Below are 57,671 nucleotides of genomic sequence, written 5' to 3' on the forward strand. Positions count from 1 at the left end.
CACCCCGAGGCGCCGTGCTCAGCCCACCACAACACCGACCCCCTCCCACCTGTCCAAGGCCGATGGGGGTGGCGCCGATGAGGGTTGCGAGAAGGCCCGGCCGGGCTAAGATCCGGCCCCGACGAACCACCACCCCCGAGGCAGCACTACAGAAAACCCCGACAACACCCCGACAACAACGGCGTCCCGGCACCGTCCCCTCAACGCTGGGAAAGCACCCAGGTGAACGCCTCGCGCACGTCGTGCACGGCCGGGACCCCAGCGGCTCCGGCGGGCCTACGCACGACGACGACCGGAACCCCGAGCGCCCGGGCCGCCGCCATCTTCGGCCACGTGTAGGCCCCGCCCGCGTCCTTGGTGACCAGGGCACCGGATCCGTGCCCCTGCATCAGCCCGTGCTCGCTGTCGAAGCTGTACGGGCCGCGGCTGGTGACCAGGCGCCAGGCGTCGGGCAGTTCCAGATCGGGGGCGTCCACGACCCGCGCGAGCACCGCGTGGTCCCGCAGGGCGGGCACGAAGCGGGCGAGTTCCTGGCGGCCGACGGTGAGGAGCGGGGGCCCGCCGTGCTCCCCCGCCAGTTCCGCGGCGAGGTCGGCGGCCTGCTCATGGGTGTCGGTGTAGTGCCAGGACGGGTCGGGCTCCCACGGCGGCCGTTCCAGCCGGAGCAGGGGGAACCCGTCGGCACAGGCTGCGGCCGCGTTGGCGCTCATCCCGCGGGCGAAGGGGTGCGTGGCGTCCACGACCACGTCGTACTCGGGCAGCACCGCGCGCAGCCCTTCCGCACCGCCGAACCCACCGATACGAACGCTGCCGACGGGCAGCCGCGGGCGGGCCACCCGGCCGGCGAGTGAGCTGGTGACGTCGATCCCGGCCTCGACCAGGAGCGCGGCGAGTTCGCGCGCCTCCGACGTCCCGCCCAGGAGCAGCACTCGAGGACCGCCCAGGAGCAGCACTCGAGGACCGGCCGGGGCCACCGCAGACGAGGCAGGCAACGACCGCCCGCGCGCATGCCCGTCGCCGACCGACCGGAGGTCGGCAGCACCCGTTCCAGGGCGCGCATCCGGGCCCTTGTCCAGGTCCGTGGGTGTGTCGGCACGTGTCGCCTCATCGGGCGAACCGCCATGTGTGTGCTCTGCGGGCACCGCAGCGCCGGGCGAGCCATACGTATCGGCACCCGCAGGCGCCTCACTGGACGGCGTCCCGGACGCGGCGACGCCTTCCCCCGGCGACACGTCCACATCCTCACCTGGAACGGCGCCTGTAGCGGGCATCGTGCTCGGCCCGGACCCTTCGGGCCCGGCAGCATCGGCGACCGCGTGGGACGTCGTACTCGGCGCGAGAACGGGCAGCTCCTCGGGCGCGCCCCCGCGCGCGAGGTCCAGCAGCGCGTCGACGTCGAGGTGGCGCTCCACCAACTCCCCGAGCACGTCCAACCGCCGCTCGCGCGCGGCCGCGAACCCCGTGCCGGACGGTTCCACGCCCAACGCCTCGGCCAGGAACGCCGAACGGAACTCGTCCCCCTCCAGGCTCCCGTGCCACATGGTCCCGAAGACCGCACCGGACCGCACGCCGCCCAGGAACTCCTCGCCCCCGCCACCGACCGTGACCCGGCCGTGGTGGATCTCGTACCCGTACGCGGGCGCCCCGAGCGCGCTCCCCGACGGTAGGCGCAGCGTCTTGCCTGCGGTGAACTCCGTCCGCACGTCGAGCAGCCCGAGCCCCTCGGCGCTCGCCCCGGCCGCCGCCTCCACCCCGTCGGGGTCGGCGATCGTGCGCCCGAGCATCTGGAACCCGCCGCACACCCCGAGCAGCGGCCGTCCCCTACGCACGTGTTCCTGCAGCGCCCGGTCGAGGCCGCGCGCACGCATCCACTCCAGGTCGGCGAGGGTGGACCGGCTCCCGGGCAGCACCACCAGGTCCGCGTCCGAAAGATCGTGCGGGGAGGACGCGAACACGACGTCGAGCCCGGGTTCCAGGCCGAGCGCGTCCACGTCGGTGAAGTTGCTGATCCGCGGCAGCCGCACCACGGCCACACGCCGAACGGAGCCCGCCCTGTGCGACGCATCGCCCCCGGACCGGCGCGCCGCCAGGTCCAGTGCGTCCTCGGAGTCGAGCCACACGCCCGGGTCCCAGGGCAGGGTTCCGTACACACGCCGCCCGGTCATCCGCTCCAGGTCGTCCAGACCCGGCCGCAGCAGCCCCGGATCACCCCGGAACTTGTTGACCACGAACCCCGACACCAGCGCCTGGTCGGCCGGTCCCAGCAGCCCCACGGTCCCGTACAGCGACGCGAAGACCCCGCCGCGGTCGATGTCGCCGACCACCACCGTGGGCAGTCCGGCGTGCCGCGCGAGCCCCATGTTCACGTAGTCGCCGGCGCGCAGGTTGATCTCGGCCGGGCTCCCCGCACCCTCGGCCACCACGACGTCGTACCGGGAGGCCAGGTCGTCGAAGGCGGCGTGCGCGGCCTTGGCCAGGTGCCGGCGCCCCTGTTCCCAGTCGGTCGAGGACAGGTCCCCCGCCGGATGCCCCATGAGCACGGCGTGGCTGCGGCGGTCACTACCCGGCTTGAGCAGGACCGGGTTCATGGCGGGTTCGGGTTCGGCCTGCGCGGCGAGAGCCTGCACCCACTGGGCGCGGCCGATCTCCGCGGGCTGCCCGTCGGGCCCCTCGCACACCATGGAGTTGTTGGACATGTTCTGGGCCTTGTACGGCGCCACCCGCACACCGCGGCGCGCGAGGGCCCGGCACAGCCCGGTGGTGACCACGCTCTTGCCGGCGTCCGAGGTCGCCCCGGCCACCAGCAGCCCGCGGCCGGCACGAACCCCCGCGCCGGAACCGTCCACCGCTCCCCCGCTCACGACGGCCTCCTCAGCAACGCGGTGTCCATGACCCAGCCGGCCCGTTCCTTCGCCCGCGCCCGGGCCGCTCCGATCTCCGGGAGCACGTCACCGACCCGGCCGGCGACCAGTTCCTCGGTACCGGTCCCGAGGTTGGCGCCCCACCAGACCGACCACTCCTCCAGGCCCTCGAACGCGGCCCGGGCGCCGAGCATCACGACGATGTCCCCGTGCCCCGCGGCGACGGCCTCGTCCAGCCTGCGCAGCGGGGTGACGTGCACCGGCCGCCCCACACCGTGCAGCACGATCCGGTGCCGGGCGGCGAGCAGCTGCGGGGCGCTGATCCCGGGCAGCACGTCGTATTCCACGGGGATCTCCGCCCGTTCGGCGATGCGCGCGACGATCCGCAGCGTCGAGTCGTACAGCGACGGGTCACCCCAGACCAGGAACGCCGCGGTGCCGCCCCGTTCGGCCAGCACCTGCTCGAACGCCCGCACCCGCGCCTCGTGCCAGTCGGCGACGGCCGCCCGGTAGTCGGCCGGGTCGTCGCGGTCGCGTTCGGGGTCGGGCACGGCCACCAGCGGCACCCCGTGGGCGTCGCACACGGCACGGCGCAGGTCGAACAGCCCGTCGTCGCGCCGTTTGCGGGCCGCCACCGCGTAGTCGCACCCGCGCAGCGCGGCGGCGGCCTCGGGGGTGAGCTGGTCGGGGCCCATGCCGATCCCGACGATGCGGACCCTCATTCGGAACGCGCCTCGATGTCGCCCTCGACCTCCAGGTACACCTCGGACAGCTTGCGCAGCGTGTCCTGGTCCGGCTCCTCCCACAGCCCGCGGCGGGCCGCCTCGTTGAGCCGCTCGACGATGCCGTTGAGCGCCCACGGGTTGGAGCGGCGCATGAACTCCTGCGTCTCCTCGTCGAGCACGTACTCGGCGGCGAGCTTCTCGTACATCCAGTCGTGCACGACCCCGGCCGTGGCGTCGAACCCGAACAGGTAGTCGACGGTCGCGGCGAGCTCGAAGGCGCCCTTGTACCCGTGGCGGCGCATCGCCCCGATCCAGCGCGGGTTGACCACACGCGCGCGGAACACCCGGGCGGTCTCGTCGGCCAGGGGCCGGGTCCGCACCGCGTCGGGCGTGGTCGAGTCACCCACGTACGCCTTGGGGGCGTCGCCGGTGAGCGCGCGCACGGTGGCGATCATGCCGCCGTGGTACTGGAAGTAGTCGTCGGAGTCGGCGATGTCGTGCTCGGCGCTGTCGATGTTCTTCGCGGCCACCTTGATGCGCCGGTAGTTGGTGCGCATGTCGTCGGCGGCCGGAACCCCGTCGAGCCCGCGCCCGTACGCGTAACCGCCCCAGGCCGTGTACACCTCGGCGAGGTCGCGGTCGTCGCGCCAGTTCCCGGACTCCACGAGCTGCAGGATCCCCGCTCCGTACGACCCGGGCGCGGACCCGAAGATGCGGGTGGTGGCCCGGCGGTGGTCGCCGTGTTCGTCCAGGTCGGCTCGGGTGTGGGCGCGCACGTAGTTGTCCTCGTCGGCCTCGTCGAGGTCGGCGACCAGGGCCACGGCGTCGTCGAGCATCGCGACCACGTGCGGGAACGCGTCGCGGAAGAACCCGGAGATGCGCACGGTCACGTCGATGCGGGGGCGGCCCAGCTCCTCGAGCGGGATCACGGACAGCTCGCTGACGCGCCGGGACGCCTCGTCCCACTCGGGCCGCACACCGAGCAGCGCCAGGACCTCGGCCACGTCGTCGCCGGACGTGCGCATCGCCGAGGTGCCCCACACCGACAGACCCACGGAACCCGGGTAGGTGCCGGTCTCCTCCATGTGGCGGCGCAGCAGCGAGTCGGCCATCGCCTGCCCGGTCTCCCACGCCAGGCGGGAGGGCACGGCGCGCGGGTCGACGGTGTAGAAGTTCCGGCCGGTCGGGAGCACGTTGACCAGGCCGCGCAGGGGCGAACCGGACGGCCCGGCCGGCACGAACCCGCCGTCGAGGGCGTGGGTGAGGTGGTCGAGCTCGTCGGTGGTGCGGGCCAGGCGGGGCGCGACCTGCTCGGCGGCGAACTCCAGGACCCGGCGCACGTCGGGGTCCTCGTGCAGGCGGGCCGCGGCGGAGCGGTCCCAGCCGGCGTCCTCCATGCCCTGGACGAGCGCGCGGGCCTGCGCCTCGACCTCGTCGACCTCGTTCGTGGGCGCCTCGCCCTTGAGCCCCAGGGCCGCGCGCAGGCCGGGCACCGCGGCGCCGACCCCGCCCCAGACCTGCGCGGCGCGCAGGACGGCCAGGGACAGGTTGATGCGGGGCTCGCCCTCCGGTGCCTCGCCGAGCACGTGCAGGCCGTCGCGGATCTGGGTGTCCTTGATCTCGCACAGCCAGCCGTCGACGTGCAGCAGGAAGTCGTCGAACTCCTCGTCGTCGGGGCGTTCCTCGAGCCCGAGGTCGCGGTGCATCTCGGCGGCGCGCATGAGCGACCAGATCTCCGCGCGGATCGCCGGGAGCTTGGCCGGGTCCATCGCGGCGATGTTGGCGTGCTCGTCCAGGAGCTGCTCGAGGCGGGCGATGTCGCCGTAGCTCTCGGCGCGCGCCATCGGCGGGACGAGGTGGTCCACGACCGTGGCGTGGGCGCGGCGCTTGGCCTGGGCGCCCTCACCCGGGTCGTTGACCAGGAACGGGTAGATGAGCGGCAGGTTCCCGAGCACGGCGTCGGGGCCGCAGTCTGCGGACAGGGCGGCGTCCTTGCCGGGCAGCCACTCCAGCGACCCGTGTTTGCCCAGGTGGACGACGGCGTCCGCGCCGAACCCGTGCTCCAGCCATCGGTAGGCGGCCAGGTAGTGGTGGCTCGGGGGCAGCTCGGGGTCGTGGTAGATCGCGATGGGGTTCTCACCGAAGCCGCGCGGGGGCTGCACCAGGACCACGACGTTGCCGGCCCGGAGCGCGGCCAGCACGAGCTCGCCGTCGTCGTTGACGTAGAGCTTGCCGGGCGCCGGCCCCCAGGTCTCGGCCATGGAGTCCTTGAGCGCGGACGGCAGGTGCTCGGTCCAGGAGGCGTACTGCTCCGGGGTGATGCGCACCTGCGCGTCGGTCATCTGCGCGTTGGTCAGCCAGTCCTCGTCCTGGCCGCCGGCCTCGATGAGGGTGTGGATGAGGGCGTCGCCGGCCTCGGTCTCGTCCTCGAGGTCCAGGCCGGGCAGGTCGGCGGGGTCACCGAGGTCGTACCCGTCCGCGCGCAGGCGGCGGAGCAGGCGCACGAGGGAGCGCGGGGTGTCGAGGCCGACCGCGTTGCCGATGCGGGAGTGCTTGGTGGGGTAGGCCGACAGCACCACGGCCAGGCGCTTCTCGGCCACGGGGACGCTGCGCAGGCGGGCGTGGGCGGCGGCGATCCCGGCGAGGCGGTCGCAGCGCTCGGGGTCGGCGGTGTAGCGGGGCAGGCCGTCCTCGTCGATCTCCTTGAAGGAGAACGGGACGGTGATGATGCGCCCGTCGAACTCGGGGATCGCGATCTGGGTGGCGGAGTCGAGCGGGCTGACCCCTTCGGCGGTCTCCTGCCAGTCGGCGCGCGAGCTGGTCAGGCACAGCCCTTGCAGGACCGGGACGTCCAGGGCCGCGATGCGTTCCACGTCCCAGGCCTCGTCGTCGCCGCCCGCGCTCGCGGACGCGGGGACACTGCCGCCGGCCGCCAGGACCGTGACGATGAGCAGGTCGAACTCGCGGAGTGCCTCGAACAGGTCGTCGGGGGCCGAGCGCAGCGACCCCGCGAAGACCGGGACACCCACGGCGCGGCCGGTGGCGTCGACGGCGTCGGCGAGGGTGTGCGCGAACGCGGTGTTCCCGCCGGCCTCGTGTGCGCGGTAGTAGAGGATGCCGACCTTGGGCAGCGACGTGTCGGCGGGGCTGTCGCGCTCGGCCACGCCCCACAGCGGGATGTGCTTGGGCGGTTCGAAACCCTCGCCGGTGAGGAGCACGGTGTCGGACAGGAACGCGTGCAGCCGGGCGAGGTTGGTGGGCCCGCCCTCGGCGAGGTAGCGGTGCGCGTCGGTGACCACGCCCATCGGGACCGTGGAGCGTTCCATGAGCTCGGCGCTGGGCTGCTGTTCGCCGCTGAGCACCACCAGCGGGGTCTTTCGCTCGCGGACCGCGGCCAGGCCGTGCCACAGGTCGTGCGGGGAGCCGAGCAGCCGGACCACGACGAGGTCGGCGCCCTCGACGGTGGCCTCGAGCTCGGTGTCGGTGGCGCGCGAGGGGTTGGCCCACGCGTACGCGGCGCCGCTGGCCCGCGCGGAGAGCAGATCGGTGTCGGACGTGGAAAGCAGCGCGATCCGTACCGTCATGGCCGGACTTCCTCCCCAGGGGTTCTCGCCCCGTCGATGGTCGGACCGAACGTGGACAGTGTCTGGCTGGTCCCCTGCGGGGGACATCACAGTGGCGGAACCGCCCCGGACTCGCACCGGGTTCCTGCGTCACGAACGAAGAGCTCACACACTAACGGGCGGCCGTGACCGGCTTGCATCTGGGCCTCCGACGACGCCCTTCCGGCCGCCCCCGTCACACGTCGGGGTCCCCGCGGCGCAGGAACCGGACCACGGGCCGCTCCCCCTCGCCGGTGACCTCGGCCCGCACCCCGTAGACGTCGCGGATCAACGCGGGCGTCAGCACCTGCCCCGGGGTGCCCTCCGCGACCGCGCGTCCGTCGCGCAGCACGACGAGCCGGTCGCAGTACATCGCCGCCAGGTTCAGGTCGTGCAGTGCGATCACCGTGGTCACGGGCAGGCTCACCGCCAGTTCCAGCAGGTCGAGCTGGTACTGGATGTCCAGGTGGTTGGTGGGTTCGTCGAGCAGGAGCTCGCTGGGTTCCTGGGCCAGCGCGCGGGCGATCTGCACACGCTGGCGTTCCCCGCCGGAGAGCGTGTGCCAGGACTGCCCCGCGCGGTCGGCCAACCCGGTGCGTTCCAGGGCCGTGTCGACCGCGCGCCGGTCGTCCGGGGTGACCGGGGTCCAGGCACGCCGGTGCGGGATGCGGCCCAGCCCGACGACGTCCCGGACGCTCATCTCGGTCTGGGTCTGGGACTCCTGCTGCACCACGGCCACCCGGCGCGCGACCGCCCGGCGCCCGACGCTCGGCAGCGGGTCCCCGTCGAAGGTGACCGTGCCCGCGGTGGGCCCGAGCACCCCCGCCAGGAGCCGGAGCAGCGTGGACTTGCCGGACCCGTTCGGTCCCAGCAGCCCGACCGTCTCCCCCGGGCGCGGGGCGAGGGTGACACCGTCGAGCACCGCGCGGTCCCCGATCCGGCGCACCACCCCGTCCGCGCGCAGGTGGCCGCCCCGGGCCCCGGACACGGCTTCGGCGGCGTCCTCGGCGGCGGTTGCGGCCGTACCCGCCCCGGCAGCGCCGAAGGTTCCGGTCTCACTCACGACTTCCCCCTGGATCGGTACAGGACGGCGATGAAGGCGGGCACCCCGACCAGCGAGGTGACCACACCGACGGGGATCTCCTGCGGGTCGAGCACGGTCCGGGCGAGGGTGTCCACCCACACCAGGAACACCGCGCCGATCACCGCGGTCACGGGCAGCAGCCGCGCGTGCATCGCCCCGGTCAGCATCCGGGTGGCGTGCGGCAGGATCAGCCCCACGAAACCGACCGCGCCCACGCTGCTGACGAGCGCGGCTGTGAGCAGGGCGGTCGCGGTCAGCAGCACCACGCGCGCCCGCGCCACCCGCACCCCGAGCGAGGCGGCGGCCTCCTCCCCGAACGCGAACGCGTCCAGGGTCGTGGTGTGGGCCAGGCACACGGCCATCACGACCGCCAGCACCCCCGCGCACAGCACCACGTCGGCCCAGCCCACGTTGCTGAACGAACCCAGCAGCCAGAAGAGCACGCCCTGGGTGGTCTCCGCGTCCGCCGACAGCAGCACCGTGAACGAGGTCAGCGCCGAGAACAGCTGCATCGCCGCGACGCCGGACAGCACGACCCGGTCCATGCTCCCGCCGAGGCTGAGGCTGAGCAGCATGACCATCCCGAAGGAGAGCAGCGCCCCGACGAACGCGCCCGCCGACAGCGACACCACGCCGCCGCCCCAGCCGAGCACGATGACCGCGACCGCGCCCGTGGACGCACCCGAGGACACCCCGAGCACGAACGGGTCGGCCAGCGGGTTGCGCAACAGGGACTGCATGACCGCCCCGCACAGCGCCAGCCCGGCGCCGCACACCGCGGCGATGAGGGTGCGGGGCATGCGCAGGTCCCACACGATGCCGTCCTGGATCGGGGTCAGCGGGCTCTCGCCGATCCCGAGCCGGGCCCCGAGTGACGCCCACACCCCGGCGGGGGTGATGGACGCGGGGCCGATGGTCACGGTGACCGTCACCGACAGCGCCAGCGCGGCCAGACCGCCCGCCAGGAGCAGGGCCGGACGGGTGCGCCTCACTCGGCGAGCCCGAGGTCGCGCAGCCCGTCGGCGACCTGCTCGACGCCCTCGACGGTGCGGATCGAGGGGTTCATGGCCTGGCCGCTGAGCAGGATGTAGCGCTCCTCCTGCACGGCGGTGAGGTTGCTGGTGGCGGGGTTGTCCTCGAGGAAGGCGATCTTGTCCTCGGCCGACTCCGCGGTCTGGGAGTCGCGCGTGAGGTCGCCGAGCACGATGGCGTCGGGGTCGCGGTCGGCGACGGTCTCCCAGTTGATCTGGGGCCACTCGTCCTCGGTGTCGTCGAAGGCGTTCTCGGTCCCGGTCTCGGCGGTGATGGCTCCGGGTGCACCGCAGCAGCCGGCGAGGAAGGGCGACTCGGAGTTGGCGAACCAGTACATGAGGGAGACGTCGGAGGCCTCGAGGTCCTCGGTCGCGGTGTCCACCCGGCCCTGGAGCTCGTCGACGAGTTCGTCGCCGCGGTCCTCGACGTCGAAGACGTGGGCGAGGTCGTCGATCTCCTCGTAGACGGCGTCGAGGGTGAGGGCCTCGGAGCGGGATCCGTCGCCGCCGCTGTCGTTGTCCTTGCCCCAGGCGCAGTCGGACGGGGACACGTAGGCGGGCACGCCGAGGTCCTCGAACTGGTCGCGGGTGGCGACCCCGCCCTGGCCGAGCGTGGAGACGAAGGAGGCGCTGACGAAGTCGGGCTCGGTGTCCAGGACCCGTTCGAAGGAGGGCTGGTTCTCGGCCAGGCGCGGAACCTCCTCGGCCGCGTCCTCCAGGCCGTCCATGACCGGGTCGGTCCAGGTGGCGCCGCCGGCGATGCGGTCCTCCAGGCCGAGGGAGAGCAGGATCTCGGTGCTGCCCTGGTCGAGGGAGACGGCCTGCTCGGGCGGGGCGTCGACGGTGACCTCGTGGCCGCAGTTGTCGACGGTGCGCGGGTAACCGGCGGCGTCCGCCTGGGAGCCGTCGTTCCCGGAACCCTCGGGCGACGTGCACGCGGTGAGGAGGAGGGAGGACGCGAGGAGCGCTGCCCAGGTGCTGGGCACGGAACGGGACATGGATGTGCCTCGGAGGAGTCGGGGCTCGGTCGCGGAGCCTGGCTTCGGTGCCCCGCGCGGGTGGCGCGGGGTGCCAGCAGGTCTTCGGACTCGGGTTCACCCGGACGGGACGCCTTCCCGGTGGCGGCCTCCCCGACCCTGCTGGTCGCGGCGGCCCTCCCAGTGGCACGTGTGCGCTCGATGCACGCCACGTGTGCCCCGCCCGTCACCCTCACCGCTGCGCGTCAGTTCCGGATTCGCACCGGATTCCCTGACCACATCCGTGGTTCGACTGGCCGGGGCAGAGTACCAAGTGTCCGCTTCCGCCCCGTTCGGCGGGCGGCGCCCTGCCCCGTCACCCCGTGGTCTCGGGCGCGGTCCACAACCCCACGAGCGCGTCGACGAGCTCCCCGGTGAAGCGGTCCCATCCGGCCTCCGGGTCCTCCCCCTCGGCGAGGGCGCGCTCGCGTTCGGCGCACATCTGCACCAACAGGTGGGCCGACATCTCCCCGCGCGCGGCACGGGTGCGTTCGGACAGCCCGGACAGGCAGGCGTCGAGCCCGTCGACCACCCGGCGCAGGGACTCGGCCTCCAGCGCCTCGTCGGCCATCATCGAACGCGACGCCGGGTCGGTGCGTACCTGGGCGGAGAAGCGCGCGTACCAGGTGGGGGCGGTGAGGGAGGCCAGGTGTTCGGTCACGGGCGCCACCAGGCACCTGACCCAGTCGCGTGCCCCGGCGCCGTCCCCGAGCTCGGCGGTCATGGCGGTGCGGCGGCGTCCGACCGGGTCGGTGTGGGTGCGCACGATCGCGCGGATCAGGTCGCCGCGGGTGCCGAAGTGGTACCCGACGGCGGTGTTGTTGCCCTGGCCTGCCTCTTCGGCGATGCGGCGGTTGGAGACCGCGTACAGGCCGTGTTCGGCGAACAGGCGTTCAGCGGTGGTGAGGATGCGGGCCCGGGTCCCGGCCGCTCTGGACCGCCCGCCCGCGGCGTTCCCGGTTCCCTCGTCGGCCAGGTCCACGTCGTCCTCCGTGCCGTTCCGTGCAGCGTTTCTGTGCGACGCCGCTCGTGTGCAACGCCGTCCTCCGTACCGCACACCCGCGGCACGCCGTTACACTAAGTCAAGTGACTGACTTAAACAAGACGAACACGGACGGGCCCCGCGCCCACACCGGCGCTCCACCCCCGTCCACCCCGGCACACACGGCGGTCGCCACCAGGCACGCACCCGCGCGCCCGGGTGCGGTCATCGCGGTCCTGGCGTTCGCGGGGATCGTCGTGTCCCTGATGCAGACACTCATCATCCCGCTGGTCCCGCAGCTGCCCTCCCTGCTGGACTCCACCGCCGACCGCACCGCCTGGGTCGTGACCGCCACCCTCCTGGCCGGCGGTGTGGCCACCCCGGTCATGGGCCGGCTCGGCGACATGTACGGCAAACGCCGCATGGTGCTGCTCAGCCTCGGCATGCTCGTTGCGGGATCCGTGCTGGGTGCCCTGAGCGAGACCGTGGGACCGATGATCGTGGCCCGCGTGCTGCAGGGGCTGTCGGCGGGTGTGATCCCGCTCGGTATCAGCGTCATGCGCGACACCGTGCCCGCCGACCGGCTCGCCTCGGCCACCGCGACCATGAGCGCCTCCCTCGGTGTGGGCGGTGCGCTCGGCCTGCCCGCCGCCGCCCTGCTCGCCGAGAACGCCGACTGGCACCTGCTGTTCTGGGTCTCCGCCGGTCTGGGTGTACTCGCGACCGGCCTGATCCTGTGGGTGGTACCGGAATCGGAGGTGCGTTCCGGGGGACGCTTCGACCTGGTCGGGGCGATCGGGTTGTCGGTGGCGCTCCTGTGCCTGCTCCTTGGTATCTCCCAGGGGGCCGCGTGGGGGTGGAGCAGCGGCCTCACGCTCGGGTCGTTCGCCGTCTCCGCGGTGGTGCTCGTGGTGTGGGGGTTCTGGGAAGTGCGTGTGGAACGCCCGCTCGTGGACCTGCGGACGACCGTGCGGCGACAGGTGCTGCTGACCAACATCGCGTCGGTGGCGTTCGGCTTCGCGATGTTCGCCATGTCCCTGGTGCTGCCGCAGTTGCTGCAGCTGCCCACCGAGACGGGTTACGGGCTCGGGCACGGCATGTTCGTGGTCGGCCTCGTCATGGCGCCGTCCGGGCTGGTCATGATGGCGATGGCCCCGGTGTCCGCGCGGATCTCACGCGCCTACGGGCCGCGGACCACGCTCATGGCCGGCGCCGTCGTGGTGGCCTGCGGGTACGGGCTCACGGCGGTCCTCATGTCCTCGGTCTGGCACCTGGTGCTCGCCTCCAGCGTCATCGGCGCCGGGATCGGGCTCGCGTACGGGGCCATGCCCGCGCTGATCATGGACGCCGTGCCGGCCTCGGAGACCGGTTCCGCCAACAGCCTGAACACCCTCATGCGTTCGATCGGGACCTCGGTGTCGAGCGCGGTCGCGGGTGTGGTGCTGGCGCAGATGACGGTGTCCCTGGGCGGTGAACCGGTGCCGTCGCAGGAAGGGTTCCGACTGGTGCTCGGTGTGGCCGCGGGTGCGGCGGTGGTGGCGCTGCTGATCGCGCTGTTCCTCCCGAAGCGGCGCGCGTCGGTGCTGGGCTGAGGCCGGCGGGCCGTCCGGGGAGGGGTCGGCGCTCCGGCCCTCCGGGCGCGGCTACCCGAGGACCCGCGCGAACAGGCTCTGCGTCGCGGTTCCCACCGGACCCTCGACGTCGCCGAGCGCGGTCGAGGTGAGCGCCCCACCGTCCGGGGTCGTGGTGGTCTCGGCGTCGACCAGCAGCCATTCGGTGGCCGGGTCGCGGTGCAGCACGACGTGGAGGTCGCAGTTGATGGCCGGGTACCGCGTCGGGTCCAGCGCCAGGCTGATGCCGCTCGCCGAGTCCGCGAGGAGCACGGTGCGCTGCCAGGGCGACATCCGCTCGTCCACCAGGAGCGGGATGTTCGAGCGGCCCCACGACCGGGAGGGGCCGAGGCCGCTCACCGAACCCGCGGTGGTGCGCCACTCGACGACCGACAGGTAGCCGCCGGTGTGCGCACCTGGCATCTCGATGCTCTTGCGCTCGGCGGGGATCTCCGGGGGCTCGGGGGTGGACCCGGGACGGGTCGGGAGCTCCGGGGATGTGGTGCGCATGCGCCAGGCGCGGGCGGTGAGCACGGCACGGCCGCCGGCGTACGCGTGGGCCTCGAGGAGTCCGACGCTGCGTCCGGGGCGGATCTCGGCGGCCTCGATGCTCATCGGTTCGAGCGGGACGGGTCCGAGCACGTCGACGGTCACCCGCGCCAGGCGGTGGTCCGGGCCGGGGAGAAGGTCCTCGAGCGCGCCGACCAGGAGCGCGGACGGGGGTCCGGCGTGCTGGTGCTCGGGGCTCCAGGGGCCCGCGGTCGCCGGGGTGGGGGTGAACTCGGCGGGGCCGGTGCGTTCGTAGAACACGTCCATGCGGGGCTCCTCCCTCGGGGCCTCCTTCCTACCAGAACCGCGTTCGGGTGCCCGGGGTCAAGGAGTCCAAAGACCGGTGCCGGCGACCTCACGGGCGTAGGCGGCGAAGTCCTTCGGCGGCCTGCCCAACGCCCGCTGCACGCCGTCGGCCGTGTGCGAGTTCCGTCCGTCAAGAACGACCGCGAACAGCCCCCCGAGCATCGTCCCGACCTCGGCCGGCACCCCCTCTTCCGCGAGCGCCCCCGCGAAGTCCTCGTGCGTGATCCCGGTGAACCCCACCGTGCGTCCGGTGGCGCCGGAGATCTCCGCGGCGGCCTCGCCGAAGCTCAACGCCCGCGGGCCGGTCAGCTCGTACACCGCCCCGGCGTGCCCGGGCCGGGTCAGCGCGGCCACCGCCACGTCGGCGATGTCGCCGGCGTCGACGAACGGTTCCCGGACCCCGCCCACCGGCAGAGCCAGGTCCCCGGCCAGCACCTGCGGCAACAGGAAACTCTCGCTGAAGTTCTGCGCGAAGAAGGCGGAGCGCACGACCGTCCACTCCGCGCCGGCGTCGGCGACCGCCCGTTCGGCGGCGAGCGCTCCTTCCTCCCCGCGCCCGGAGAGCAGGACGACGCGCTGCACCCCGAGGTCCGCGGCGGTCCTGGCGAACCGGCCCACGGTCTCGGCCGCGCCGGGCACGGCGAGGTCCGGCTGGTAGCTCAGGTACAGGCCGCCGACGCCCTCCAGCGCGGGTTCCCAGGTGGCGGGGTCCTCCCAGGAGAACGGGGGTGTTCCGGTGCGCGACCCGAGACGCACGGGGTGTGCGAGGTCGCCGAGGCGGGCTGCGACGCGGCGTCCGGTCTTCCCGGTGCCGCCGGTCACGAGGATGGGCTGGGGGTTCTGCTTCGCGTTCGGCATGCCTCCGAGTCAACGCCGCCCCGGACCCGTGTTCCATGGCCGGAACGCTCCCCCGCATACGCGTGCGTCCCGGTGCCGTGGACACCGTGAACGGCGCGGGCGAGGATGAGGCCATGGACGCCCTGAACGCCCTCCTGGACGGTCCGAAGGCACGCGGCGCCTTCCTCCAGCGTTCGGTCCTCAATCCCCCGTGGTCGCTGCGGGTGGAGGACCGGGCACCGCTGTCGATCGTGGCCCTCACCCGCGGTTCGGCCTGGCTCAGCGCGGCGGGCGACCGCCCCCGGAAGCTGGGCGCGGGCGACGTGGTCACGGTGCGCGGACCCGAGCCGTACACACTGGCGCACGCCCCGGACACACCCGCCACGGTCGTGGTCGGCCCGGACCAGCGGTGTTCCAGCGGGGGCGTGGACGTCACCGACAGCGGGGCCCTGTCGGTGCGCACGTGGGGCGAGGCCCCAGGGCCGGAGGCCGCCGTCGTGCTCAGCGGTACCTACCGCGCCCCGGGGGAACTCGGGTCCCACCTGTGGCACGCGCTGCCCCAGGTCCTCGTCCGCCCCGCGGGCACGGGGTCCGGCACTGCCTCCCTCGTGGAACTGCTCGGGGCCGAGGTCGGACACGACCACCTCGGGCAGGCGCTCGTCCTGGACCGGGTCCTGGATCTGCTGCTCGCCGGCATGGTGCGCGACTGGCTGGCCGAGGGCGGCGCGGGGATCCCCGGCTGGTACCGGGCGGAGGCCGACCCGGTGGTGGGCCGGGCGCTGGGGCTCATGCGCTCCGCCCCCGAGCGCCCGTGGACGGTCCCCGCGCTCGCCGCCGAGGCAGGGACCTCACGTGCGGTGCTCGCCCGACGGTTCACCGCGCTCGTGGGGGCGCCGCCGATGGCCCATCTGGCACGGTTGCGGCTGGCCCTGGGTGCGGACCTGCTGCGCGGTTCGGACGCGACACTCGCCTCGGTCGCGCGCCGTGTGGGGTACGGAAGCGCGTTCGCGTTCAGTGCCGCGTTCAAGCGCCGGTACGGGGTGAGCCCGAGCGCCTACCGGGAGGCCGGGCCCGGTCCGGACCTCCCGGTGAGCGGTGTGGACACGCGGACCCACGTCCTGGGCGGCGGACACCGCCCCGAGCACGTGGATCGATAGCCGCCCGACGCAACTCGGTGGACGCCGGGATGCGAGCCGACCGCGCCGCCGGCGTGCACGGATGCGCGGCGGCGGCGCGAAGGATGTGTGTCAGACGGTGGACCTCAGGTACGGGATCCGCTGCATGACGGCGACCACGGCGATGCTCACCACCGCGGTCGCGGCCGCGTACCCGCACGCCGCGAAGAACGCCGCTCCCCCGTCGGGTGTGCCGCCGAGGTCGCGGAGGGTGTTGAGCACCATGACGTGCACGAGGTAGACGCCGAAACTGAGGCCGGAGAGCACGCCGACCACCCGGCCGATCCCGTGTGCGGCGGGCCCTCCGATGGCGGCGAGCTTCAGGCCCGCGCTCCGCAGCAGCAGGAAGGCGCCCACGGACGCCAGCACCATCGGCGGCGACAGGAAGTCGTACATGTACTCGGCGCCGGTCCCCCACTCGCCGGCCGCGCGTGCGGCGGCCCACGCCCCGAGCACGATGCCGGCGACACCCGCGGTGAACATCAGGCCCCCGTACCGCAGGGCCCGCGGCCCGGGGTCGCTGGTCATCAGCAGCCATCCGAGCAGGTAGTAGCCGAGGAACGGGAGGAACTGGGTGGCCGCGGTCGATCCGCCGACCCCGTCCACCAGCGCGAAGAGCTGGTCGGCCGCGCCGATGCCGAGGGTGAGCCCGGCGAACCACCACAGCCCGGTGCGGGAGGTGTAGGCGACGACCGTGCGCAGGAACGGGGTGAGCAGGTACAGGCCCGCGATGACGTACAGGAAGTACAGGTGGATCGACGGTGTGCCCGCGGAGGCCGCCTCGAGCGCGCCTTCCGCGCCGAGGCCGTCACGCCACCATTCCCAGGCCAGGTAGGCGGCGGTCCACACGACGAGCGGGATGCCGATCTTGGCCCACCGTTTGCGGTAGAAGGTGGCGGCGTCCTCGTTCTCGCGCGGGCGGAGGAGCAGGCCTCCGCTCATCATCACGAAGACGGGCACGCACCACCGCAGGGCGGAATCGATGATGTGCGCGCCCCACCAGGCCTGACTTCCGAGCTCGGCGTGTGTGGTGCTGACGAGCGGGCTGAAGGCGTGTACGAGGACGACGGCCCCCATCGCGCAGACCCGGGCGAGATCGATCCAGTTGGTCGCCGGAGCCGCGGTGTGGTTCGGGGCGCTTTTCGTCGACGCCGGGCCGCCCGTAGGGGTTTCGTCGACTCGCATCCCCCACCGATACCATTTCGTTATTCGGGCGCTCAACCCTGTGAGCCCGAGTTCGTACATGGCACGTCGCACATTACGCGCTCGACCTCCTGCGACGCTCTGCCCACGGTTTCGGTCACAACAAGTTCGTCCGGACGACATGTCCCCAACACCGCGAGGACCGCGTCCCGTCGGGTGCGAGCGTGGCTCAGAGGCTCAGAGGTTCAGAAGCGCTGAGGTTCAGAGGCTCCGCATATGCGACAGGAACTCGGGGTTCGTCACATTGTCCCAGTCGTCCGCGCAGCGCTCCTCCCACCCCCATTCTCCGAGGACGGTGTCGAGCTCCCACTGCGATCGGTGGACCACGCGCCCGCCGTGCAGCAGCTCGACACTTTCTGCCCACGGACCGCCGTGCTCCACCCAGGTGCGCAGGGCCTGCGGCTCGACCCGCAGCGCTTCCCAGGGGTAGGTGGAGGGCGAGGTCGGTGTGGCCAGGGCCGGGGCCGGGTCGCCGGGATCGGCATCGCCGAGCGACGGATCCCACACGACCTCGCGCGAGTTCGGACCGGCCCGTTCGATGTCGGTGCGGTCGTTGTTGCTCAGGTACTGGCCGAACGCACGGGCGCGCCACACTCCGTCCCCGATCGTTTGCCAGGGGCAACCGAGGTCGGGCAGCACCTCGGTGATCCCGTGCGAGCCCTGCGCCTGGGCGCCCTGCGCATCCTGCGGGCCCTTGGGGCCCTTGATGCGCACCTCGTCGAACGCGTACCGACAGGGACCGAGCTCCTCACGCTCTGTTCCCCGATGGAGGATGAGCAGGTCCCGCTCCTGTCCGTCGTTACTGAAGCGCTCCCACATGCAGGCGTAGTCTTCGCGGCGTTCCTCCCAGAACTCGTAGAAGGCGCCGTTCTTGCCGCAGCCCGACTGGATGTCGAGGAGACTGCCGTCCGCGGCAAGACGGACGACCACCGGGACGTTGTAGGAGCCGCGGTCGCGGAGGATGCGGGCGATGACGTCGTCGGCCTCGCTCCGGCTGATGCGCTGTCCGGGGGTGGGGACGAGGCGGAGCGCGTTCGTGTAGATGTTGGACACGCCACCTGCCTACCGCAGCCCCACGTCAAGAGCGCACCCGAGCCCCGCGACCACCGCGACGACCCCGTCGTGAACGGGCGAGACCCTGACCTGGCCCGGCCTTGACCTCCTGCTTGAACGAGGGGGCGGCCTCCAAGCAAAGAGACGGCCCCGGTTCCGTGGTGGAACCGGGGCCGTCGTGGGTCGGGACCGGTCGTGCGTGAGCGGGGATCACACGGTCGGTGCCCGCCCGGGGGTGGTCACACCCCTGTGGTCCTTGTGGTCGGTATCGTCCGGGTGGTCTTTACCAGAGGTAGTCGACGATCGCCTCGGCGTCGTCCATCTGGTGGTGGTAACGGTCGGGGTAGGCCGAGCGCTGGACGTCCTGGGCGACGGTGCCGCCGGCCTCGTCCTTCCAGCTGTCGTCGGGGAAGACGACCTCGAGCTCGTCGAAGAAGGCGTCGGTGGCCCACCCGGCGTCCAGGCGGTCGTCGGCCGAGCCGTAGTGGTCGCGCTGCTGGAACAGGCCGACGCTGTCGCGGTCGCCGCCGTTGTAGTTGTTCAGGTGGGTCTCGACAATGACGGTGGACATGGCGATGGCCGCGGCTTCCTTGTCCATGTCGCGGTCCTGGGAGGCCTCGACGACCTCCTTCGCGCAGGTCGCGGTCCGGGCGTCCATCTTGCCGGCCATGTCCTGGGTCAACTTGTCGTTGAGGTCGTCGGCGGCCTTTTCGGCGGCCTCGGTGAAGGTGCCGTCGGTGTCGTCGAGGCTCATCTCGACGGACATGCAGCCGTCGGTGTCCTCGTCGCTGCTCTCGTCAGCGGCTGCGACTCCGGGGCCGGCGAGGAGCAGGCCGCCGCCGAGCAGCACGCCCGATGTCGCAGTAAACACAAACTTCGGCATCGATTCGATAAAAGGCATACGTGCAATGTAGGGCGTGACCTGGATTTTGGTAGTGGTTGGGGCCACATCGGATACGTGTGATACGCGACTCCCAACACGAGCAACCATGCGGGGCCCTCACAGCGTCTTTATCGCCCCTCGTTTGACACCGAAGATGCAGGTCGGCCCGCACACAAGGGGATCCCGCTCCCCGGCCCCCTCGGCTCGGACGGCCGGACCGCGCCTTGACGGCCCAGGAAAATCTCCGGCGGGACAACCGGAGGTCACGCGCAGGGTCAAGGAAACAAGACGAAGACCGGCCGGACCCACCCCGGACGGGCCCCGGACGAGCAAAGCCCCGGGCACTCACATGCGATGCGAGCGACCGGGGCTTGTCGGGTCGTGAGGGGAGTTCACCCCGAGGGCTCAGCCAGGTGACGGCTGCTTGCCGGATGAACACAGGTCTGCAGTGGAGTCTGCGGTTTCCAGAGCATGGAGAGAGGTGTACCGCTGGCGCTGGGTGAACGCTGTCCCTCGGCCGACAACGGTATGCGGCAAACACACCGGCAGTTGACGGTGCCGGGGGTCGCGTCCGTGAGTGAGTAGGAAGACCTGGTAACGACCTTCGGTCCACCCCTGGGCACGGGATTCTTCGATCACATCGGCGATGCGCTGATCGCGGCCGTCCTGCGAAGCCCGCAATCGAGCTGACGCAGCCGTGGTCCACTCGACATGGTCCCGCCGATGCACCACCATCGGCACGTCCAGCTTGATCTCCTGGTCGGCGTAGAAGGCGATCCGGTCTACTTCACGGAACGTGCGGCCCGCCTGACAGACGTAGGCATGGCACTTCTCGTAGAGCGGCCACGCTTGCTTGGCTGCGACGACGACCGTGTCCTCGACTTGGACCGGACGATCCCGGTAGAGCTCCAGCACCCGGCTACGCCTCTCAAGCCAATCCGCTACCTCCGGATCCATGTACCGGGCCAGTCGGAAGATCCTTCGCGTCTCGAAGGGCACGTCCACGTTCAACATCGAGTCGTGGTGGGCGATGCGGTTGCGGAACTTGCGCACCGCGTCCAACTCGAGCGCCACGTCCTTCCGACGGCCAGAGGCATGAGGAAACGCCCTGTGCAGGCACTCCCGCCACAGGTCCTCATACTTCGTACCGAGGAGCGCGGACCAGAAGCCGAAGGTCAGCCCCGCTACGATCTGGTCCCGCGATTCGTTCTGTTCCCTTCGCAGCCTGGCCCGCTCCTTCTGGACGGCTTCAGCGACCCGATCTCCTACAGGGGTGGCCCGCAGGAACCACGGGATCCCGCACCGCTCTTCGTGGAAGTGCTCCCGGAGGCGGTCGTCGAGGGTATTGCGGAGGAGAACCTCGAGGTGCCCGATGTCCTCGAACGCTGCTGCCGCAGTGCGCGTGCTCCATTCGTACACCGCGAGCGCTGCGAATCTGCTCCCTCCGGCCTTCTTCAGGTACGGAGCCATACGGGGTTCTGACAGGCGTTTCCAGACGATGGACACGGCATCATCGACATCGGGCATGAGGTGAGGCTATCCTGGACCAGAACGCCCCGGTGATGCCTCTGACACAAGCACCCGGGGCTTTTTCATGCCCGGGCCCACAGCCCTCACACGAAAAAGCCCCGGCGACGCCTGCGATGCAGACGCCCCGGGGCTCCTCCGTGTACGGCCGTGGCCACACGCCCTTGGGCACCCGGGGCACGTGCCCCGGGCCGGCGCGGATCAGCCGTCGGTGCGGGCGACGCCGATGGGGCAGCTCGCCCCGGTCCCGCCCATGCCGCAGTATCCGCCCGGGTTCTTGTCCAGGTACTGCTGGTGGAAGTCCTCGGCGAAGTAGAACGCGCGCAGCGGCTCGATCTCGGTCGTGATCTGCCCGTACCCGGAACGGGTCAACACCGGCTGGAACGCGTCACGCGAGGCCTCGGCCGCCTCCCGCTGGGCGTCGTCGTGGTACAGGACCATCGACCGGTACTGCGAACCGACGTCGTTGCCCTGGCGCAGGCCCTGGGTGGGGTCGTGCCCCTCCCAGAAGATCTTGAGGATGTCCGTGTAGGAGATGCGGTCGGGGTCGAAGACCACACGGACCGCCTCGGTGTGTCCGGTCAGCCCCGAGCACACCTCTTCGTAGGTGGGGTTGGGCGTGTAACCGCCCGCGTAACCCACGGCGGTGGTGATGACGCCGCCCTCGGCGCCCAACCGCCAGAAGACGCGCTCCGGACCCCAGAAGCAGCCCATGCCCAGGTCGGCGATCTGGGCGCCGTCGGGGTAGGGCGGGGCGAGCGGGGTGCCGAGCACGGTGTGGCGCTCGGGCACCGGCATCGGGGTGTCCCTGCCGGGCAGGGCGTTGGCTGGATCGACCATGGTCGTCTTTCTCCCGAACATGTCTCCAGGCTATCCGCCGGTCAAGGGCACGGCGGGGCCGCGGCCGGTGTGTGGCCGGGACCGTGGTCGTCCACAGGCGTGGGGCCGGGGGCAGACACCGGGAGGGTTCAGACCTAGGATCACAGGATGCCCGACTCGAACCGCGGCGTTCTCCTGGGTGCGAGCGCCTTCCTGTTCTGGGGCTTCGCGGCCCTGTACTGGCCCCTTCTCTCTGCGTCCGAACCCTCCGAGGTGCTCGCCCACCGCATGGTGTGGGCGCTGCTGGCGATGGCGGTGATCCTGCTGGTCACCCGCCGCGGCTGGGGGTGGCTGCCCCCGGTGCTGCGTGAACCGCGGCGTCTGTTGCCGGTGGCCGCCGCCGCGGTCCTGATCTCCCTCAACTGGTGGGGGTTCATCTACTCCGTCTCGATCCAGGAGACCCTCCAGGCCTCCCTCGCCTACTTCATCAACCCCCTCATGTCGGTGCTGCTCGGCATGGTCTTCTTCGCCGAGCGGCTGCGTGCCCTGCAGTGGGTCGCGGTGGCCCTGGGCACCATCGCGGTCGTGGTGATGACGGTCGCCTACGGGGCGACGCCCTGGTTGTCGCTGCTCATGGCGTCGTCGTTCGCCGCGTACGGCGCGGTGAAGAAGTACGTGGACCTCGACGGAACCCAGAGCCTGACCGTCGAGACCCTGGTGATGTTCCTGCCGGCGCTCGGTTTCGTGGTGTACCTGGAGGCGACGGGCACGGGCACGACGTTCTCGGTCTCGGCCGCGCACACGGTGCTGTTGATCGGCGGCGGGTTCGTGACGGCGATCCCGCTGCTGCTGTTCGGGATGGCCACCCGCCTGGTCCCGCTGAGCGTGATCGGGATGCTGCAGTACATCGCCCCGACGGGGATCTTCCTCATCGGGTGGCTGATCCAGGGCGAGGAGATGCCGGCGAGCCGTTGGGCCGGGTTCGTCCTGGTGTGGCTAGCGCTGTCGGTTTTTGTGTTCGACCAGCTCAGGAGTCAGAGCAAGGCCCGGGCGGCGCGGAAGGCACCCGGCCTGCCGGACGCGGAGGGCGTTCCGGGATCCCCGGACACCCCTGGAGCACCTGCGCCCGCGCGGAACCCGGAAGCGGGCTCGGAACCGGGGTCGGCGCCGGCTGGGGGTTCGGAGGGCTCTGATCCCGTGCGGGGCTCGGACCCTGCACAAGGTGCGGAACCCGTGCAGGGCTCGGATCCGGCGCAGGACCGTGGGCCCGCGCGGAACCAGGACCCGTTGAGCGACCAGGAACCGGCACGGAAGCAAGAACCCCTGGGCGACCCGGGCCCGCAGGAAACACGGCCCTCACCGAACGGGGTGCCCGCCGACCGGACCGAGCAGAGACACCCGTCCCCGGGCACCCAGGACCGGGCGGCCCGCTGCGAAGGCCCGTCGCCGTCCTCGGAGTGAGCGCGCGGGCTACCCGGGTTTCGGAAACCCGAAACTACGATCGGTGACGCTGTGCTAACGTGCAGTCGCAGCCGCGGGACGCCCGCGCAGACCGTACCGCTCCCCCGGAAGGCCCATCCATGGCTGACGCCGGCCGCACGGCCCACGCCCCTCGCGTGGTCACCGCCGTGCGCCCGGCCGCCGCGGCCGTTCTGTTCCCCCTGTTGGCGGCGGGTTTCCTCGCCGTCCTGTGGTTCCTGGGCGGAGCCCCCGCGCACGCACTCGACCTGAGCGGGGCCACGGGTGGTTCCGGGTCGGGGGCGCTCGGGGCGGCCACCGGTGACGGCGAGGCTGACGGCGACCGCAGGGACACGGACGGATCCGGGGATACGGGGCTCGGCAGCAGCGCACTCGGCAGCGGCACCGGCCTCGGCAACGGCGGTTCCGTGGAACCCGGGCCCGAGGTGCTCGGTTCCGGACCTGCTGCTCCGGAGCTGTCCGACTCGGGCACCCCCGGGTCGGACCACCCCAGGTCGGGCACACACGAACCCCACGACCCCGAGCCGGACGGCTTCGACGCGGACTGCTCCGGCGGCGGCCCCTCCGACACGGGCTCCGCCCATCACGGGGGTCGCGGTACCGATGGCTGCGGCTCCGCGCCCGACAGCACCCACGGAACGGGCTCGGACGAGAGCGGTCAGCACAGCGCGACCGACGGGTCCGACGACGACACCACCGGCAAGGTCACCGGTGCGCTCGAGGACGAGAGCACCGACAGGGCCGACCAGTCCACCCACGGCATCACCGAAGAAGTCACCGCGCCCGTGACCGAGACCCTCGGCTCCGTCCACCAGCGCCTGAGCGACCCCGACCACACCCCCGACAGCGGCGGGCTCTCCGACGCCGGCCTGACCGTCGCGGAGGTCGGCGAGGGCGCACGCCGGGTCGTGGAGGGCCTCGAGCACACGGCCGAGCGCGGCTCCGCCCCCGGAACCGACCTCGCCTCCGCCCTCACCGGTCAGGGCCTACTCGCACCCGACGGCCTCACGAACCGGCCCACCGCCACCGCCCCCGGCGACACGACCGGCGAGCACGGCGACAGCGACGGCCGCGACCGCGACGCCGACGGCGCGGCCCGCACCGCCCAGGACACCGACCACGGAATCACCGGGTTCCCGACCGGCAGCGAGACCGTGCCGGCCTCCGTGTACGGCGACGCCACCGCCCAGGGGGACTCCGCCGCGGACCCCGAACCGCGCGCCGCCGGGGACGACCCGCGCCCGTCCCACCTGAGCTCGGCCCCGAACACCTCCGCCCAGACCACCGGCGCCGCAGCACCGGGCGTCGCCGGGTACCTGACCTCCTCCCCCGTCGCAGGCCCCGCCTCCACCGCCGTCCGCGCCTGGTCGGACGCCCCGCACGGGATGCCCTCCGACCCCGCCGACGACCCCACGGTCTCCCCGGACTAGCGGGCCCCCGCACGCCGCGGCAGCACGACCGCGCGCGGACCCGCCCCCAGCCGTCCTTCCTCACTTCCTGGGGGCTGACCTGAGTCCCGTGCCGATGTTCACGGGGTTCACGTCAGCCGGTGGTCCGATGCGCCTCCGACGCGCCGACCGGCTGTGACCACGGCCGCCACACACCGCGCGGCCGCCCCGAACACACCACGCAGCACTGTCCGACCAGGGAAGGAAGACCCATGTCGCAGTCCCGACGTTTCACCGCGAGGACCGCCCTGCTCGCCGCGAGCACGGCCGGTTTCGTCGCCCTCGGTTCCGGTCTCGCCGGAGCCGACACCCTCGAGCCCAACGCCCTGGAGTCCGCCACCGAGGAGGTCGGTCCCATGGCCGAGCGGCTCCTGGTGGAGAACGTCGCGCCCACCGTCAACAGCCTCGTGCCCGCAGGGGCCGGGCCCGCCGCCGGTGACGCCCTCGACGAGCTCCAGCAGACCGCGAACGACCCGGACAAGCCCGCGCCGGACCTGGGCGCGGCCGTGCCCGAGGGCGAGGTCACCCTCGCCACCCCGGTCGGCGACGCCCCCAACCCGACGTCCACGCTGGGTGACACGCTCTCCGAGGGCCAGGCGATGACCGGCCTGGACGGCGACCCGCACGACACGGTCGGCCACGACGCCGGCGCCGCGGTCGAGGAGACCGCGCAGGGGGCCGGGGACCGCGTGGAGGAGACCGGCCACGGCGCCGGGGAGACCCTCGAGGGCGCGGCGACCACCGTGGTCCCGCAGGCCGCGCACACGGTCATGGACGTGCGCGACCGGGTGGTGCCGCAGTCCGACGACCTGGAGCAAGTCACCGCGCTGCCCGGGGAGGCGGCCGACCGCATCGGCGCGCCGAGCCTGCCGCAGTCGGGCGAGCTGTCCGACCTGACCGCCGAGAACTCGCTCGAGATCGACCAGGTCCTGCAGGACCCGCTGGGCCAGGGATCCACGGTCCAGCAGAGCGCCTCCGGCCCGGAGGTGCCCAACGTGTGGGACCTGCCCGGCGCGTTCGGCGTGCACGTCCCCGACTCGCTGCAGGAGGTCGTGGAGTCCAACCCGGTCACCGACGACAACTACGTCAGCCTCGGCGAGGAGGACGTGCTCGGCATGGTCGGCAACACGAACTGGGACTGGGAGGGGCAGGAGACGCTCCCGCAGTCGGACCCCCACTGGGCGGACCTCGGCGCCCGCAAGCCGAGCAACTTCGCGGCCCTGAGGCCGTCCGGGAACCTGGGCGGAAGCGCGACCGTGGGCCAGGCCGCCGATCTGGGCGGGACCGCTGAGTCGGCCACGGACGGGCTCACCCCGGAGGGCGTGGAGACCTTCTCCCTCAACGGTCCAGTCTCCGAGACGAGCATCGACCCGGCCGACAGCGAGCTCGAGCCGGTGCTGGAGGCGGCCGAGCCGGTGACCGGCCAGGTCGAGGAGACGCTGCCGCAGACCTCGGAGCTGGGCCTGCCGCAGGTCGCCGAGGGCGTGGACGCCGGGACCGTGGAGGACGTCACCGAGGGCCTGGGCCAGGGCACCGACCTGGTGCACGAGATCGACCTGAGCGACCCCATCAGCATCTCCGGGGGCACCGAGGAGCAGGAGACGCCGGAGGGCATGGTCGAGCACCCGACCGTCACCGACCTGCCCGGTTCCGACGCCCTGCCCGTCGTGAGCTGATGCCCGTACGGGGGCACTGACAGGGGGCCGCCCGGGGGTGCGGGCCCGGGTTCGACCAGGGCTCGACCCGGGCTCTGACCCTCGCACGGCCTGCGGCGCCGTCCGGCGATGTCGGACGGCGCCGCACGTTTTTTCCGGTTCAGGACCTTGGTCGCACAGAAGTCGGGACGAACAACACCGTTCCCGAGCGCGAGTGACCTGAGTCATGATCGAATCGGGGTGACGCACCCGCACCGGAACGCGAGGAGGCACCGGGATGAAGCAAGAGCGCGAGGATGTCGACCCCGACGACGAACCGCTGACGGAGGAGGAACGGCGGTTGGACGAGATCCAGGCGCGCGGGCTCCGGGAACGCCAGGCGGACCAGGAACGGGCCGGTCACCGGTTCGACCTGTTCGACGACTCCGAATGGGGACCCGGCCCCACCCAGGACTGACCCACGGGACCCTCGCACGGGTGTCCGGTGCGGTCGGCACGGTGGCGCACGGCCGGTCACGTGGCGGGCGGACGTACCGCTCGGGCGCGTCCACGTCCGGCCGATTCCGCAGACCCCCTGACAGCAGGGCTCTGCCGCTCTACTCTGGAACCCTCTGCCCCCAGGCCTGAGCTCAGGCAGGTGCAGCGGGCGGCCCCGGGACACCGCCGGCAGCCCGAGGCAGTCGAGGACCGGACACGGCACGCCGCCCCGCACGGCGGGGCCGCAACGTTAGGTGTGGTGACGACGATGAACAAGCCGTCCGACAAGGCGTCCGGCCCGGACGACAGCACCGGCCGCGACCACGAACCCGCGTTGGAGCAGCACTCCGCGTCCGACCCCGATTCCCCCCTCACCCCGGCCGAGCGCCGCATGGAGGAGCGCATCGGCAAGTGGTTGGAGAAGGGGCGCGCGCGTGAGGAACGTGCCCGCGCCGCAGGTCTGAGCCAGGAGGCCGCACGGGAGTCCTGGACCTGGCGCTGACCCGCGCGCTGCCCCCGGATCCGAGCACAGATCGACGCCGATTCCCCCGGGGCCGTAGGTGCCCGACCGGTGCGGAGCGGCACCGCAGGGACCGGGGCATCTGAGCAGGTACTCCCCGTAGCCCGGTGCCACCGGACCCACGGGAACCCGACCAGGGCGATACGCCCCCAGGACCCACAGCACCCCGTCTGCCGCTGGAGCCGTGTCCGGGCGCACGGGGGCCGTGTCCGGGCGCACGGGGGCCGACCCCGCGCCACGAGCACCGGGCGTTCCGGAGACAGGGTCCACCGCCGACTGCACGCTTCATGCCGGCCCCGCTCGTGTCTGCCGTCTGCCGTGGATGGTCCGGCCGTTCGGGCCCGGGTCACCCGAGCCACGACCAGGCAGGCCGGTCTCCACAACCCCGACGTGTGGATGTCTCCCCAGCCCGAGGGAAAGCGACTGGGACCGGACACCCCAAGGCCACGGGATCACTGCCGACGCGAGACGCCCGGGAACGCACCACGGCGCCGCACCGGCCGAAGCACCTCGTGCTGCGCGCCCGAACCCGGCACCCCGGCACCCCGGCACCCCGGCACCCCGGCACCCCGGCACCCCACGAGAGCGTGACCTGCCGACGGGGCGGGTTCCCCCGTCAGTCCCCCGTCAGGCGTTCCACGTACGCGCGGTACTCGCGCAGCACCAGGCGCAACGACTCGGTGTCCGGCGCGCCCGATCCCGTGTCCGCGCCCGCGTCCCAGACTGCGCGCAACCGCGCGCGGCGCTCCTCGATCCCCGCGACGACCGCCTCGGCGACCTCCGCCGCCAGCGCGTCCGCGTCGCGTACCGCCTGCGCGGGGTCGTCCACGAACCCGCCCTGGGCCCCGGTCCAGCGTTCCTTCACCCGCGCGAGGTCCATGCCGTGCGGGACGACCCGCCACGGCTCTCCCTCCCACGGCCGGTCCGAGGCCTTCGCGGCCGAGCCCTGCGGAGCTGCTTCCCGCCCGGACGGCTCACGCTGGGCCGGCGCACGCCGGTCCGGTTCCTGCGCCTGCGCCTGCTCTTGTTCCTTCGAGGGCGTGAGCGGACGGTTCTTGCGCGCCGGCTTGCGGCGCACCGGCCTGCGCCCGGGGCCCTCCCCGGACGGTTCGGGGGAGGCATCGGCTATGTGGGCCCGGACGGTCGCGGGTTCCTCGGGCTCCGCCCCCGCTCTCGGGGTGTGGCCGCTCTCCGGCGTCCCGGACCCGACCACCTGGCCCTGGACCACACCCGGCCGTTCCGGGCCGCCCGCACGTTCCGCCGGGCCCTCCTGTCCCGTCCCGGACGTGTCCGTGCGCCTGCCGCCGCCTGCGGCCCCCGCCGGTCGCTCCGCCATCGTGCGCCTCCTCCTCTCGGCGCCGGCGCCCCGGCGCCCGTCGGTCACCGCTCCGCGGATCCGGCTCCGCTCACCGGACCGTCCTCACCCTCGGGGGATCCCTGCTCCCGTCCCGGCTCCGCCGCTCGTTCCCTGTCCGCCGCGGAGCCGGAGACCTGTCCCGGCCCGCCGGCCTCACGCTGCTCCGGGTTTCCCTCGGACCCCGCGTCCGCCGAGCGCACGGGGCCCGGCCCACCCAGGAGCGCGCTCACCAGTCCCCGGTAGGCCACCAGCGCCTCGCGCAGGTCCTCGGTGCGCGCCCGGTCCGCCTCGGCCAGGCGTCCGGCCGCGTGCGCACGGTGGAAGTCGGCGACCGCGCCGGGGTGGTCCACCGACAGGTCCTTGGCCCGCTGCTCGAACGCCTCGTCGCCCTCGCCCCGGTCGGGGTAACCGAGGTCGGCCATGATCGTGTCGGTGAGGCGGCGGGCTCGGCGAGCCGCTCCCGCGGGGTCGTCCACGAACTCCTGCTGGACCTCGGCCCAGGCGTGTGTGTGGCGTTCCCGCTGCTCGTCGGTGAGGTCCCGCAGGTCCGTGCCGGAACGCTGCCGCAGCCGCTCGGCCAGGTCCTGCTCCGCGGCGGCGGTGTCACCGTGCTCGCGCACCGCGTGGTCGTACTCGTCGCCGAAGCGCTCCCGCAGCCGGGCGGTGCGCCGGGCGGGCAGCACGGACCTCAACAGCAGGTACGAGCCGCCTGCCACCAGTAGGAGAGCCACGACCACGGCCACCAGGGCGACGACGGTTCCGGTATCCACCGCATGCACCTCCTGTGGACCAGGGACTGCCCCCGAAGGTGCCGGTCAAACGCCCGCCCGACGCGCCGGAACCCCTGCGGCGCCGAAGGTGCAGGTCGGGGCCCGGGTATCCGGATGTCTGGAGAACTCTCACCCCGCAGCGCGTTTACCGAACGCGCCCGCCGCCCCGAAAACAGAAAGACCCCGGAGCGCAGCTCCGGGGTCCCACGCGCGCGGTCTCAGCCGCTGCGCTCCACGACGTAGTCGCACAGGGACTCGAACGCCTCACGCGCGCGCCCCTCGGGCAGGGTCGCCAGCTCGGCGCGGGCCTTGTCCGCCCACCCGCGCAGGCTCGCGGCGGCCTCACCCATGGCCGGGTGCGGGCGCAGCAGCGCCAGCGCCTCCTCGGCCTCGGTGTCGTCGAGCGGGCGGCCCAGCAGGGAACGCAGCCGCTCGTCGGCCGGGTCGGTCGAGCGCAGGGCGTAGAACATCGGGAGGGTGAGCACACCCTCGCGCAGGTCCGTGCCGGGGGTCTTGCCGGAGTCGTCGGGGTGGCCGGCCACGTCGAGGATGTCGTCGGCGAGCTGGAACGCCATGCCGAGGGCGTCGCTGGCGCGGGTCAGGGTCCCGGTGGTCTCCGGGTCGACCTTGCCGAACATGCCGCCGAACTCCGCGGAGGAGGCGATGAGCGAGGCGGTCTTGTCGCTGATGACCTGCAGGTAGTGGTCGAGCGGGTCGACGTCGGCCTGCGGCCCGGAGGTCTCGCGCACCTGCCCCTTGACCAGGCGGGCGAAGGTCTCGGCCTGCAGCCGCACGGCCTCGGTTCCCAGGTCGGCGAGTTTCGTGGAGGCCTGCGCGAAGACGTAGTCGCCGGTGAGGATCGCGACGCTGTTGCCCCAGCGCATGTTCGCGCTCGGGCGGCCGCGGCGCATCTCGGCCTCGTCCATGACGTCGTCGTGGTAGAGGGTCGCCACGTGGGTGAGCTCGACGACCGCGGCGGCGGCGATGAGGTCGGGGGACTTCGGGTCGCCGAAGTGGGCGGCCAGCAGCACCAGCATCGCACGGAACCGCTTGCCGCCGGCCTGCAGCAGGTGGGAGGCTGCCTCGGTCAACAGGGGGTCGGTGGAGCGCACCGAGTCCGCCAGCATCTCCTCGACCTTGTCGAGGTCGTCCTGCACCTCACGGGCGAGGGAAGGGTCGACTCTCGGCAGAGCGAGAAACCCGCTCGGGACAGCACCGCTCACCGTAAAGCTCCACCTGTTGAACGGGCACGCCCACAGCCCCGGAGGGGAAGCCGCCTGCGTGCACAGCACATGAACATGATCCGACTTGCCACGGTATCCGACCCGGAATGGTGAACCAAAGCCACCACCCGGGTCGGGTACCGCGGGCCGGTCACGGGCCCGTACGCTCCAGTGACGCCTCGTCGACCATCACCGAGACGGGCTCGGGACCGGCCTCGTTCGACGGCAGCAGGGTGTCGAGCACCGGACCCGGGAACACACCGAGCGTCAGCGTCGCGGCCACACCCACGGTGATGACACCGCCGGTGAGCATGCCCGCGGGAACCACGGTCGGGCCCTCCTCCTCCGGATCCCGGAAGAACATCACAACGATGATCCGGACGTAGAAGAAGGCGGTCACCGCGCTGCTGAGCACACCCACGATCACCAGCGGCGTCGCCCCGGCCGCCACGGCGGCCTCGAACACCGCGAACTTGCCGATGAAACCGCTGGTGAGCGGGATCCCGGCGAAGGCCAGCAGGAACAGCGACAGCGCGCCGGCCAGCCCGGGGTGGCGTCGCCCGAGCCCGGCCCAGCGGTCGATGTCGCCGAGCTCCTGGCCCCCGTCGCGGGTGCGCACGAGGGTGATGACCGCGAACGCGCCCAGGGTCGTGAACCCGTAGGCGGCCAGGTAGAACATGGCGCCGGCGAGCCCGTCGGTGCTGGCGGCGACGACGGCGGTGAGGATGAACCCGGCGTGCACGACCGAGGAGTAGGCCAGCAGGCGCTTCACGTCGCGCTGGGTGACGGCCACGATCGCGGCGACCACCATGGTCAGCACCGCGACGGTCCACAGCATCGGTTCCCACAGTTCGATGGAGCCGCCGAAGGGAACGAAGAACACCCGCAGCAGGGCACCGAAGGCGGCCACCAGGGTGCAGGAGGCCATGAGCGCCGTGATGGGGGTGGGAGCACCCTGGTAGACGTCGGGCTTCCAGTTGTGGAACGGCACCGCGCCGACCTTGAACAGCAGGCCGATCGCGACGAGCCCGATCCCCATGAGCAGCAGGGGTTCGCCGTTACCGCCCTCGAAGATCGGGGCGCCTCCGGTCTCGGCCGCCGCGCGCACCTCGGCGAAGTTCACGCTGCCCGCGTACCCGTAGACCATGGCGATCCCGAACAGGAAGAACGCCGAGGAGAACGCGCCGAGCAGGAAGTACTTCACCGCCGCCTCCTGCGAGAACAGGCGACGGCGGCGGGCCAGCCCGCACAGCAGGTACAGCGGCAGGCTCATCACCTCGAGGGCGATGAACATGGTGAGGAAGTCGTTCGCGGCCGGGAACATGAGCATGCCCAGCACCGCGAACAGCACCAGCGGGTAGACCTCGGTGTGCTGGGAGCCCGCCATGATGTGGGCGCGCTCCTGCTCGCTGCCGGGCACCGTAGCGGCCTGGGCGGCGAAGGCGTCGCGCCCGTCGCGGCGTTCGGCGATGAGCACGAGGCTGATGAGCGCCAGCACCGCGATGGTGCCCTGGAAGAACAGGACGGTGTGGTCCACGGCCAACACCCCGGCGACGAGGGTGGCGCCCTCCTCCGGCAGGGTTCCGACCTGCATCACGAGCAGCACGAAGGTCACCAGCAGCGCCAAGGACGCGGTGGCGATCTGCAGACCGCGGCGGCGCGTGGCCGGCACGAACGCCTCGAAGAGCACCGCGAGCACGCCTGCGCCGAAGACGACCAGGAACGGGGCGAGCAGCCACCAGTCCAGGACGGGCGCCTCTGATGTGATGACGGGGCCGGAGAGGCCCTCGTCGGTCTCGAAGGGGATCACCCCTCGCCTCCTTCCTCGGCGGTGGCGCCGTCAGTGGCCGAGGCATCCTCGGTGCCGATCTGCACGGTGCGTTCGACCGCGGGGTCGATCGCGTCGAGCAGCGGCTGGGGGTACAGGCCGAACACGATGAGCAGGGCCAGGAGCGGCCCGACCGCCCACTTCTCGCGCAGGTTCAGGTCCTTGAGGCCGGACAGCTTCTCGGGGGTGGGGCCGGTCATGGTGCGCTGGAACATCCACAGGATGTAGAGCGCGGCCAGCACCACACCGATGACGGCGACGACGGCCGCGACCGGGTTGAAGGCGTAGACCCCGACGAGCACGAGGAACTCGCTGACGAACGGGGCCAGCCCGGGCAGGGCGAGCCCGGCGAGGCCGGCGACGAGGAAGACCCCGGCCAGCTGCGGGGCGACCTTCTGCACGCCCCCGTAGTCGGCGATCTGCGCGCTGCCGCGGCGGGCGATCAGGAAGCCCACGACCAGGAACAGCGCCCCGGTCGCGAACCCGTGGTTGACCATGTACAGGGCCGCGCCGGCCTGCGCCTGCTCGGTCAGCGCGAAGATCCCCAGCGTGATGAACCCGAAGTGGGACACCGACGTGTAGGCGATCAGGCGCATCATGTCGCTCTGGCCGATCGCGAGGATCGCGCCGTAGACGATGCTGACCAGGCTGAGGGCCACGACGGGCCACACGAACGCCGACACCGCCGAGGGGAACAGTTCCAGGCAGTAGCGGAGCATGCCGTAGGTGCCGACCTTGTCGAGCACGCCGACGAGGAGCACCGCGGTTCCGGGCCGGGAGGCCTGGGCGGCGTCGGGCAGCCACGTGTGCACCGGCCACATCGGCGCCTTGATCGCGAAGGCGATGAAGAAGCCGAGGAACAGCCACACGGCCAGTTCGGTCTCGATACCGGCCAGGGCGCCGCCGGGCCCCGCGAGCTCGGTCCACAGGAACGTGCCACCGACGACGTAGACGCCGATGACGGCGACCAGCATGATGAGGCCGCCGACGAGGCTGTACAGCAGGAACTTCACCGCGGCGCGGGCCCGCTGCTCGCCCCGGCCGTAGCGCCCGATCATGAAGTACACCGGGATCAGCATGGCCTCGAAGAAGACGTAGAACAGGAACACGTCCGCTGCGGCGAAGACACCGACCATCATGGCCTGCAGGGCCAGGATGAGCGCGAAGTACCCGGCGCCGCCGTCCTCGCGGTCGTCGTGCTCGCGCCAGGCGGCGAGCATGACCAGCGGTACGAGCACGGCCGAGAGCAGGATCAGCACCAGGGCGATGCCGTCGACGCCGACCGCGTAGTGCACCCCGAAGCGCGGGATCCACTCGTGTGTCTGCTCGAACTGCAGCCCGCCCGCTCCGGTGTCGAAGCGCAGGGCCATGGCCACGACCACGGCCAGGGTCGCGAGGGAGAACCCGAACGCGGCGCGCTTGGCGTTCTCGGCCCCGACGGCCGCGGGCCCCGCGGGGCGGACCTCGGTGATGGTGTCGGTGCCGCCTCCGGTGGCGGCTTCGCTCCGGCGCCTCTGTGCCGTGTCGGCCGCGGGCGCCTGTGCCCGGGCGAGTGCCCAGACGGCGACCGCGCCGATCGCGGGAAGCGCGATCGCGATGGTGAGCCAGGGGATCATTTACAACCTCACAACCAGCGTCGCGGCGACGATGACGGCGCCGAAGAGCATGGTGAGCGCGTAGCTCCGGGCGAACCCGGTCTGTGCCCGGCCCAGCCCGGACGAGGAGTCGCGGACCCCGGCCCCGAGGCCGTTGACCGCGGCGTCGATGACCTTGTCCTCGATGGTGACCAGGGCCTTGGTGAGCACCTGGCCGGGCCGCATGAGCAGGCCCTCGTTGATCTCGTTGCCGTACAGCTCCTTGCGGGCGGCGACGGTGACGAAGCTGCCCTTCGGTGCGACCTGTGCGACCGGCTTGCGCAGGTACATCGCCCAGGCCACGGCCACGCCGAGGACGAGCACGACCAGGGCGGCGATGCCGTAGGGGGCGGTGAAGGCGTGCGCCACGGAGAAGTGGTGCACCTCCGCGCCGACGGCGGGCGCGAGGAACCCGGCGAACCGGTCGCCGAGCATGAGGAACGCGCCCAGTCCGAGCGATCCGATGGCGAGCAGGACCATGGGCACGGTCATGTTCGCGGGCGACTCGTGGGGGTGGACCCCTTCCTCCCAGCGCGGCTTGCCGAGGAAGGTCATGAAGACCATCCGCGACATGTAGAACGCGGTGAGCAGGGCACCGGCGATGACGGCGCTGCCCAGGACGAGCCCGGTGGTGCCGCCGACGCCGAAGGTGGCGGAGATGATGCTCTCCTTGGTCCACCAGCCCGACAGCAGCGGGACACCGATGATGGCCAGGTAGCCGAGCCCGAAGGTGGCGAAGGTGATCGGCATCTTCGTGGCGAGGCCGCCGTAGCGCCGCATGTCCACGCCCTCGTTCATGGCGTGCATGACCGAGCCCGCGCCCAGGAACAGCCCGGCCTTGAAGAAGCCGTGCGTGATCAGGTGGGCGATCGCGGCGACGTAACCGGCGGGGCCGAGCCCGGCGGCCAGGACCATCATGCCGATCTGGCTCATCGTCGATCCGGCCAGGGACTTCTTGATGTCGTCCTTGGCCGAGGCGATGATGCCGCCGGCGAGCATGGTGGCCGCGCCGACCGCGAGCACGGCGGTCTGTGCGACCGCGGCGCCCTCGAAGATCGGGCCGGCGCGCACGATGAGGTACACACCGGCGGTGACCATGGTGGCCGCGTGGATGAGCGCGGACACCGGGGTCGGGCCCTCCATCGCGTCGAGCAGCCACGCCTGGAGCGGGAGCTGCGCGGACTTGCCGCACGCGCCGAGGAGCAGCAGCAGGCCGATCGCCAGGAGGATCCCGTCGCTCGCGCCGGGCACGGCGGCGAAGACCTCGCTGAAGCTGACCGCCCCGAGCACGGCGAACATGATCATGATCGCCACGAGCAGGCCCAGGTCACCGACGCGGTTGATGAGGAAGGCCTTCTTCGCGGCGGTGGCCGCGGTGGGCTTGTACTGCCAGAACCCGATGAGCAGGTAGGAGGCCAGGCCCACACCCTCCCAGCCGAGGAAGAGCAGCACGAAGTTGTCCGCCAGCACCAGCACGAGCATGGCGGCGACGAACAGGTTGAGGTAGGCGAAGAAGCGGCGCCGACCGGGGTCCTCGGCCATGTAGCCGATGGAGTACACGTGGATGAGTGAACCCACGAAGGTGATCAGCAGGGCGAAGCTGATCGAGAGCGGGTCCACGAGGAGGTTGACTCCCGCCGAGAAGTCCCCGACGGCGAACCACTCGTAGACGGGGACGGAGACGCTGCGTGCGTCGCCGGCCCGGCCGAGCAGGTCGAACAGGATCAGCGCCGCCAGGGCGAAGGAGGCGATCGGGAGGACCGTCGCCAACAGGTGGCCCCACTTGTCCGTGCGCCGCCCGCCCAGCAGCAGGATCGCCGCGCCCGCGAGGGGCAGGGCGAACAGCAGCCAGGCGAAGGACAGCACGGGGCTGTCGGCGGCGGTCGCCACCGCGGGTTCGGCGGCGAGGTACGCGTGATGTTGTGTCACTGCCACGTCGCCTTCTAGTTCTTGAGCAGGTTGGCGTCATCGAGCGACGCCGACCTGCGGGTCCGGAAGATCTGCATGATGATCGCGAGGCCCACGACCACCTCGGCTGCGGCGACGACCATCACGAAGAAGGCGATGACCTGCCCCTCGATGTCTCCGTGCATCCGGGCGAACGCGACGAACGCCAGGTTGCAGGCGTTGAGCATGAGCTCCACGCACATGAAGACGATGATCGCGTTGCGGCGCACGAGGACGCCGACCGCGCCGATGGTGAACAGCAGCGCCGCGAGGACGATGTAGTTCATCGGGTCCACGAGGACTCGACCTCCTGCCCGTTGCCGTTCTCGTCGTGCTCGCCGGAGTCACTGCCCTCGGCGGTCTCTCCGCCGCCGGGGTCAGCACCGTGCGCACCGTCACCGGACCCCTCGTCGGCCTCGGTGGGTTCGGCCTCCTTGAGGCTCGTGGGGTCGGAACCGCCGCCGGGCAGCGCGGCCCGTCCGGCCCGTACCTCCTCGGGCACCTCGGACTGGAACTCCGGGTCGCGTGCGGTGAGCACCGGGTTCAGCGAGAGCTGGGAGACGGTGCCGTCCGGCAGCAGCGCCGGCATGTCGATGGCGTTGTGCCGTGCGTAGGTGCCCGGGCCGGGCAGCGGGGTCGGGTGGTCGCCGCGGATGCGGTCCTCGGCCATCTCCCTCTGGGTGCGGCGCTTCTTGGTGCGGGCGGTGTGGGCCAGCACCATCGCGCCGAGCACGGCGGTGATGAGCAGCGCCGCGGTGGCCTCGAAGGCGACCAGGTAGCGCAGGATCAGCTCACCGGCGATCCAGGGGATGCTGCCGCCTGCCGCGGCCGCGCCGCCGGCGATCCCGGTCGGGTCGCCGACGCTGATGCGGGTGATGCCGGTGACGAGCGCGCCGACGAAGGCGAGCGCGACCACGGCGGTCATGAGGCGCTGTCCGCCGAGCGTCTCCACGAGGGAGTCCGCGGAGCTGACACCCACGAGCATCAGCACGAACAGGAACAGCATCAGGACCGCGCCGGTGTAGACGACGATCTGCACGACCATGAGGAACGGTGCCTCGTTGATGCCGTAGAAGATCGCCAGGCCGACCATGGACAGCGCCATCGACATCGCCGAGTGCACGGCCTTGCGGGAGAAGACCACGCCCAGGGCGCCGAGCACCACGACGGTGCCCAGCACCCAGAAGACGCCGGCCTCTCCCCCGCCGATGGGGGCGGCGAGGGTCGTCACGGGGGAAGCGGGAGCGAGCGGGTTCAACGCAGGGCCTCCGCGTCCTCGGCCGTGCCCTGCGAACCGTGCTCACCGCGTCCGGTGGCGTAGTAGTCCTGTTCGGTCTCGCCCAGGCGCATGGGGTGGGGCGGCTCCTCCATGCCCTCCTTCAGGGGCGCCAGGAGCTGTTCCTTGGTCCAGATCAGGCTCTGGCGGCTGTCGTCGGCGAGCTCGTACTCGTTGGTCATGGTCAGGGCGCGCGTGGGGCACGCCTCGACACAGAGCCCGCAGAGGATGCAGCGCAGGTAGTTGATCTGGTAGACGCGGCCGTAGCGCTCGCCGGGCGAGTACCGGTCGTCGTCGGTGTTGTCCCCGGCCTCGACGTAGATCGCGTCGGCGGGGCAGGCCCAGGCGCACAGTTCGCACCCGATGCACTTCTCCAGACCGTCGGCCCAGCGGTTGAGCTGGTGACGTCCGTGGAAGCGGGGCGCCGTGGGGCGCTTGACCTCCGGGTACTCGACGGTGGGCACCTTCTTGAACATCGTGTGGAAGGTGACACCGAATCCCTTCACGGGGTTGAGCCACTCAAGCACCGGAAACCTCCTCACCCTTCTGGTTGCGGTCCGCAGCGGCGGCGGTGGCCGTCCGCGGCGGTTCGGCGAGCACGCTGCTGCCGTAGTGCGATGCCGTGCTCGGGGGCACAGGGAACCCGCCGAAGGACGGGTCGCTGTGGGCCCTGCGCGCGTTCTCGGCGCGTTCGCGGTTCTCCTCCGCGCGCTCGCGGCGCACGTGGCGCAGCCAGGCGTAGAAGGAGGCGAGGGTGGCCACGGTGAAGGCGGCCACGACCAGCCCGATGACCACCGGGGAGGCACCGTCGAGCACGAGCATGCGCACGACGGCCACGCCGGTGATCCACACGAGCTGGATGGGGATGAGCACCTTCCACCCGAGCTTCATGAGCTGGTCGTAGCGCACGCGGGGCAGGCTGCCGCGGGCCCAGATGAACAGGAACATGACGGCGAGGAACTTGAGCAGCCACCACAGGGCGGGCCACCAGCCCTCGTTCGCGCCGGGGAAGATCGCGGTGACGCCGGGCGGGGCGTACCAGCCGCCGAGGAACAGCGTCACCGACACCGCGGCGACGGTGCACATGTTGACGTACTCGGCGAGGAAGAACATCGTGAACTTCATCGACCCGTACTCGGTCATGAAGCCGCCGACGATCTCACCCTCGCCCTCGGCCAGGTCGAACGGCAGACGGTTGGTCTCGCCGATCATCGTCACGATGTAGATCAGGAACGAGGGCAGCAGCAGGACCGCGAACCACACGTTCTCCTGGGCGGCGACGATCCCCGAGGTGGTGAGCGTGCCGGCCATGATGAAGACCGCCACGAACGACAGGCCCATGGCGATCTCGTAGCTGATGACCTGGGCGGAGGCGCGCAGGCCGCCGAGCAGTGCGTACGGCGACTGGGAGGCCCAGCCGCCGAGCACGAACCCGTAGACGCCGAGCGCGGCGGTGGCGAGCACGAGCAGCGCGGCGATGGGCAGGTCGGTGAGCTGCAGCGGGGTCATGACCCCGAACATGTTCACCTCGGGGCCGATCGGGATCACCGCGAACGCCAGGAACGCGGGGACCGCCGCGATGATGGGCGCCGCGATGTAGACGAACCGGTCGACCTGGCGCGGTATCAGGTCCTCCTTGAGGGAGAGCTTGATCCCGTCGAACAGGGACTGCAGGAGACCGAAGGGGCCCATCCGGTTGGGTCCGTGGCGCTGCTGCATGCGGCCCATGACCTTGCGGTCGGCCATGATCATCATGAGCACGCAGAGCATGAGGAAGACGAAGATCCCCAACGCCTTGATGGTGACGATCCACCAGGGGTCGTTGCCGAACATCTCCAGGGTGCTCTCCGAGGCCAGGTGGGCCGCGCGCGGATCGAGAGCGACGGGGGTCACTGGTGCCTCCCGGCGTCGGTGGTGGGCGTGGCCAGCGCGACCGTCTCCCCTGCGTGGCTGCCCAGGTCATGGCGCAGGTCGCAGCCGTGGGCGTTGGCGGGGAGCCAGACGACCCGGTCGGGGATGTCGGTGACGATCGCGGGGACGGTCACCGATCCGGTGGCGCCGGTGACACGCAGGCTCCCCCCGTCGGCGACCCCGGCCTCGTCGGCGGTGGCCCGGGACAGGTAGGCGCGGGCGGGCCGGGCGGTGCCGGCGAGGAACGGCTCGCCGTCCTCCATGCGCCCGGTGCCGAGCAGTTGGCGCCACGTGGACAGGACGGCCTGTCCGGCGGCGGGCTCGGGCACGTCGGCGGGCCTGGCGGCGGGGGCGGGTGCCCGTTCGCCGGTCCAGGTCCCCAGTTCCATGAGCTCGCGGTAGGCGGTGGCGTCGTCGGGCAGCCCGAGGTGCACGTCCATGGCGTCGGCGACGGCGGAGAGCACCCGCAGGTCGGAGAGGGCACCGGGCACCTTGAGCGCGTCGCCGAAGGGGCGGTGGCGCCCCTCCCAGTCGACGAAGGTGCCGGACTTCTCGGCGACGGCGGCCACCGGGAGGACGACGTCGGCCCGGTCGGTGGCGTCGCTCGCCCGCAGTTCGAGGCTGACGATGAACGGCACCCGTGCCAGGGCCGCACGCGCGGCCTCGGGGTCGGGCAGGTCGTCGAGCTCGACGCCGGCGATGACGAGCGCGTCGAGTTCACCCGCCGCGGCTGCGGCGAGGATGGCCTCGGTGTCGCGGCCGGGCTCCTCGGGCAGGCGGCCGGTGTTCCAGGCGCGGGCGACCTCGGCGCGGGCCTCGGCGTCGGCGACGGGGCGCCCGCCGGGCAGCAGCCCGGGCAGGGTTCCGGCGTCGACGGCACCGCGTTCACCGGCACGGCGCGGGACCCACGCGAGGCGGGCGCCGGTGCGTTCGGCCAGGGAGGCGGCCGCGGTGAGCCCGCCGGGCACCGAGCCCAGGCGTTCGCCGACGAGCACGACGGCGCCCTCCTGGCCGAGGGCCTCGACGGCGCCGGGGTGCTCGGTCTCCAGCTGGTTGAGCACACGGCCCTCGTCGCCGGGCACGGTCGGAACCAGGGCCCCGCCGGCCTTGCTCAGTCCGAGGGTGGCGTGGGAGGCCACCGAGAACGCCTGGAGCCCGTGCTTGCGGTGGCCCTTGCGCAGCCGCAGGAACACCGTCGGGGACTCGTCCTCGGGGTCGAACCCGGCCATGAGCACGGCGGGTGCGTTCTCCAGGGCGGTGAAGTCCACGCCGATCGGGGCCCCGGCCACACGGTTGGCCAGGAACGCCGCCTCCTCGTCGGAGGTCCTGCGGGCGCGCATGTCCACGTCGTTGGTGTCCAGGGCCAGGCGCGCGAACTTCGCGTAGGCGTAGGCGTCCTCGAGGGTCAGGCGACCGCCCGCGAGCACGCCCGTGCGGCCGCGTGCGCGCGTGAGGCCGTCGGCGGCGATGCTGACCGCCTCCGACCAGGACGCGAACTCCAGGGCGCGGCTGTCCTCGTCGCGCACCAGGGGCCGGGTGAGCCGGTCGGACTGCGTGGCGTAGGTGAAGGCCCAGCGGCCCTTGTCGCAGTTCCACTCCTCGTTGACCTGCGGGTCGTCGCCGGCCAGGCGGCGGGTGACCTTGCCGCGTCGGTGGTCGGTGCGCTGGGCGCAGCCGCCGGCGCAGTGCTCGCAGACGCTGGGCGTGGAGACCAGGTCGAAGGGGCGCGACCGGAACCGGTAGGCGGCGCCGGTGAGCGCGCCGACCGGGCAGATCTGCACGGTGTTGCCGGAGAAGTAGGAGTTGAAGGGCTCGTCACCGGCGATGCCGACCTGCTCCTGGGCGCCGCGTTCCATGAGCTCGATGAGGGGGTCGCCGGCGATCTGTGCGGCGAAGCGGGTGCAGCGCGCGCACTGGATGCAGCGTTCCCGGTCGAGCAGGACCTGGCTGGACAGCGAGATCGGCTTGGGGAAGGTGCGCTTGACGTCGATGAAGCGCGACTCCCCCTGCCCGCTGGACATCGCCTGGTTCTGCAGGGGGCACTCGCCGCCCTTGTCGCAGACGGGGCAGTCCAGCGGGTGGTTGATGAGCAGGAACTCCATGATCCCGCGCTGGGCCTTCTCCGCCACCGGGGAGGTCAGGTGGGTGTTGACCACCATCCCCTCCATGACGGTGATGGTGCAGGAGGCCTGGGGTTTGGGCATGCCCCGGCCGTTGCCCATGTCGGGGATCTCCACCAGGCACTGGCGGCAGGCCCCGACGGGGTCCAGGAGCGGGTGGTCGCAGAACCGGGGGATCTGGATCCCGAGCAGTTCGGCGGCCCGGATCAGCAGGGTGCCCTTGGGGACCTGGATCTGGAACCCGTCGATGGTGACGGTGATCAGGTCCTCCGGCGGCGGGGCCGGCGCCGACCCGCCGGAGGTGTTGGAGGTGACGGTCACTGGTTCCCTCCCGTCGTGGTCGCGCGGTCGCCCCAGAGGGTGGACCTGGTGTGGTCGAAGGGGCACCCGCCCTTCTCGTAGTGGTCGACGTACTCCTGGCGGAAGTACTTGATCGACGACATGACGGGGCTCGCAGCGCCGTCGCCCAGCGCGCAGAAGGAGCGGCCGAGCAGGTTGTCGCAGATGTCGAGGAGCTTGTCGATGTCGGCCTCGGTGCCCTCACCGCGCTCCAGGCGGTCCAGCACCTGGACCATCCAGAAGTTGCCCTCGCGGCAGGGGGTGCACTTGCCGCAGGACTCGTGGGCGTAGAAGGCGATCCACCGGCCGACGGCGCGCACCACGCACGTGGTCTCGTCGAAGAGCTGCAGGGCGCGGGTGCCGAGCATGGACCCGGCCTGCCCCACGGACTCGAAGTCGAGCGGGGTGTCGAGGTGCTCGTCGGTGAAGATGGGTGTCGAGGACCCGCCGGGGGTCCAGAACTTGAGTTCGTGCCCGGGCCGCATGCCGCCGGCCATGTCGAGGAGCTCGCGCAGGGTGATGCCGAGCGGGGCCTCGTACTGGCCGGGGTTGGCCACGTGCCCGGACAGCGAGAAGAACCCGAACCCGGCGGACTTCTCGGTGCCCATGGCGGTGAACCACTCGGCGCCGTTGGCGACGATGCCGGGCACGCTGGCGATGGACTCGACGTTGTTGACCACGGTCGGCGAGGCGTAGAGCCCGGCCACGGCGGGGAACGGCGGCTTGAGCCGGGGCTGGCCGCGGTAACCCTCCAGGGAGTCCAGGAGCGCGGTCTCCTCGCCGCAGATGTAGGCGCCGGCGCCGGCGTGCACGACGACCTCGAGGTCGAAGCCGCTGCCGAGCACGTCGTTGCCGAAGATGCCGGCCTCGTACGCCTCGGCGACGGCCTGGCGCAGGCGCCGGACCACGTGGAGGACCTCGCCGCGCACGTAGATGAAGGCCTGGTGGGACCGGATCGCGTAGGCGGCGATCGCGATGCCCTCCAGCAGCACGTGCGGGTTGGCGAGCATGAGCGGGACGTCCTTGCAGGTGCCCGGCTCGGACTCGTCGGCGTTGACCACGAGGTAACGCGGCTTGGGGTTGTCGGCGGGCAGGAACCCCCACTTCATGCCGGTGGGGAACCCGGCGCCGCCGCGGCCGCGCAGGCCGGCCTGTTTGACCAGGTCGACGAGGGCGTCGGGCTCGGTGTCCAGGGCCTTGCGCAGGGCCTGGTAACCGCCGGTGGCCCGGTAGCCCTCGAGTGTGTAGGAGTCCGCGCGGTCCCAGTTCTCGGACAGGATCGGGGTCAGCGTGGTCACTGCGCACCCCCTTCTTCCTCGGAGGGGCGGGTGGGCAGGTCGTTCGGATCAGAAGGTGACTGCGCCGAAGGCGTCGTTTGAGGGTTGGTGGAGGGTGACGGGGGGGATCGCCAACCGCGCTCGCGCGCGAGCTTCAGACCGGCCAGGGACGGGCCCGCGGCCTGCACACCCTCGCCGCCGCGGCCGTCGTCGAACCCGGCCAGGACCCGGGAGGCCTGCTTCCAGGTGCAGACGCTCTCCGCGCCGCGGGTGGGTGCCACGTCCTTGCCCAGGCGCAGGTCGTCGACCAGGTTCCGGGCGGTCTCGGGGTTCTGGTTGTCGAAGAACTCCCAATTGACCATCACGACCGGCGCGAAGTCGCAGGCCGCGTTGCACTCGACGTGCTCCAGCGTGACCTTGCCGTCCTCGGTGGTGCCGCCGTTCTCCAGCTCCAGGTGCTCCTTGAGCGAGGAGTAGATCTCGTCGCCGCCCATGACCGCGCACAGGGTGTTGGTGCAGACACCGACCTGGTAGTCGCCGCCGGGCCCGCGCCGGTACATCGTGTAGAAGGTCGCGACCGCGTTGACCTCGGCCAGCGTCAGGTCGAGCTGGTCGGCGCAGAACGCCATGCCCGCGGCGCTGACGTGCCCCTCGTCGGCCTGCACCAGGTGCAGCAGCGGCAGGAGCGCCGAGCGGGCCCGGGGGTAGCGGGCGATGATCTCCTTGGCGTCGGGTTCCAGTCGGGCGACGACATCGTCGGGGAACCGGGCCGTGCCGGTCCCCGGTGTGTTCTGGTGCTCGCTCACCGGTCCACGCCTCCCATCACCGGGTCGATACTGGCCACGGCGGCGATCACGTCGGCGACCGTCCCGCCCTCGCACATGGCCGCGACGGCCTGCAGGTGCGTGAAGGAGGGGTCGCGGAAGTGCACGCGGTAGGGGCGGGTGCCGCCGTCGCTGACCGCGTGGCAGCCCAGTTCGCCCTTGGCGCTCTCGACCGCCGAGTAGGCCTGGCCCTCGGGGACCCGGAACCCCTCGGTGACCAGCTTGAAGTGGTGGATGAGCGCCTCCATCGAGCCGCTCATGATGTGCGCGATGTGGTCGGGCGAGTTCCCGAGGCCGTCGGAGCCGAGCGCGAGCTTGGCGGGCCACCCGATCTTGGCGTCCTCGATCATCACGGGCCCGGGCGTGAGCTTGTCCAGGCACTGCTCGATGATCTTGAGGCTCTCGTCCATCTCGGCCACACGCACGCGGTAGCGGGCGTAGACGTCGCCGCCGTCGGAGACGGGGACGTCGAAGTCGTACCCCTCGTAACCGCAGTAGGGCTGCGCCTTGCGCAGGTCCCATCCCAGGCCGGAGGCGCGCACCATCGGGCCGGTCACGCCCAGGGCCATGCAGCCGGCCAGGTTGAGGTGGGCCACGTCCTGGGTGCGGGCGAGGTAGATGGGGTTCTCGTCGAGGAGCTTGCGCATGACCTTGATGCGCTGCGGCATGACCTTGAGCAGCTCCTTGATCTTGCCGACCGCACCGGGCGGAAGATCCTGGGCCACACCTCCGGGCCGCACGTAGGCGTGGTTCATCCGCAGGCCCGTGATGAGCTCGAGGATGTCCAGGCACAGTTCGCGCTCACGGAACCCGTTGGTCATCATCGTGGTCGCGCCGAGCTCCATGCCGAAGGTCGCCATGGCCACGAAGTGCGACGCCATCCGGTTGATCTCCATGACCAGGACCCGGATGACGTTGGCGCGGTCGGGGATGCGGTCGGTGATGTCGAGCAGCTTCTCGACCGCGAGGCAGTACGCCGTCTCGTTGAAGAGCGGCGTCAGGTAGTCCATGCGGGTCACGAACGTGGTCCCCTGGGTCCACGTCCGGAACTCCATGTTCTTCTCGATGCCGGTGTGCAGGTAGCCGATCCCGACCCTGGCCTCGGTGCAGGTCTCCCCGTCGAGGGTGAGGATCAGGCGGAGCACGCCGTGCGTGGAGGGGTGCTGGGGGCCCATGTTGACGACGAGGCGCTCGGCGCTGGTGGCCTGTGCCTTCTCGATCACGTCGTCCCAGTCCCCGCCGGAGGCGTCGATGTAGTCCTCGGTGGTGGTCACGCCGGGGTGCCTCCCTTCTGGCCGGATGCGGTGCTGGTGGTCGGTCGGGTCACTGGTAGGACCTCCGATCGTCCGGCGGGGGCACGGTCGCGCCCCGGTACTCCACGGGGACACCGCCCAGGGGGTAGTCCTTGCGCTGGGGATGGCCGTGCCAGTCGTCGGGCATCTGGATCCGGGTGAGGGCGGGGTGGCCGTCGAAGACGATCCCGAAGAAGTCCCAGGCCTCGCGCTCGTGCCAGTCGTTGGTCGGGTAGACCGACACGATCGAGGGCACGTGCGGGTCGGCGTCGGGGGCGGTCGTCTGCACCCGGATCGCGCTGTTGTGGGTGATCGAGCGGAAGTGGTAGACCGCCTTCAGCTCGCGCCCCTCGTGGTCGGGGAAGTGCACGCCGCTGACGCCGGTGCACAGCTCGTAACGCAGTGCGGGGTCGTCGCGCAGCACCCTGACCAGCTCGAGGAGGGCCTCGCGCCGCACGTGGAAGGTCATCTCCCCATGGGCGACCTCCACCCGTTCCACCGCGTCGCCGCGCTCGCCGAGGCCGGCCTCCAATGCGTCGGCGACCCGGTCGTAGTCGGCGGTGCGCGGGTCGTCGGGGTCGGCGAAGGGGCGGGTGCTCGCGACGGGAGCGCTCCCCCGCACCTGGAGCCCGCCGTAACCGGACGTGTCGCCGGTCGTGTTCGCCCCGAACATGCCGGTGCGCTTGACGGGCGCGGCCAGGCGTTCGCGTCCCTGGACGGCGGGCAGTTCCTCGGCCTGCTCGTCGCGGTCGCGCTCGTACTCGTTGCTCATGTTCAGTCCTTGTCCACGAGCGGGAGCGAACGGCGCAGCATCCGCTCCTCGGTCTCGGCGATCTCCTGCTCGCGGTGGGCGCCGAGCTTGGTGTTCTGCACCTTGTCGTGCAGCTTGACCACGGCGTCCAGGAGCATCTCGGGACGGGGCGGACAGCCCGGCAGGTACATGTCCACGGGCACGATGTGGTCGACGCCCTGGACGATCGCGTAGTTGTTGAACATGCCGCCGCTGGAGGCGCACACGCCCATCGCGATGACCCACTTGGGTTCGGGCATCTGGTCGTAGATCTGGCGCAGGACGGGGGCCATCTTCTGGCTGACCCGGCCGGCGACGATCATGAGGTCGGCCTGGCGGGGTGTGGCGCCGAACTTCTCCATGCCGAAGCGGGCGATGTCGTAGTCGGGGCCGCCGGCGGACATCATCTCGATGGCGCAGCAGGCCAGACCGAACGTCGCGGGCCACATCGAGCTCTTGCGGGCCAACCCAACGACCTGTTCGACGGTCGTGAGCGCGTACCCGGCGGGCAGTTTCTCTTCGAGTCCCATCAGCGGTCCTCCTCCGGGCCGGTCTGGGGGTGTGTGCCTCGGATCGTGGGTGCGTCGGTCAGTCCCATTCGAGGCCTCCGCGGCGCCACTCGTAGGCGTAGGCGATGGAGACGTTCACCAGGAAGAGCACGATCGCGATCAGGCCGAACCAGCCCAGGGCATCGAAATGCACGGCCCACGGGATGAGGAAGATGATCTCGATGTCGAAGATGATGAACATCATCGCCGTCATGTAGTACTTCACGGTGAACCGGCCGCCGCCCGCCGGCTGGGGGGTGGGCTCGATGCCGCACTCGTAGGACTGCATCTTGGCGCGGTTGTAGCGCTTCGGCCCGAGGAGGGCCCCGGCGACCATCGACACGACCACGAAGGCGGCGCCGATACCGCCGAGCACGAACAGCGGTGTGTACAGCTCCACCGTCAGCCTCCTTCGGACAGGCGCTCGCCCGAGGGCCTCGGAGCGCTTGTGATTGCGTTCACTTGCACGGGTTCTTCTCTGATTCGTCCCGTCGGCGACTGGGGCCCGGGGCGGGTGCGGCCCGCCCCGGGAACGGACGCGGCTCGGCTCAGGCGGCCGGCGCGATCTTCGAGAGGCCGTTGATGACGCGGTCCATCGCGTCCCCGTTGTCCGGCTCGGTGAGGTTGGCCATCATCTTGAGGCCGAACTTCATGAGGGTGCGCTGGCGCAGGCCGTACTTGGTCGCGTACTTCATGAAGTCGGGCTGGCCGATCACCTTCACGAAGTAGCGGCCGAGCGTGTAGTAACCGCCGTAGGTCTGGCGCAGCACCTCGGGGTAGCGCAGGAGCGCACGCTCGCGGGTCTGCTGCGTCGGGCGCCCGTGCGCCTGCACGACCACGTCGGCGGCGATGCGGCCCGCCTCCATGGCGTAGGCGATGCCCTCGCCGTTGAAGGGGTTGACCATGCCGCCGGCGTCGCCGACGAGCATGAGGCCGCGCGCGTAGTGCGGCACCCGGTTGAAGCCCATGGGCAGGGCGGCGCCCCGCACCTTGCCGCGCTGGTTCTCCTCGGTGAACCCCCACTCCTCGGGCATGGACTCGGTCCAGCGGCGCAGGAGCTTGCGGTAGTCCACGTCCTGGAAGGAGGCGGTGGAGTTGAGGATGCCCAGACCGACGTTGCTGGTGCCGTCGCCGACGCCGAAGACCCAGCCGTAGCCGGGGAGCAGCACGTCCTTGTCGCCGCTGCGGTCCCACAGCTCCAGCCACGCCTCGAGGAAGTCGTCGTCGTGCCGCGGACTGTCGAAGTAGGTGCGCACGGCCACGCCCATCGGACGGTCGTCGCGCTTGCGGATGCCCATGGCCACGGACAGGCGGGAGGAGTTGCCGTCGGCGGCGATCACGAGCGGGGCGCGGAAGCTCACCGGCTCGCGGTCGGCGTTCTTGGCGTTCACGCCGATGATGCGGTTGCTGCGCTCATCGATGACGGGGCCCGTGACGTTGGTGCGCTCCAGGAGCTTGGCCCCGGCGTGCACAGCGCGGTCGACCAGGATCTGGTCGAAGTCGTAGCGGGTGCGCACGAGGCCGAAACCCGGGTATTCGCCCAGGTCGGGCCAGGGGAGCTCAAGGCGGGCCCCGGATCCGACCAGGCGCAGGCCGTGGTTCTTGACCCAGCCCTCGTCCTCGAACGTGACGCCCATGGCGGTGAGCTGCTTGACGGCCCTCGGGGTCAGTCCGTCGCCGCAGACCTTCTCGCGGGGGAAGGAGGTCTTCTCCAGCAGGAGGACGTCCATCCCGGCCTGGGCCAGGTAGTAGGCGGTCGTGGCGCCGGAGGGGCCGGCCCCGACGACGATGGCGTCGGCGTCGTATGCGATCCGTTCCCGGCCTCTGGGAGCGGAGGTGGCTGTCTCACTCACGGGTTTGGTCCTCGGCTGCTCGCGGGGATGCTGCGCGGCGGCCCGCTGCGGGGTGACGGGCGTACCACTCGGGGTGCTGTATCCGGTTGGGGACGTTCGGCATGTCCGACATGGGAAGTATGGGCCACGTCTCTGAGTCTTGTGAAGGACTTCACAAAGCTCTTTTCCGAAGTCTAGACCACTCCTGACCCACAAAGCGAACCCCAGGGGGTATGAAGAACGCGCTATACACAATCTCCCCATCGGCCACTGTTGCTCTCATCAGGAACGAATCCGCCATTACGGGACAGACATGCAGCTCAGGTTTGTTTCAGGCGCATCGGGCCACACGCGGCCACCCCCGGAGACACAAAAACCCCGAGGAAGGGGGTCTTCCTCGGGGTGTGCGGGCCTTTCGGCCCATCGACCCTCGCGCACCGCGTGAGGGCTTTATGTTTTTCTATGCACGCTCATGCATGAATGCGTGCGATGTCGGGTTTTACTGGTCGCGGAAGCCCCGGTGCATGGCCACGATCCCGGTGGACAGGTTGCGCCAGGCGACGCGGGACCATCCGGCCCCCTGCAGACGTCGTGCCAGCTCGGGCTGTTTGGGCCAGGCCATGATCGACTCGGACAGGTAGTCGTAGGACTCCCCGCGCCCGGACACGAAACCCGCGATCTTGGGCAGCGCGCCCATCAGGTAGGTGGCGTAGAGCTTGTCGACGAACTCCACGGGGATGTGACTGAACTCGCAGATGACCATGCGCCCGCCGGGCTTGGTCACGCGGTGCAGCTCGCGCAGGGCCTGGTCGACGTCGGCGACGTTGCGCAGGCCGAAGGAGATCGTGACGGCGTCGAAGGTCTCGTCGGCGAAGGGCAGATGGAGGGCGTCGCCGGCCACGAAGGTCACACCCGCTCGGGAGGCGCCGCCGCGGCGCTCCACCCCGGTGCGGAGCATGCCGAGCGAGAAGTCGCAGGCGATCACCCGGGCGCCCCCGGCCGCGATGGACTCCGAGGAGGTTCCGGTCCCCGCGGCCAGATCGAGGACCAGCTCGCCGCTCTGCGCGTCGACCGCGTTGACCACGGACTTGCGCCAGAGGCGGTCCTGGCCGAGCGAGATGACGTCGTTGACGAGGTCGTAGTTCTCAGCGATGCCGTCGAACATCGCCGCGACGTCCTGGGGCTTCTTGTCGAGCTTGGCGCGGGTCATGGACCAAGACTAAAGGGCCCTTGCGCGCGCCCCGACCCCGCCCGCCCGTCCGTGAGCGGGGCGGGGCGGCGGGAACGGGAAGCGGCCGGGCGACCCGCCCTTTTCCCGCATATCCGGAACCGAACAACTCAGCACGCACGGGTCCCACGGGAAACCGATCCCGTCTCACCCAACATTTCTTGGCCAATACACCTTGGCCAAGGAATCTTGGGCCTCTACCGTCAGGGCATGGACGAATCGATCCCCCGTTCCTCCGTCCCCTCCCCCGAGCCCTCCCCCGAGCCCTTCTCCGACGCGCTCGTGCTCGACGCCCGCTCACTGCGCGGAATCGCCCACCCGTTGCGGTGGCGGATCCTCACCCTTCTGCAGCGGCGCGGACCGTTGACCGGAAAATCCGTCTCCGAAGCACTGGGCCGCACCTCGGCCTCGGTCAGTTACCACCTGCGCCAGTTGCATGCCTACGGCTTCATCGCCGAGGACCCCGAACTGGGCACGAGCCGGGAACGCTGGTGGCGGGCCCCGCACGCCGGCATCCGGTTCCCCGAACACCTGGACACCGACGCACCCGAGCTCGCAACGGCCACCCGCGCCACCATGGCCGTGATGTGGGGCGAGCGCCTCACCGCCGCGGTGGAAGCGTGGTCGGCCCAGCCCGAGGAGTGGCGCGACGCCCAGGGGATGGCCGACCGCCTGACCCAGCTCACCGCCGAGGAGTCGGCCGCACTGCGCGAGGAGCTGCGCCAGGTGCTCGACCGGTACCACCGTGCGCCGGGCCCGGAGGCCGACACCGAGGCGCCCGGCAGCCGTGTCGTGCAGGTCCAGCTCGCGCTCTTCCCGAGTCCGCACCCCGCCGACCAGCGCCCCTCCGAGCCCGACGGACAGGAACGGTGAGGCCCCGGCCCGTGCTCGGGCTGGTCGCGGCCCAGAGCCTCGCCTACATGGGCACCCGCCTGGCGATGATCGCGCTGCCCTGGTTCGTGCTCCAGACGACCGGGAGCCCCGCCCACATGGGTGTGGTCACCGCCGTGGAGATGGGCGCCTACGGGGTGGCCCGGCTGCTCGGCGGGCCGGTCATGGACCGGATCGGGCACCGCACCGTGGGGGTGTGGGCCGACGCCGTGGCCGCGCTCGCGCTGCTCGGTGTTCCGCTGCTGCACACCGCCGACCTGCTGTCCTTCCCGGTGCTCCTGGTGCTGGTGCTCCTCGTCGGCCTGTCCACCGGGCCCGCGGAGGCGGCCAAGGTGTCGCTGACCCCGTTCGCGGCCGAGGCCTCCGGGACCCCGGTGGAGCGGGTCGCGGGGCTCACCGGCACGGTCGAGCGGCTCTCCTCGACCGTCGGCCCGGTGGTGGCCGGCGCGATCGTCGCGGCCGCCGGGGTGGTGCCCGCCTTCCTCCTCAACGCCGGGCTCATGCTCGGCGCCTCGCTGGTCCTGCTGCTCCTCGTCCCGCGTGAACGCCCGGGCGTGGACGACCGGGAGGACCCCGAGGCCGGGGCGGGGTACCTGGAACGCCTGCGCACCGGGTGGACCGCGGTGTGGGGCGACGTGCCGCTGCGTGTGGTGGCGGCGGTCCTGCTGGTCACCAACGTCATCGACATGACCGTGATGGCGGTGATCCTGCCGGTGTGGGTGGACGCCGGGGGCCACGGGCCGGAGACGGTCGGGTTCATCGCCGGCGTCATGGGCGCCACGGCGATCGCGGGTTCGGCGCTCGCCGCCTGGGTGGGGCACCGGCTGCCGCGGGTGGCGGTGTTCGTCACCGCCCTGCTGATCACCGGGGCACCGCGCCTGCTCGTGCTCACCCTCGACGTCCCGCTGTGGACCGTGCTCGTGGTGTGGGGCGTGAGCGGGTTCGGTAGCGGCTTCCTCAACCCGATCCTGTCCGTGGTGATCCTGGAACGCCTGCCCCGCCACGTGGTCGGGCGCGGGATGTCGATGATGGGCGCGTTGACCCGGCTGGGTATCCCGCTCGGAACCCCCGTGCTGGGCGCCCTGGTGGGGCTGGTGGGGGCCGCCCCGGTCCTGGTGGCCTCGGCGGCGGTCTACCTGCTGGTCGCGTCGGTCCCGGTGCACCGCCGCATCAGGGCCGGGATCCGGCGCCCCTCGCCCGAGGACACCGACGGCGACGGCACCCCCGGTGAGGGCGAGGACCCCGGGAACGACGAAGGCCCGGCCGGACCACCGCGGGTCGGCCGGGCCGGGTGAGGCTCCGTGGGAAAGGGGCTCAGGCGTCCTTCGCCTCGGCCTCGGGCGCCTTCTCGGGCCGGAGGCGGGGCCGTTCCCCGGCCTCGTCCTCCGAGTCCGTCCGAGCGCTCTCGTCGCCGCCGGCGGGCTCCTGGGCGGCCTCGGCGGGGTCGGTGCCCTCGGCGGCGGGCCGGTCGTCGGTGGCGTACCCGTCGGCCTGCTGGGGCTCCTCCGCGGCCTCCTGCAGGTGGTCCTCGCGCGAGGCGGCGTCCTCGAGGCGGTCGCCCAGGCGGTTGCCCCGGCGCTGCTCGCTGCGCTCGACGATGTTCTGCGAGATCTGGTCGCGCCACTTGGACAGCAGCACGTAGGAGGCCAGGCCGCTGATGACCCAGGCCAGGATCAGTGCGATCCACGAACGGGCGCCGAAGAGGTAGACGATCCCGAACGCACCCGCGAAGAGCCCGAGTCGGGCCGCGGTGTAGGTCAGCCAGCTACGCATCAAAAAGCCTCACAACAGACGATTGCCTGGACTAGATTGGTCGCCACGCCCCTGAAGTGCCTCGTGGTCGGCTCCGCGGGCCGTGTCCCGGTTCCGCAGTGGCGCCCTGATGTCCTCCAACCAGGTTAAGGGGAGGTCGCCGACGCACGGCACCAGGTCGGGGTGGTCTGGGTCGCAGCGGTGTGCGCGGCGGAAACGGTTCTGGATTCACAAAGACATGGGATGTTTTCAATCCCGACAGCCGGGACGAGAACATCACGTTCCGGTCACATATCCCGTACTCCTCCCCCCATCACCGCAATTTCTCCGAAAACTAGGGAGGAAACGGACCGACTCGTGCACACTAGGGGATCAAACGCCCGCCTCCCTCAGACTCCAAGGCGGGCACGATTGGGGGAATGTGAAGGTGGAACGAGCGAACGAACGCCTGTTGACCCCCGGGGAAGTGGCTTCACTCTTCCGGGTCGATCCCAAGACCGTGACTCGCTGGGCCGCCTCCGGGCGGATCAGCAGTATCCGCACCCCCGGCGGGCACCGCCGTTTCCGCGAATCGGAGGTGCGCTCGCTGCTGCTCGGAGAACCGAGCGAGAGCACACGCTGAAGGCGCTGAGCCCCACTTCACCCCCGGCCGTGAGACCGGCAACCGCCACGGCACCCCCCGTGTCGGAGAGGCGTCGGCAAGATACGCTTGGGGCATGCTGTGGCTCGGTGGCCTGATCACGTTCGCAACGATCGTTCTGTGGGTGTACGCGTTCTTCGACGCCCTGACGACACCTACGCAAGAGATCCGGAACCTGCCCAAGATCCTGTGGATGGTCGTGATCGTGCTGTTCCCGGCCGTCGGAGCGATCCTGTGGCTGTTCCTGGGGCGCCCGTACCGGTCCGTGCCCGCCCAGGGCGACGAACCCGCCCAGAGCGACCTCGGACGCTCGGCGGACGACCTCGACCCGTCAGACTTCGCCCGGCCCTCGGACCCGTCGCGGCCCCTGGGACCGGACGACGATCCCGAGTTCCTGCGGGACCTCAACCGGCGCATCGACCCGGACGAGTGACCGCGACCGCACTCGAGTGAGAACGTCCGGGCCCCGCCCCGGACGCGCCGAGGGCCGGACCAGGCAGTGCGCCGGGTCCGGCCCTCGATGCGTTCGGGCCCGCCTCGGGAGGGCCGCCCCTCGGGCGGCCCGGTCCCGTCAGGCGTAGGAGTGCAGCCCGCTGAACATGTAGTTCACGGCGAAGAAGTTGAACATGATCGAGACGAAGCCGACCACGTTGATCCACGTCGCCTTCCGGCCGCGCCAGCCGCCGGTGGCCCGCGCGTGGAGGTAGGCCGCGTAGATCACCCAGGAGATGAAGGACCAGACCTCCTTGGGGTCCCAGCCCCAGAATCGGCCCCAGGCCTCGTCCGCCCAGATCGACCCCGCGATGATGCCGAAGGTCCACAGCGGGAACGCGAACAGGATCATCCGGTGCGAGATGCGGTCCAGCAGCTCGGAGCTGGGCAGGCGCCCGGCCACACCGGTGACCACGTCGCCGGCGGCCCGCTTGGCCTCGGTCCGGTGGGCGATGAGGTAGGTGATACCGGCGGCACCGGACACCATGAACGCACCGCCCGCCAGGATCGTGGCGGTCACGTGGATCGGCACCCAGTAGGACTGCAGCGCCGGGATCAGCGGGCCCGGGTCGACGTAGAGCCAGCGCACGCCGATGCCGAGCAGGATCAGCACGGGGATCAGCACGAACGCGCCGAGGAAGCGTGCCTGGAACCGCCATGCGGCGTAGAGGAACGCGCCGACGGCGACCAGGCACATCGCCACGACGAACTCGAACATGTTGCCCCACGGCCACCGGTCGGCGGCCAGCCCGCGGGTGATGATCTGGGCCAGGCTCAGCAGGAAACCGAGCGCGGTGACGGCCAGGGCGATCTTGCCGAGGACGTTCTGTGAGGCGGACGCCTCGCCCTCGTCGGTGCGGACGTTGACGCGGATGTCGTCGTCGCCGCCCTCACCGGTGTTCTCGGCCCCCACGCCCACGGGCATGAGCTTGCCGGACTTGAGCTTGGTGCGGCGGCCGTAGGCGGCCTCGATGGCGAAGAGGAACAGCGCGGCCGCGTAGACGACGATCATCGCGATGATGAGCGTGTCACTGGCCGAGGCCATCGACTCGTCCGCTGGTCCGGCGAGTGTGTACGTCACCGGTCACTCCCTCGTGTTCGTCGACTCTGGAGGGTCGGTCGGGTTGGGAACGTTGTCGTCCGACTCGTCCTTGCGGAGCCGGGCGGCAAGGCTGGTGGTGAGTTCGTGGAACTCCTGGTTGTTGGCGGCGACCTCGGTCTTGCCGAGCCCGGCCAGCACGACCTCGGTACGGCCGTCCTCGCGTTCGGTGGCGCGCACCCAGACACGACGCGGGCGCACGAACAGGGTCACCATGAGACCACCGACCATGGCGACCGCGGCGCCCAGGGCGAAGGGGCGCGATCCGTCACGGTTGGTCTGGAGGCTGACGAACTCGCTGTAGCCGCTGAAGGTGATGGAGCCGGCGTCGTCGGGCAGCTCCCAGGTGTCGCCCATCTCCATGACGGGGGACTCGCCGATCTGCTCCATCCCCTCGGTCTGGAGCTGGTAGACGGACTGGGGTTCGTGCATGCCCAGGTCACCCTCGAAGGCCTCCAGGGTGACCATCGGGTTCTCCGCGCCGGGGAAGGACGAGACGAGCTCGCCCTCCTGGTCCTCCATCGCGGTCGGCAGGAACACGGACGTGAAGCCGAGCTCCTCGCCGCCGGTGTCGGGGACCTTGATGACGCCGTCGGAGGTGAAGCTCATGGTGTCGCGGTACAGGAACGGCACCGCCTGGTCGAAGACGACGTCGCCCTCGGCGTTGCGGACCTCGAACTCGGGGGCGTAACCGTGGCCGAGCAGGTAGACCTGCACCCCGTCGACGGTGAGCGGTTCGTTGACCTCGAGCTCGTGCGTCTGCTCCTCGCCCTCCGGGGACTCCCGGTAGGTGATGTCGGCGGTGTAGGAGTCGGCCTGGCCGCGCAGGTCGCCGTCCTCGATGAAGGTGGCGTCGAAGTTGTCGAGGTGGAGCGTGAACGGCTCCATCTGGTCGGTGTCGGTCCAGTGCCCGGGGTAGATGGCGTCGTAGGCGGGCAGCGTGTTCGCGAAGCCCTCGCCCTCGACCATGAGCATGTTGCCTCGGTAGCCGAAGAACGCGCCGGCGGCCAGGGCCAGGAGCAGGGCGATGAGGGCGACGTGGAAGAGCACGTTGCCGGCCTCGCGCAGGTACCCCGTCTCGCCGGAGACCGAGTCGCCGTAGCGCTCCATGCGGTAGCCCTTGAGCACCGACCGGGCCTGCTCCAGCGCGGTCTCGGGGGCCGCGTCGGTGCTGAAGGTCGCCGCGTACGGCATGCGCTGCAGGTTCTTGGGCGTGCGCACCGGGCGCGCCCGCAACGCCTTGGCGTGGGTGATGGCCCGCGGGATCACGCAGCCGGTCAGCGAGACGAAGAGCAGCAGGTAGATCGCCGCGTACCAGGGCGACGAGAAGACGTCGAAGAGGTAGAGGCTGTCCAGGACCGGGGCCAGGTCGGGGTTCTCCCGGAAGTACTGGTCCACCTCGTCGACGCTGACCACGTTCTGCGGCAGGATCGAGCCGGGGATGGCGCCGACCGCGAGCAGGAACAGCAGGATCAGTGCGGTGCGCATCGACGTCAGGATGCGCCAGGCCCAGCGGAGCCAGCCGGTCAGGCCGAGCCCCTTGGGCTTGTTCTCGGGCGCCCCGCCGGATTCCGGGGGCGCCTCGGACGTGGTCGTGGTCATCAAATCACCGTCTGGAAGTCTGCGGCCCACTGCTGCATGACGATCGTCAGTTCGGTCCACAGACCGCTGACCATCATGAGGCCGACGAGGACGAGCATGAGGCCACCGATGACGGTGACCGTACGCGTGTGCCGCCTGAGCCAGGCGAAGGCGCCGAGGGCGCGCCGGTAGGCCAGCGCCGCCACGACGAAGGGCAGGCCCAGGCCGATGCAGTAGAAGAGCGACAGCAGCATGCCGCGTCCGGCCCCGCCCTCGACGAAGGCCAGGCTCTGCACCGCGGCCAGGGTCGGACCGATGCAGGGGGTCCACCCCAGCCCGAAGAGGATGCCGAGCAGAGGGGCGCCGGCGAGCCCGGCCTTGGGCAGCCAGGTGAAGCGGAACTGGCGCGCGAACCCGGGCATGAGCCCCATGAAGGCCAGGCCCAGGACGATGGTGAGCGCCCCCAGGATCCGCGTGATGGGGTCGGTGTACTCGATGAAGAGGTCGCCGAGCCAGCCGATGAACCCGCCCACGGCCACGAACACGAGCGTGAACCCGGCGATGAACAGGGCACTGCCGGTGACCATCGTCCACCGGCGGGTCTCGAGCACGGCGTCGACCTCGGCGGCGGTCGCGGTGCCGCCCCCGCTGCCTCCGCCGTCACCGTCGCCGGAGGCGCTCTTGATCTGGGTGCCGCTCATGCCGGTGACGTAGGAGAGGTAACCGGGCACGAGCGGGAGCACGCACGGGGACAGGAAGGAGACGAGGCCGGCGGCCAGGGCGAGAGGCGCTGCGAGGAGGAGGGACCCGGTCAGGACGGTTGTGCCGATCGGATCCATCAGTCGGAGCCCTCGGTGTCACCCTCGTCGGAGCCGTCGTCCTCCGCGGGGTCGCCGTCCTCCTCGTCGGCCTCTTCCTGGGCCTCCTGCTCGGCCACGCGGGGCCGGTCCTCGGGGTCGCCGAAGTCGAACTCGGTGACGATCGGGTTCAGCAGGTCGGTGAGCTGGCCGTACGTGGTCGGGCCGATGATGCGCGCGGCGACGTCGCCCTCGGGGTCGATGACCAGGGTGCTGGGGATCGCGCGCGGCGGGACGGTGTCGCGGAAGGCCTGGGAGACCTCGCCGGGCTGGTCGAAGAGGCTCGGGTAGGCCACGTCCTTGTTGGCGGTGTAGGCCTCGGCCGCGGTGCGGTTGTCCTTGATGTTCACACCGAGGAAGTCGACGCCCAGGTCGGCGTACTCCTCGTGGACCTCGTCGAGCACGGGCTGTTCGGTCCGGCAGGGCCCGCACCAGCTCGCCCAGACGTTGATGACGAGGATCTCGCCCTCGTAGTCGCTCAGTGCGACGTCCTCGTCGTCGAAGGTCGTGCCCTCGACGTCGGGGGCCGGGTCGCGCTCGCCCGCGTCGAACACGGTCGCGCTGCCGTCGCCGGCGATGAAGCGGTCGTCCTCCCCGCCGGTCTGGACCTCCGTCCCGCCGGCGCATCCGGACAGGACGAGAGCGGCGGCGGACACGGCCGCCACAGCAGGCGGTGCGGCACGGCGCGGCCGCGCGCCGGTTCTGGTTCTGCGCATCGAGCGAACCTCGCGAACGGGGTGTGAACAGGGCTGACTACAACAACGACAAAGTGTAGTAGACGCCCCGGCAAAGCCGGATCCACCCCGGCGCAAGTGGCGCAAGGTCCTGTGGAGGGGCCCGTCGGAACGGGGACCCGCGGCCGTGTCGTACGGCGGCGGGAATGGAGAGGGGACCGCGGGAAGGGGCGATGCGTGGGGTCACACCGCCCCTACTCGTCGCGGGGTCGGCCGCCGAGGCCCGGACGCACACGTCGTCCTGCCCCGGCCGCCCTGCCGGTCAACCAGCCTCGACGAAAGCCTCGCGGAGGTAGTCGTGCACGGCCCGCTCGGGCACCCGGTAGGAACGACCCACACGAATCGCGGGGAGGTCCCTGGAGTGCACCATTCGGTAAACGGTCATCTTGGACACACGCATGATCGTGGCGACCTCCGCCACGGTCAAGAACCTGACCTCGTCGAGAGGCAGCTTGCTCCCGTTCATCTTCCGACGCCCTCATTCCCGGACGTGAACATTTGTCTACCGTTCGACCCGGCGACAGCGGCGGACGGGCGACCCCGGTACGTGCCCGCCCCAACGCAACGCCAGCGTGTCGTGCTTTCAC

Annotated in this window: 49 protein-coding genes, 2 pseudogenes and 2 riboswitches; of the genes and pseudogenes, 11 read left to right on the forward strand and 40 right to left on the reverse strand. The window is 71.5% G+C overall.

The genetic code is table 11. The annotated features are described in order from the left end of the window. Positions 1 to 200 precede the first annotated feature (200 nt). From IDM40_RS27830 to IDM40_RS03485, 8 genes and pseudogenes are all read right to left on the reverse strand, one after another. A complete protein-coding gene (locus tag IDM40_RS27830) occupies positions 201 to 944 on the reverse strand; it encodes a cobalt-precorrin-6A reductase (RefSeq protein WP_235997308.1) in 744 nt (247 codons plus the stop codon). Positions 945 to 1,331: 387 nt separating this feature from the next. After that, positions 1,332 to 2,846: pseudogene (locus tag IDM40_RS27835) on the reverse strand (cobyric acid synthase); the annotation flags it as partial. Positions 2,847 to 2,857: 11 nt separating this feature from the next. Further along, complete coding sequence (gene cobF, locus IDM40_RS03460; RefSeq protein WP_193120441.1) at positions 2,858 to 3,583, reverse strand: precorrin-6A synthase (deacetylating); 726 nt, start codon at positions 3,581 to 3,583, stop codon at positions 2,858 to 2,860. Then, positions 3,580 to 7,170: a cobaltochelatase subunit CobN gene (cobN, locus tag IDM40_RS03465; RefSeq protein WP_193120442.1), complete on the reverse strand. Its 3,591-nt coding sequence runs from the start codon at positions 7,168 to 7,170 to the stop codon at positions 3,580 to 3,582. Before cobN ends, cobF begins: the two co-directional genes overlap by 4 nt. Before the next feature lie 36 nt (positions 7,171 to 7,206). After that, positions 7,207 to 7,352: riboswitch (cobalamin riboswitch) on the reverse strand. Between the two features lie 32 nt (positions 7,353 to 7,384). Next, the gene (locus IDM40_RS03470; RefSeq protein WP_193120711.1) at positions 7,385 to 8,176 is read right to left on the reverse strand and encodes an ABC transporter ATP-binding protein; all 792 of its coding nucleotides are present in this window, start codon (positions 8,174 to 8,176) and stop codon (positions 7,385 to 7,387) included. Between the two features lie 71 nt (positions 8,177 to 8,247). Continuing rightward, positions 8,248 to 9,264, reverse strand: coding sequence for a FecCD family ABC transporter permease (locus IDM40_RS03475; RefSeq protein WP_193120443.1), 1,017 nt, complete (start codon positions 9,262 to 9,264; stop codon positions 8,248 to 8,250). After that, positions 9,261 to 10,301 carry an ABC transporter substrate-binding protein gene (locus IDM40_RS03480; RefSeq protein WP_193120444.1) on the reverse strand — a complete coding sequence of 347 codons (1,041 nt, stop codon included), beginning with the start codon at positions 10,299 to 10,301 and terminating at the stop codon, positions 9,261 to 9,263. Before IDM40_RS03480 ends, IDM40_RS03475 begins: the two co-directional genes overlap by 4 nt. Positions 10,302 to 10,359: 58 nt before the next feature. Beyond that, a riboswitch (cobalamin riboswitch) is annotated at positions 10,360 to 10,596 on the reverse strand. A gap of 39 nt (positions 10,597 to 10,635) precedes the next feature. Further along, positions 10,636 to 11,301 (reverse strand): TetR family transcriptional regulator, encoded by a 666-nt coding sequence (locus IDM40_RS03485; protein ID WP_328806925.1) that lies wholly within the window; start codon positions 11,299 to 11,301, stop codon positions 10,636 to 10,638. Between the two features lie 266 nt (positions 11,302 to 11,567). Between IDM40_RS03485 and IDM40_RS03490 the strand changes: the two genes are divergently transcribed. Next, positions 11,568 to 12,893 (forward strand): MFS transporter, encoded by a 1,326-nt coding sequence (locus IDM40_RS03490; RefSeq protein WP_193120713.1) that lies wholly within the window; start codon positions 11,568 to 11,570, stop codon positions 12,891 to 12,893. Between the two features lie 51 nt (positions 12,894 to 12,944). Here IDM40_RS03490 and IDM40_RS03495 read toward each other — a convergent pair whose 3' ends face one another. Together IDM40_RS03495 and IDM40_RS03500 are read right to left on the reverse strand one after the other, a co-directional pair. Further along, positions 12,945 to 13,727: a thioesterase family protein gene (locus IDM40_RS03495; protein ID WP_193120445.1), complete on the reverse strand. Its 783-nt coding sequence runs from the start codon at positions 13,725 to 13,727 to the stop codon at positions 12,945 to 12,947. Positions 13,728 to 13,784: 57 nt separating this feature from the next. Continuing rightward, positions 13,785 to 14,624 (reverse strand): Rossmann-fold NAD(P)-binding domain-containing protein, encoded by an 840-nt coding sequence (locus tag IDM40_RS03500; RefSeq protein ID WP_193120446.1) that lies wholly within the window; start codon positions 14,622 to 14,624, stop codon positions 13,785 to 13,787. Positions 14,625 to 14,737: 113 nt separating this feature from the next. On the opposite strand from IDM40_RS03500, the gene IDM40_RS03505 reads away from it, so the two are divergent. After that, positions 14,738 to 15,760, forward strand: a complete 1,023-nt coding sequence (locus IDM40_RS03505) for an AraC family transcriptional regulator (RefSeq protein WP_235997294.1) — start codon at positions 14,738 to 14,740, stop codon at positions 15,758 to 15,760. A 90-nt stretch (positions 15,761 to 15,850) separates the two neighbouring features. Here IDM40_RS03505 and IDM40_RS03510 read toward each other — a convergent pair whose 3' ends face one another. The 5 genes from IDM40_RS03510 to msrA form a co-directional block, all read right to left on the reverse strand. Further along, positions 15,851 to 16,963 carry an acyltransferase gene (locus IDM40_RS03510; protein ID WP_193120448.1) on the reverse strand — a complete coding sequence of 371 codons (1,113 nt, stop codon included), beginning with the start codon at positions 16,961 to 16,963 and terminating at the stop codon, positions 15,851 to 15,853. 219 nt (positions 16,964 to 17,182) lie between these two features. Continuing rightward, positions 17,183 to 18,034 (reverse strand): hypothetical protein, encoded by an 852-nt coding sequence (locus IDM40_RS03515; protein WP_193120449.1) that lies wholly within the window; start codon positions 18,032 to 18,034, stop codon positions 17,183 to 17,185. A 283-nt stretch (positions 18,035 to 18,317) separates the two neighbouring features. Continuing rightward, on the reverse strand, positions 18,318 to 18,917 hold the full coding sequence (locus IDM40_RS03520; protein WP_193120450.1) for a hypothetical protein: 600 nt from the start codon (positions 18,915 to 18,917) through the stop codon (positions 18,318 to 18,320). A 405-nt stretch (positions 18,918 to 19,322) separates the two neighbouring features. Continuing rightward, positions 19,323 to 20,444, reverse strand: coding sequence for a hypothetical protein (locus IDM40_RS03525; RefSeq protein WP_193120451.1), 1,122 nt, complete (start codon positions 20,442 to 20,444; stop codon positions 19,323 to 19,325). A 201-nt stretch (positions 20,445 to 20,645) separates the two neighbouring features. After that, positions 20,646 to 21,305, reverse strand: coding sequence for a peptide-methionine (S)-S-oxide reductase MsrA (gene msrA / locus IDM40_RS03530; RefSeq protein WP_193120452.1), 660 nt, complete (start codon positions 21,303 to 21,305; stop codon positions 20,646 to 20,648). A 126-nt stretch (positions 21,306 to 21,431) separates the two neighbouring features. Here msrA and rarD point away from each other — a divergent pair. The 5 genes and pseudogenes from rarD to IDM40_RS03555 form a co-directional block, all read left to right on the forward strand. Beyond that, a pseudogene (gene rarD, locus IDM40_RS03535) lies at positions 21,432 to 22,322 on the forward strand (EamA family transporter RarD); the annotation flags it as partial. 521 nt (positions 22,323 to 22,843) lie between these two features. Continuing rightward, on the forward strand, positions 22,844 to 24,172 hold the full coding sequence (locus IDM40_RS03540) for a hypothetical protein (RefSeq protein ID WP_193120453.1): 1,329 nt from the start codon (positions 22,844 to 22,846) through the stop codon (positions 24,170 to 24,172). Between the two features lie 230 nt (positions 24,173 to 24,402). Beyond that, the gene (locus IDM40_RS03545) at positions 24,403 to 25,866 is read left to right on the forward strand and encodes a hypothetical protein (RefSeq protein WP_193120454.1); all 1,464 of its coding nucleotides are present in this window, start codon (positions 24,403 to 24,405) and stop codon (positions 25,864 to 25,866) included. A gap of 256 nt (positions 25,867 to 26,122) precedes the next feature. Continuing rightward, entirely contained in the window at positions 26,123 to 26,302 is a 180-nt protein-coding gene (locus IDM40_RS03550; protein ID WP_193120455.1) for a hypothetical protein, read from the forward strand. 288 nt (positions 26,303 to 26,590) lie between these two features. Further along, complete coding sequence (locus tag IDM40_RS03555; protein WP_193120456.1) at positions 26,591 to 26,824, forward strand: hypothetical protein; 234 nt, start codon at positions 26,591 to 26,593, stop codon at positions 26,822 to 26,824. A gap of 634 nt (positions 26,825 to 27,458) precedes the next feature. On the opposite strand, the gene IDM40_RS03560 is transcribed toward IDM40_RS03555, so the two are convergent. The 19 genes from IDM40_RS03560 to IDM40_RS03650 form a co-directional block, all read right to left on the reverse strand. Continuing rightward, entirely contained in the window at positions 27,459 to 28,178 is a 720-nt protein-coding gene (locus IDM40_RS03560) for a hypothetical protein (RefSeq protein ID WP_193120457.1), read from the reverse strand. Positions 28,179 to 28,222: 44 nt separating this feature from the next. After that, positions 28,223 to 28,969, reverse strand: coding sequence for a hypothetical protein (locus tag IDM40_RS03565; RefSeq protein ID WP_193120458.1), 747 nt, complete (start codon positions 28,967 to 28,969; stop codon positions 28,223 to 28,225). A 218-nt stretch (positions 28,970 to 29,187) separates the two neighbouring features. Then, positions 29,188 to 30,192, reverse strand: a complete 1,005-nt coding sequence (locus IDM40_RS03570; protein WP_193120459.1) for a polyprenyl synthetase family protein — start codon at positions 30,190 to 30,192, stop codon at positions 29,188 to 29,190. 151 nt (positions 30,193 to 30,343) lie between these two features. After that, positions 30,344 to 32,002 carry an NADH-quinone oxidoreductase subunit NuoN gene (nuoN, locus tag IDM40_RS03575; protein ID WP_193120460.1) on the reverse strand — a complete coding sequence of 553 codons (1,659 nt, stop codon included), beginning with the start codon at positions 32,000 to 32,002 and terminating at the stop codon, positions 30,344 to 30,346. Beyond that, a complete protein-coding gene (locus IDM40_RS03580) occupies positions 31,999 to 33,636 on the reverse strand; it encodes an NADH-quinone oxidoreductase subunit M (RefSeq protein ID WP_193120461.1) in 1,638 nt (545 codons plus the stop codon). Before IDM40_RS03580 ends, nuoN begins: the two co-directional genes overlap by 4 nt. Next, positions 33,637 to 35,583, reverse strand: coding sequence for an NADH-quinone oxidoreductase subunit L (gene nuoL, locus IDM40_RS03585; RefSeq protein WP_193120714.1), 1,947 nt, complete (start codon positions 35,581 to 35,583; stop codon positions 33,637 to 33,639). 14 nt (positions 35,584 to 35,597) lie between these two features. Further along, on the reverse strand, positions 35,598 to 35,897 hold the full coding sequence (nuoK, locus tag IDM40_RS03590; protein WP_017575853.1) for an NADH-quinone oxidoreductase subunit NuoK: 300 nt from the start codon (positions 35,895 to 35,897) through the stop codon (positions 35,598 to 35,600). Further along, a complete protein-coding gene (locus IDM40_RS03595) occupies positions 35,885 to 36,859 on the reverse strand; it encodes an NADH-quinone oxidoreductase subunit J (protein WP_193120462.1) in 975 nt (324 codons plus the stop codon). The genes nuoK and IDM40_RS03595 overlap by 13 nt, the downstream gene beginning before the upstream one ends. Next, positions 36,856 to 37,404: an NADH-quinone oxidoreductase subunit NuoI gene (gene nuoI, locus IDM40_RS03600; protein ID WP_193120463.1), complete on the reverse strand. Its 549-nt coding sequence runs from the start codon at positions 37,402 to 37,404 to the stop codon at positions 36,856 to 36,858. Before nuoI ends, IDM40_RS03595 begins: the two co-directional genes overlap by 4 nt. Further along, entirely contained in the window at positions 37,397 to 38,710 is a 1,314-nt protein-coding gene (gene nuoH, locus IDM40_RS03605; protein WP_193120715.1) for an NADH-quinone oxidoreductase subunit NuoH, read from the reverse strand. Before nuoH ends, nuoI begins: the two co-directional genes overlap by 8 nt. Before the next feature lie 56 nt (positions 38,711 to 38,766). Next, entirely contained in the window at positions 38,767 to 41,229 is a 2,463-nt protein-coding gene (locus IDM40_RS03610; protein ID WP_193120464.1) for an NADH-quinone oxidoreductase subunit G, read from the reverse strand. Next, a complete protein-coding gene (nuoF, locus tag IDM40_RS03615; protein ID WP_193120465.1) occupies positions 41,226 to 42,545 on the reverse strand; it encodes an NADH-quinone oxidoreductase subunit NuoF in 1,320 nt (439 codons plus the stop codon). The genes IDM40_RS03610 and nuoF overlap by 4 nt, the downstream gene beginning before the upstream one ends. Next, positions 42,542 to 43,330 (reverse strand): NADH-quinone oxidoreductase subunit NuoE, encoded by a 789-nt coding sequence (nuoE, locus tag IDM40_RS03620; protein ID WP_193120466.1) that lies wholly within the window; start codon positions 43,328 to 43,330, stop codon positions 42,542 to 42,544. Before nuoE ends, nuoF begins: the two co-directional genes overlap by 4 nt. Next, positions 43,327 to 44,622 (reverse strand): NADH-quinone oxidoreductase subunit D, encoded by a 1,296-nt coding sequence (locus IDM40_RS03625; RefSeq protein ID WP_193120467.1) that lies wholly within the window; start codon positions 44,620 to 44,622, stop codon positions 43,327 to 43,329. Before IDM40_RS03625 ends, nuoE begins: the two co-directional genes overlap by 4 nt. Positions 44,623 to 44,671: 49 nt before the next feature. Beyond that, the gene (locus IDM40_RS03630) at positions 44,672 to 45,412 is read right to left on the reverse strand and encodes an NADH-quinone oxidoreductase subunit C (RefSeq protein WP_193120468.1); all 741 of its coding nucleotides are present in this window, start codon (positions 45,410 to 45,412) and stop codon (positions 44,672 to 44,674) included. A 2-nt stretch (positions 45,413 to 45,414) separates the two neighbouring features. Beyond that, entirely contained in the window at positions 45,415 to 45,960 is a 546-nt protein-coding gene (locus tag IDM40_RS03635; protein ID WP_193120469.1) for a NuoB/complex I 20 kDa subunit family protein, read from the reverse strand. A 58-nt stretch (positions 45,961 to 46,018) separates the two neighbouring features. Continuing rightward, positions 46,019 to 46,378 (reverse strand): NADH-quinone oxidoreductase subunit A, encoded by a 360-nt coding sequence (locus IDM40_RS03640; protein WP_017613772.1) that lies wholly within the window; start codon positions 46,376 to 46,378, stop codon positions 46,019 to 46,021. Positions 46,379 to 46,526: 148 nt separating this feature from the next. After that, on the reverse strand, positions 46,527 to 47,831 hold the full coding sequence (locus IDM40_RS03645; RefSeq protein ID WP_193120470.1) for a geranylgeranyl reductase family protein: 1,305 nt from the start codon (positions 47,829 to 47,831) through the stop codon (positions 46,527 to 46,529). 478 nt (positions 47,832 to 48,309) lie between these two features. Further along, a complete protein-coding gene (locus tag IDM40_RS03650; RefSeq protein ID WP_193120471.1) occupies positions 48,310 to 49,020 on the reverse strand; it encodes a demethylmenaquinone methyltransferase in 711 nt (236 codons plus the stop codon). A 228-nt stretch (positions 49,021 to 49,248) separates the two neighbouring features. Here IDM40_RS03650 and IDM40_RS03655 point away from each other — a divergent pair, with 228 nt between their 5' ends. Beyond that, complete coding sequence (locus tag IDM40_RS03655) at positions 49,249 to 49,911, forward strand: winged helix-turn-helix domain-containing protein (RefSeq protein ID WP_193120472.1); 663 nt, start codon at positions 49,249 to 49,251, stop codon at positions 49,909 to 49,911. Further along, positions 49,908 to 51,224 (forward strand): MFS transporter, encoded by a 1,317-nt coding sequence (locus tag IDM40_RS03660; RefSeq protein WP_193120473.1) that lies wholly within the window; start codon positions 49,908 to 49,910, stop codon positions 51,222 to 51,224. Before IDM40_RS03655 ends, IDM40_RS03660 begins: the two co-directional genes overlap by 4 nt. Positions 51,225 to 51,243: 19 nt before the next feature. Here the strand turns inward: IDM40_RS03660 and IDM40_RS03665 are convergent, their stop codons facing one another. Beyond that, entirely contained in the window at positions 51,244 to 51,702 is a 459-nt protein-coding gene (locus IDM40_RS03665) for a DUF4229 domain-containing protein (RefSeq protein WP_193120474.1), read from the reverse strand. Between the two features lie 400 nt (positions 51,703 to 52,102). Here IDM40_RS03665 and IDM40_RS03670 point away from each other — a divergent pair, with 400 nt between their 5' ends. Together IDM40_RS03670 and IDM40_RS03675 are read left to right on the forward strand one after the other, a co-directional pair. After that, positions 52,103 to 52,303: a BldC family transcriptional regulator gene (locus IDM40_RS03670; RefSeq protein WP_017613778.1), complete on the forward strand. Its 201-nt coding sequence runs from the start codon at positions 52,103 to 52,105 to the stop codon at positions 52,301 to 52,303. Between the two features lie 94 nt (positions 52,304 to 52,397). Then, positions 52,398 to 52,754, forward strand: coding sequence for a PLD nuclease N-terminal domain-containing protein (locus IDM40_RS03675; protein WP_193120475.1), 357 nt, complete (start codon positions 52,398 to 52,400; stop codon positions 52,752 to 52,754). Between the two features lie 138 nt (positions 52,755 to 52,892). Here IDM40_RS03675 and ccsB read toward each other — a convergent pair whose 3' ends face one another. From ccsB to IDM40_RS03700, 5 genes are all read right to left on the reverse strand, one after another. Further along, entirely contained in the window at positions 52,893 to 53,894 is a 1,002-nt protein-coding gene (ccsB, locus tag IDM40_RS03680; RefSeq protein WP_193120476.1) for a c-type cytochrome biogenesis protein CcsB, read from the reverse strand. Between the two features lie 3 nt (positions 53,895 to 53,897). Beyond that, positions 53,898 to 55,514 carry a cytochrome c biogenesis protein ResB gene (resB, locus tag IDM40_RS03685; RefSeq protein WP_193120477.1) on the reverse strand — a complete coding sequence of 539 codons (1,617 nt, stop codon included), beginning with the start codon at positions 55,512 to 55,514 and terminating at the stop codon, positions 53,898 to 53,900. Further along, complete coding sequence (locus IDM40_RS03690; protein WP_193120478.1) at positions 55,514 to 56,332, reverse strand: cytochrome c biogenesis CcdA family protein; 819 nt, start codon at positions 56,330 to 56,332, stop codon at positions 55,514 to 55,516. The genes resB and IDM40_RS03690 overlap by 1 nt, the downstream gene beginning before the upstream one ends. Then, complete coding sequence (locus tag IDM40_RS03695) at positions 56,332 to 57,066, reverse strand: TlpA family protein disulfide reductase (RefSeq protein ID WP_193120479.1); 735 nt, start codon at positions 57,064 to 57,066, stop codon at positions 56,332 to 56,334. Before IDM40_RS03695 ends, IDM40_RS03690 begins: the two co-directional genes overlap by 1 nt. A gap of 280 nt (positions 57,067 to 57,346) precedes the next feature. Beyond that, complete coding sequence (locus IDM40_RS03700; RefSeq protein WP_017575831.1) at positions 57,347 to 57,550, reverse strand: helix-turn-helix domain-containing protein; 204 nt, start codon at positions 57,548 to 57,550, stop codon at positions 57,347 to 57,349. Between the last annotated feature and the right edge of the window lie 121 nt (positions 57,551 to 57,671).

The sequence above is a fragment of the Nocardiopsis coralli genome, assembly GCF_014892575.1.
In the GTDB taxonomy this organism is placed as follows: Bacteria; Actinomycetota; Actinomycetes; order Streptosporangiales; family Streptosporangiaceae; genus Nocardiopsis; species Nocardiopsis coralli.

Excerpts from the sequence above, each read along its gene's own strand:
- IDM40_RS03505 (WP_235997294.1), top strand. The coding sequence starts at position 14,738 with ATGGACGCCCTGAACGCCCTCCTGGACGGTCCGAAGGCACGCGGCGCC.
- IDM40_RS03540 (WP_193120453.1), top strand. The coding sequence starts at position 22,844 with ATGGCTGACGCCGGCCGCACGGCCCACGCCCCTCGCGTGGTCACCGCC.
- msrA (WP_193120452.1), bottom strand. The coding sequence starts at position 21,305 with ATGTTCGGGAGAAAGACGACCATGGTCGATCCAGCCAACGCCCTGCCC.
- IDM40_RS03525 (WP_193120451.1), bottom strand. The coding sequence starts at position 20,444 with ATGCCCGATGTCGATGATGCCGTGTCCATCGTCTGGAAACGCCTGTCA.
- IDM40_RS03510 (WP_193120448.1), bottom strand. The coding sequence starts at position 16,963 with ATGCGAGTCGACGAAACCCCTACGGGCGGCCCGGCGTCGACGAAAAGC.
- IDM40_RS03675 (WP_193120475.1), top strand. The coding sequence starts at position 52,398 with ATGCTGTGGCTCGGTGGCCTGATCACGTTCGCAACGATCGTTCTGTGG.
- IDM40_RS03480 (WP_193120444.1), bottom strand. The coding sequence starts at position 10,301 with ATGTCCCGTTCCGTGCCCAGCACCTGGGCAGCGCTCCTCGCGTCCTCC.
- nuoH (WP_193120715.1), bottom strand. The coding sequence starts at position 38,710 with ATGTTCGGCAACGACCCCTGGTGGATCGTCACCATCAAGGCGTTGGGG.
- IDM40_RS03545 (WP_193120454.1), top strand. The coding sequence starts at position 24,403 with ATGTCGCAGTCCCGACGTTTCACCGCGAGGACCGCCCTGCTCGCCGCG.
- IDM40_RS03650 (WP_193120471.1), bottom strand. The coding sequence starts at position 49,020 with ATGACCCGCGCCAAGCTCGACAAGAAGCCCCAGGACGTCGCGGCGATG.
- IDM40_RS03500 (WP_193120446.1), bottom strand. The coding sequence starts at position 14,624 with ATGCCGAACGCGAAGCAGAACCCCCAGCCCATCCTCGTGACCGGCGGC.
- IDM40_RS03700 (WP_017575831.1), bottom strand. The coding sequence starts at position 57,550 with ATGAACGGGAGCAAGCTGCCTCTCGACGAGGTCAGGTTCTTGACCGTG.
- IDM40_RS03635 (WP_193120469.1), bottom strand. The coding sequence starts at position 45,960 with ATGGGACTCGAAGAGAAACTGCCCGCCGGGTACGCGCTCACGACCGTC.
- IDM40_RS03495 (WP_193120445.1), bottom strand. The coding sequence starts at position 13,727 with ATGGACGTGTTCTACGAACGCACCGGCCCCGCCGAGTTCACCCCCACC.
- resB (WP_193120477.1), bottom strand. The coding sequence starts at position 55,514 with ATGACCACGACCACGTCCGAGGCGCCCCCGGAATCCGGCGGGGCGCCC.
- IDM40_RS03655 (WP_193120472.1), top strand. The coding sequence starts at position 49,249 with ATGGACGAATCGATCCCCCGTTCCTCCGTCCCCTCCCCCGAGCCCTCC.
- IDM40_RS03490 (WP_193120713.1), top strand. The coding sequence starts at position 11,568 with ATGCAGACACTCATCATCCCGCTGGTCCCGCAGCTGCCCTCCCTGCTG.
- IDM40_RS03690 (WP_193120478.1), bottom strand. The coding sequence starts at position 56,332 with ATGGATCCGATCGGCACAACCGTCCTGACCGGGTCCCTCCTCCTCGCA.
- IDM40_RS03550 (WP_193120455.1), top strand. The coding sequence starts at position 26,123 with ATGAAGCAAGAGCGCGAGGATGTCGACCCCGACGACGAACCGCTGACG.
- IDM40_RS03555 (WP_193120456.1), top strand. The coding sequence starts at position 26,591 with ATGAACAAGCCGTCCGACAAGGCGTCCGGCCCGGACGACAGCACCGGC.
- cobN (WP_193120442.1), bottom strand. The coding sequence starts at position 7,170 with ATGACGGTACGGATCGCGCTGCTTTCCACGTCCGACACCGATCTGCTC.
- IDM40_RS03580 (WP_193120461.1), bottom strand. The coding sequence starts at position 33,636 with ATGATCCCCTGGCTCACCATCGCGATCGCGCTTCCCGCGATCGGCGCG.
- IDM40_RS03695 (WP_193120479.1), bottom strand. The coding sequence starts at position 57,066 with ATGCGCAGAACCAGAACCGGCGCGCGGCCGCGCCGTGCCGCACCGCCT.
- IDM40_RS03560 (WP_193120457.1), bottom strand. The coding sequence starts at position 28,178 with ATGGCGGAGCGACCGGCGGGGGCCGCAGGCGGCGGCAGGCGCACGGAC.
- IDM40_RS03630 (WP_193120468.1), bottom strand. The coding sequence starts at position 45,412 with ATGAGCAACGAGTACGAGCGCGACCGCGACGAGCAGGCCGAGGAACTG.
- IDM40_RS03665 (WP_193120474.1), bottom strand. The coding sequence starts at position 51,702 with ATGCGTAGCTGGCTGACCTACACCGCGGCCCGACTCGGGCTCTTCGCG.
- cobF (WP_193120441.1), bottom strand. The coding sequence starts at position 3,583 with ATGAGGGTCCGCATCGTCGGGATCGGCATGGGCCCCGACCAGCTCACC.
- IDM40_RS03520 (WP_193120450.1), bottom strand. The coding sequence starts at position 18,917 with ATGCCGAAGTTTGTGTTTACTGCGACATCGGGCGTGCTGCTCGGCGGC.